At 66.3% G+C, this 56,508-nt stretch carries 51 protein-coding genes (2 of these 51 cut by a window edge); 23 read left to right on the forward strand and 28 right to left on the reverse strand.

The genetic code is table 11. The features are described from left to right. Together M2650_RS13950 and M2650_RS13955 are read left to right on the forward strand one after the other, a co-directional pair. Positions 1-1,963, forward strand: partial view of a peptidoglycan-binding domain-containing protein gene (locus tag M2650_RS13950; RefSeq protein ID WP_249475539.1) — the 3' portion only. 125 nt of this gene lie to the left of the window's left edge; only the last 1,963 of its 2,088 coding nucleotides appear in the window; its start codon lies off the left edge, out of view; its stop codon occupies positions 1,961-1,963. A 200-nt stretch (positions 1,964-2,163) separates the two neighbouring features. Continuing rightward, positions 2,164-3,534 carry a hypothetical protein gene (locus tag M2650_RS13955; protein WP_249475542.1) on the forward strand — a complete coding sequence of 457 codons (1,371 nt, stop codon included), beginning with the start codon at positions 2,164-2,166 and terminating at the stop codon, positions 3,532-3,534. 31 nt (positions 3,535-3,565) lie between these two features. Here the strand turns inward: M2650_RS13955 and M2650_RS13960 are convergent, their stop codons facing one another. After that, entirely contained in the window at positions 3,566-4,828 is a 1,263-nt protein-coding gene (locus tag M2650_RS13960; protein ID WP_249475544.1) for a flavohemoglobin expression-modulating QEGLA motif protein, read from the reverse strand. Positions 4,829-4,959: 131 nt separating this feature from the next. Continuing rightward, on the reverse strand, positions 4,960-6,051 hold the full coding sequence (rsgA, locus tag M2650_RS13965) for a ribosome small subunit-dependent GTPase A (protein ID WP_249475546.1): 1,092 nt from the start codon (positions 6,049-6,051) through the stop codon (positions 4,960-4,962). Between the two features lie 96 nt (positions 6,052-6,147). Here rsgA and M2650_RS13970 point away from each other — a divergent pair, with 96 nt between their 5' ends. The 3 genes from M2650_RS13970 to M2650_RS13980 are packed head-to-tail and all read left to right on the forward strand — an operon-like array spanning position 6,148 to position 8,751. Further along, positions 6,148-7,395: an aminotransferase class I/II-fold pyridoxal phosphate-dependent enzyme gene (locus M2650_RS13970; protein ID WP_249475549.1), complete on the forward strand. Its 1,248-nt coding sequence runs from the start codon at positions 6,148-6,150 to the stop codon at positions 7,393-7,395. 16 nt (positions 7,396-7,411) lie between these two features. Beyond that, positions 7,412-8,059, forward strand: coding sequence for an SGNH/GDSL hydrolase family protein (locus M2650_RS13975; protein WP_249475680.1), 648 nt, complete (start codon positions 7,412-7,414; stop codon positions 8,057-8,059). After that, complete coding sequence (locus M2650_RS13980; protein WP_249475553.1) at positions 8,056-8,751, forward strand: methyltransferase domain-containing protein; 696 nt, start codon at positions 8,056-8,058, stop codon at positions 8,749-8,751. Before M2650_RS13975 ends, M2650_RS13980 begins: the two co-directional genes overlap by 4 nt. A gap of 183 nt (positions 8,752-8,934) precedes the next feature. Here the strand turns inward: M2650_RS13980 and M2650_RS13985 are convergent, their stop codons facing one another. The 8 genes from M2650_RS13985 to M2650_RS14020 form a co-directional block, all read right to left on the reverse strand. Continuing rightward, positions 8,935-9,909: a hypothetical protein gene (locus M2650_RS13985; protein ID WP_249475555.1), complete on the reverse strand. Its 975-nt coding sequence runs from the start codon at positions 9,907-9,909 to the stop codon at positions 8,935-8,937. Between the two features lie 45 nt (positions 9,910-9,954). Beyond that, positions 9,955-10,929, reverse strand: a complete 975-nt coding sequence (locus tag M2650_RS13990) for a hypothetical protein (protein WP_249475558.1) — start codon at positions 10,927-10,929, stop codon at positions 9,955-9,957. Positions 10,930-10,984: 55 nt separating this feature from the next. Beyond that, positions 10,985-11,908: a hypothetical protein gene (locus M2650_RS13995; RefSeq protein WP_249475559.1), complete on the reverse strand. Its 924-nt coding sequence runs from the start codon at positions 11,906-11,908 to the stop codon at positions 10,985-10,987. A 183-nt stretch (positions 11,909-12,091) separates the two neighbouring features. Further along, positions 12,092-12,646, reverse strand: a complete 555-nt coding sequence (locus M2650_RS14000) for a hypothetical protein (RefSeq protein WP_249475560.1) — start codon at positions 12,644-12,646, stop codon at positions 12,092-12,094. 116 nt (positions 12,647-12,762) lie between these two features. Further along, the gene (locus M2650_RS14005) at positions 12,763-16,110 is read right to left on the reverse strand and encodes a TonB-dependent receptor (RefSeq protein WP_249475561.1); all 3,348 of its coding nucleotides are present in this window, start codon (positions 16,108-16,110) and stop codon (positions 12,763-12,765) included. 234 nt (positions 16,111-16,344) lie between these two features. Beyond that, positions 16,345-17,370, reverse strand: coding sequence for a FecR family protein (locus M2650_RS14010; RefSeq protein ID WP_249475563.1), 1,026 nt, complete (start codon positions 17,368-17,370; stop codon positions 16,345-16,347). 135 nt (positions 17,371-17,505) lie between these two features. Further along, positions 17,506-18,075, reverse strand: a complete 570-nt coding sequence (locus M2650_RS14015; RefSeq protein ID WP_249475565.1) for an RNA polymerase sigma factor — start codon at positions 18,073-18,075, stop codon at positions 17,506-17,508. Between the two features lie 160 nt (positions 18,076-18,235). Continuing rightward, positions 18,236-19,021: a polysaccharide deacetylase family protein gene (locus M2650_RS14020; RefSeq protein WP_249475566.1), complete on the reverse strand. Its 786-nt coding sequence runs from the start codon at positions 19,019-19,021 to the stop codon at positions 18,236-18,238. Between the two features lie 245 nt (positions 19,022-19,266). On the opposite strand from M2650_RS14020, the gene grxD reads away from it, so the two are divergent. Next, the gene (grxD, locus tag M2650_RS14025; RefSeq protein WP_249475568.1) at positions 19,267-20,196 is read left to right on the forward strand and encodes a Grx4 family monothiol glutaredoxin; all 930 of its coding nucleotides are present in this window, start codon (positions 19,267-19,269) and stop codon (positions 20,194-20,196) included. A 101-nt stretch (positions 20,197-20,297) separates the two neighbouring features. Here the strand turns inward: grxD and M2650_RS14030 are convergent, their stop codons facing one another. The 4 genes from M2650_RS14030 to M2650_RS14045 all read right to left on the reverse strand — a co-directional run bounded on the left by M2650_RS14030 (position 20,298) and on the right by M2650_RS14045 (position 22,944). Further along, positions 20,298-20,840 (reverse strand): DUF924 family protein, encoded by a 543-nt coding sequence (locus M2650_RS14030; RefSeq protein WP_249475569.1) that lies wholly within the window; start codon positions 20,838-20,840, stop codon positions 20,298-20,300. A gap of 243 nt (positions 20,841-21,083) precedes the next feature. Further along, positions 21,084-21,497 carry a GFA family protein gene (locus tag M2650_RS14035; protein WP_249475570.1) on the reverse strand — a complete coding sequence of 138 codons (414 nt, stop codon included), beginning with the start codon at positions 21,495-21,497 and terminating at the stop codon, positions 21,084-21,086. A 121-nt stretch (positions 21,498-21,618) separates the two neighbouring features. Continuing rightward, entirely contained in the window at positions 21,619-22,164 is a 546-nt protein-coding gene (locus M2650_RS14040; RefSeq protein ID WP_249475571.1) for a GNAT family N-acetyltransferase, read from the reverse strand. Positions 22,165-22,167: 3 nt separating this feature from the next. Next, positions 22,168-22,944 (reverse strand): AMP nucleosidase, encoded by a 777-nt coding sequence (locus M2650_RS14045; RefSeq protein WP_249475573.1) that lies wholly within the window; start codon positions 22,942-22,944, stop codon positions 22,168-22,170. 108 nt (positions 22,945-23,052) lie between these two features. On the opposite strand from M2650_RS14045, the gene M2650_RS14050 reads away from it, so the two are divergent. From M2650_RS14050 to M2650_RS14085, 8 genes are all read left to right on the forward strand, one after another. Beyond that, on the forward strand, positions 23,053-24,462 hold the full coding sequence (locus M2650_RS14050) for an amidohydrolase (protein ID WP_249475575.1): 1,410 nt from the start codon (positions 23,053-23,055) through the stop codon (positions 24,460-24,462). Positions 24,463-24,578: 116 nt separating this feature from the next. Further along, the gene (locus M2650_RS14055; protein ID WP_249475578.1) at positions 24,579-25,868 is read left to right on the forward strand and encodes an amidohydrolase family protein; all 1,290 of its coding nucleotides are present in this window, start codon (positions 24,579-24,581) and stop codon (positions 25,866-25,868) included. An 81-nt stretch (positions 25,869-25,949) separates the two neighbouring features. Further along, positions 25,950-26,342 (forward strand): DUF1761 domain-containing protein, encoded by a 393-nt coding sequence (locus M2650_RS14060; protein WP_249475579.1) that lies wholly within the window; start codon positions 25,950-25,952, stop codon positions 26,340-26,342. A 19-nt stretch (positions 26,343-26,361) separates the two neighbouring features. After that, positions 26,362-26,982, forward strand: a complete 621-nt coding sequence (locus tag M2650_RS14065; protein WP_249475581.1) for a 2-hydroxychromene-2-carboxylate isomerase — start codon at positions 26,362-26,364, stop codon at positions 26,980-26,982. Between the two features lie 78 nt (positions 26,983-27,060). After that, entirely contained in the window at positions 27,061-28,005 is a 945-nt protein-coding gene (locus tag M2650_RS14070; protein WP_249475582.1) for a DegV family protein, read from the forward strand. A 59-nt stretch (positions 28,006-28,064) separates the two neighbouring features. Further along, positions 28,065-28,406, forward strand: coding sequence for a hypothetical protein (locus M2650_RS14075; protein WP_249475583.1), 342 nt, complete (start codon positions 28,065-28,067; stop codon positions 28,404-28,406). A gap of 64 nt (positions 28,407-28,470) precedes the next feature. Beyond that, positions 28,471-29,172 carry an adenine nucleotide alpha hydrolase gene (locus M2650_RS14080; protein WP_249475585.1) on the forward strand — a complete coding sequence of 234 codons (702 nt, stop codon included), beginning with the start codon at positions 28,471-28,473 and terminating at the stop codon, positions 29,170-29,172. A 52-nt stretch (positions 29,173-29,224) separates the two neighbouring features. Next, on the forward strand, positions 29,225-29,980 hold the full coding sequence (locus tag M2650_RS14085) for a tetratricopeptide repeat protein (protein ID WP_249475587.1): 756 nt from the start codon (positions 29,225-29,227) through the stop codon (positions 29,978-29,980). 905 nt (positions 29,981-30,885) lie between these two features. Here the strand turns inward: M2650_RS14085 and fghA are convergent. From fghA to frmR, 4 genes are all read right to left on the reverse strand, one after another. Then, positions 30,886-31,716 carry an S-formylglutathione hydrolase gene (gene fghA / locus M2650_RS14090; RefSeq protein WP_249475588.1) on the reverse strand — a complete coding sequence of 277 codons (831 nt, stop codon included), beginning with the start codon at positions 31,714-31,716 and terminating at the stop codon, positions 30,886-30,888. Positions 31,717-31,856: 140 nt separating this feature from the next. Then, positions 31,857-32,432 carry an S-(hydroxymethyl)glutathione synthase gene (gene gfa, locus M2650_RS14095; protein ID WP_249475590.1) on the reverse strand — a complete coding sequence of 192 codons (576 nt, stop codon included), beginning with the start codon at positions 32,430-32,432 and terminating at the stop codon, positions 31,857-31,859. 83 nt (positions 32,433-32,515) lie between these two features. Beyond that, positions 32,516-33,625 (reverse strand): S-(hydroxymethyl)glutathione dehydrogenase/class III alcohol dehydrogenase, encoded by a 1,110-nt coding sequence (locus tag M2650_RS14100; RefSeq protein WP_249475591.1) that lies wholly within the window; start codon positions 33,623-33,625, stop codon positions 32,516-32,518. 35 nt (positions 33,626-33,660) lie between these two features. Further along, on the reverse strand, positions 33,661-33,933 hold the full coding sequence (gene frmR, locus M2650_RS14105; protein ID WP_249475594.1) for a formaldehyde-responsive transcriptional repressor FrmR: 273 nt from the start codon (positions 33,931-33,933) through the stop codon (positions 33,661-33,663). A 261-nt stretch (positions 33,934-34,194) separates the two neighbouring features. On the opposite strand from frmR, the gene M2650_RS14110 reads away from it, so the two are divergent. Beyond that, positions 34,195-35,847: a tetratricopeptide repeat protein gene (locus M2650_RS14110; RefSeq protein ID WP_249475596.1), complete on the forward strand. Its 1,653-nt coding sequence runs from the start codon at positions 34,195-34,197 to the stop codon at positions 35,845-35,847. A 216-nt stretch (positions 35,848-36,063) separates the two neighbouring features. Here M2650_RS14110 and ppc read toward each other — a convergent pair whose 3' ends face one another. From ppc to yihA, 3 genes are all read right to left on the reverse strand, one after another. Beyond that, positions 36,064-38,778: a phosphoenolpyruvate carboxylase gene (ppc, locus tag M2650_RS14115; RefSeq protein WP_249475598.1), complete on the reverse strand. Its 2,715-nt coding sequence runs from the start codon at positions 38,776-38,778 to the stop codon at positions 36,064-36,066. A gap of 200 nt (positions 38,779-38,978) precedes the next feature. After that, positions 38,979-40,343 carry a glutamate--cysteine ligase gene (locus M2650_RS14120; RefSeq protein WP_249475600.1) on the reverse strand — a complete coding sequence of 455 codons (1,365 nt, stop codon included), beginning with the start codon at positions 40,341-40,343 and terminating at the stop codon, positions 38,979-38,981. A gap of 290 nt (positions 40,344-40,633) precedes the next feature. Next, on the reverse strand, positions 40,634-41,239 hold the full coding sequence (gene yihA / locus M2650_RS14125; protein ID WP_249475602.1) for a ribosome biogenesis GTP-binding protein YihA/YsxC: 606 nt from the start codon (positions 41,237-41,239) through the stop codon (positions 40,634-40,636). A gap of 242 nt (positions 41,240-41,481) precedes the next feature. On the opposite strand from yihA, the gene M2650_RS14130 reads away from it, so the two are divergent. The 5 genes from M2650_RS14130 to M2650_RS14150 all read left to right on the forward strand — a co-directional run bounded on the left by M2650_RS14130 (position 41,482) and on the right by M2650_RS14150 (position 45,583). After that, positions 41,482-42,333, forward strand: a complete 852-nt coding sequence (locus M2650_RS14130; RefSeq protein ID WP_249475603.1) for a c-type cytochrome — start codon at positions 41,482-41,484, stop codon at positions 42,331-42,333. Between the two features lie 121 nt (positions 42,334-42,454). Continuing rightward, positions 42,455-43,156 carry a thiol:disulfide interchange protein DsbA/DsbL gene (locus tag M2650_RS14135; protein ID WP_249475605.1) on the forward strand — a complete coding sequence of 234 codons (702 nt, stop codon included), beginning with the start codon at positions 42,455-42,457 and terminating at the stop codon, positions 43,154-43,156. Between the two features lie 118 nt (positions 43,157-43,274). Continuing rightward, positions 43,275-44,117 carry a thiol:disulfide interchange protein DsbA/DsbL gene (locus tag M2650_RS14140; protein ID WP_249475607.1) on the forward strand — a complete coding sequence of 281 codons (843 nt, stop codon included), beginning with the start codon at positions 43,275-43,277 and terminating at the stop codon, positions 44,115-44,117. Positions 44,118-44,159: 42 nt separating this feature from the next. Then, positions 44,160-44,792: a thiol:disulfide interchange protein DsbA/DsbL gene (locus M2650_RS14145; protein ID WP_249475609.1), complete on the forward strand. Its 633-nt coding sequence runs from the start codon at positions 44,160-44,162 to the stop codon at positions 44,790-44,792. 17 nt (positions 44,793-44,809) lie between these two features. Continuing rightward, positions 44,810-45,583 carry an endonuclease/exonuclease/phosphatase family protein gene (locus M2650_RS14150; RefSeq protein WP_249475611.1) on the forward strand — a complete coding sequence of 258 codons (774 nt, stop codon included), beginning with the start codon at positions 44,810-44,812 and terminating at the stop codon, positions 45,581-45,583. 776 nt (positions 45,584-46,359) lie between these two features. On the opposite strand, the gene M2650_RS14155 is transcribed toward M2650_RS14150, so the two are convergent. Continuing rightward, positions 46,360-47,139, reverse strand: a complete 780-nt coding sequence (locus tag M2650_RS14155; protein WP_249475613.1) for a sulfite exporter TauE/SafE family protein — start codon at positions 47,137-47,139, stop codon at positions 46,360-46,362. A gap of 130 nt (positions 47,140-47,269) precedes the next feature. Between M2650_RS14155 and M2650_RS14160 the strand changes: the two genes are divergently transcribed. Next, the gene (locus tag M2650_RS14160; protein WP_249475615.1) at positions 47,270-49,210 is read left to right on the forward strand and encodes a lytic transglycosylase domain-containing protein; all 1,941 of its coding nucleotides are present in this window, start codon (positions 47,270-47,272) and stop codon (positions 49,208-49,210) included. Positions 49,211-49,249: 39 nt separating this feature from the next. Beyond that, positions 49,250-50,476: a multifunctional CCA addition/repair protein gene (locus tag M2650_RS14165; RefSeq protein WP_249475617.1), complete on the forward strand. Its 1,227-nt coding sequence runs from the start codon at positions 49,250-49,252 to the stop codon at positions 50,474-50,476. A gap of 1 nt (position 50,477) precedes the next feature. On the opposite strand, the gene M2650_RS14170 is transcribed toward M2650_RS14165, so the two are convergent. Together M2650_RS14170 and M2650_RS14175 are read right to left on the reverse strand one after the other, a co-directional pair. Continuing rightward, the gene (locus tag M2650_RS14170) at positions 50,478-51,254 is read right to left on the reverse strand and encodes a LytR/AlgR family response regulator transcription factor (RefSeq protein ID WP_249475618.1); all 777 of its coding nucleotides are present in this window, start codon (positions 51,252-51,254) and stop codon (positions 50,478-50,480) included. Then, complete coding sequence (locus M2650_RS14175) at positions 51,251-52,360, reverse strand: sensor histidine kinase (protein WP_249475620.1); 1,110 nt, start codon at positions 52,358-52,360, stop codon at positions 51,251-51,253. The genes M2650_RS14170 and M2650_RS14175 overlap by 4 nt, the downstream gene beginning before the upstream one ends. Before the next feature lie 172 nt (positions 52,361-52,532). Here M2650_RS14175 and M2650_RS14180 point away from each other — a divergent pair, with 172 nt between their 5' ends. Then, positions 52,533-52,913: a hypothetical protein gene (locus tag M2650_RS14180; RefSeq protein WP_249475622.1), complete on the forward strand. Its 381-nt coding sequence runs from the start codon at positions 52,533-52,535 to the stop codon at positions 52,911-52,913. Here M2650_RS14180 and pdxR read toward each other — a convergent pair. The 4 genes from pdxR to M2650_RS14200 all read right to left on the reverse strand — a co-directional run. Next, positions 52,896-54,410 carry a MocR-like pyridoxine biosynthesis transcription factor PdxR gene (gene pdxR / locus M2650_RS14185; RefSeq protein WP_249475624.1) on the reverse strand — a complete coding sequence of 505 codons (1,515 nt, stop codon included), beginning with the start codon at positions 54,408-54,410 and terminating at the stop codon, positions 52,896-52,898. The two genes, M2650_RS14180 and pdxR, sit on opposite strands and share 18 nt — an antisense overlap. 45 nt (positions 54,411-54,455) lie before the next feature. Then, positions 54,456-55,073, reverse strand: coding sequence for a hypothetical protein (locus M2650_RS14190; RefSeq protein WP_249475626.1), 618 nt, complete (start codon positions 55,071-55,073; stop codon positions 54,456-54,458). 259 nt (positions 55,074-55,332) lie between these two features. Continuing rightward, entirely contained in the window at positions 55,333-55,920 is a 588-nt protein-coding gene (locus tag M2650_RS14195) for a DUF1579 domain-containing protein (protein ID WP_249475628.1), read from the reverse strand. Between the two features lie 8 nt (positions 55,921-55,928). Then, positions 55,929-56,508, reverse strand: partial view of a DUF1579 family protein gene (locus M2650_RS14200; RefSeq protein ID WP_249475630.1) — the 3' portion only. 29 nt of this gene lie beyond the right edge of the window; 580 of the gene's 609 nt are visible here — the last part of the coding sequence; its start codon lies off the right edge, out of view; the stop codon is at positions 55,929-55,931.

Consider the following 56,508-nt stretch of genomic DNA (forward strand, 5'->3'; position numbering starts at 1 on the left):
TGCAGCAACGGCAACAGACCCTGGCTGGAACGATATAGACAGGGTAATAGCTCAGAGCGGTTATACGCTGGGAAGCATTCAAGTCGATCTTGGTCAGCGCGGTATGTGGGCCCTTGGTGCAATAGACGGGCGGCGCCTGCAACCGGGTGAGAAGACCTATGTTCAAGCCGTGATTGATGAGGCTTCAAATTACGCAAAATCCAACGGCCTGCCGTTTACGAATGATCATGCTCAGTTACGTAAGGATCTTTTGAGCCATGGGCCAAACTTGATATTCATCGATACGGATACCCGCGACGCTATAAATTGGTGGGCTTCTTCGAACGAAGGCAAGCAATGGATTCACCAGAACATTGACTTACCGCAGGTGCGCAATGCTACTAAACTGGCGGTAGACACCGTAGAGATGCATGGAAATAACATCCCAGAAGATCGGCGCTTTGAGGTTGTTTGCATGCTCGCAAAAACGGCGAACCAGCTGCCAGGAAAACTATCGGTCTTGGAAAAATCACTTGCCAATGGCAGTGACTATGATCAGTTCATACAATCCGTGAACGCCATCAAAGCCAAGAGTCGGTTTTACTCTGCGGGGCACGCCGGAACTCTAGCCAGCACTTACGAGGCAAACTACCAGAGGCCAGAGTTCAACGATTCAATGAATCGTGCTCACTGGAAGGTTATGTCGGCGACATATGATCCTTCGCAAGAAGCTTATGACGTCGACATTCAGCGTTCGCTCAACACGATTAATCGCGGAACTCGCCCTAAATCTGCGACGATCGACGCCCGTCTTCAACAAGGCGAACGCGGCGCAGAAGTCCGAGCCTTACAGCAGAGCTTGAACAAGCTGGGCGCGACCGACGACAAGGGCCGTGCACTCGTGGAGAATGGCTTGTACACCGAGCAAACCCGCGAAGCGGTAGAGTCCTTCCAGCGCGAGCACGGCCTTCATTTGGACGGCATAGCGGGGCCGGAGACACTCAGTGCGGTACATCTCTATGCCAGCGTTCCCAACCCGACCTATGATGCCGTTAAGTTTGGGCAGCAGTTCCAGCCCGGCCCCCATCCACCGATCAATCTCGGGGCAAAGCAGGTTGTCGACGGCATGCCCGACTACCTTCGCGCAAACAATGCGTACACGCACGTTGCATCCGCACCTGCAGCAAGGGAGCGTGACTTGCCTCGGCACATCATCATCCCGCCATCACCCGCCGAGCCGGCCACCTTACCTGCGTTGCCCACTACGCAGACCTTAGAACCAGGCGACCGCAGCGCCGCGGTACAGGCGCTGCAGCAGCACCTGCGCCTGCTCGGCGCCACCGACCGGTACGGCCAGCAAATCAAGGATGATCGCGACTACGGCGACAGCACCCGCGAAGCGGTCGAACAGTTTCAACTGTGGACCGGGCGCGAGCCTACCGGCATCGCCGATCCGGACACGCTCAAGGCCGTGCAATCGCAGGCTCAGTTTGCTCTACGGCAGCGGGGGCATGGCATCGTCGTCGCTCCCGACGCGCACTTGACCGACCATCTCAGGCCAACCGCATTGGAGAGGACCGACGCGGCGATCGAACGGCCAGTGCAGGGTCGCGACCAAGCCGGATTGACGCCTTTCAGCGATCCGCACCACCCCCAGCACGCGCTCTACGCCGATGTGCAGCAACGCTTCCAGGCCAAGGGCCATGACCTGTCCGAAGCGCAACTGTCGGCGCTGACCGGGCAAATGCATCTCGGTGGCTACAAGCCGGGCTGGCCAGGCGATGTCATCGTCTACCAGGGTAAGGCGGTGGTAGGCAACGAGTACCTCGCCCGTCAGATGATGAGCGTGGAACTCAATGCGTCCACGCCGTCGGTGCAAGAAGCCATGCAGACCTTCCAGGCCGAGCATCAGAGCCTGGCCCAGCACATGGAACGGATGAACCAGCAACAGGCGATGGCGCAGGAGCATGGGCGGACGGTGTGAGGCTGGCCGCAACGCTGGCGCGAATGCCGTCGCCGGCAGGCGGTCGAGGGCTTCGGCTGCCGACTCGGGAATAAATCGAAAGCCTCGGCGGAAAACGAGCCGATCGGTTCCTCGGGTGGACCCCAGCTTAGGGTCAGCCCCAATTACGATGCCTGCATACCGCCGATAGGGTGATCCGGGTCTTTGCCCGAGGATCCCGCATGTCGCCTCCCGTCCTGATTCCCCAAGCGCCGCCGATTCCCATCCCGCCCTCGCCAGGCCCGCGCCCGGAAGCGTCCGATTCGCGTCCGCCGGGCACGCCGTACGGCACCGAGGCCAATGGCGAACCCAAGAGCGAGCAACAGTTGCTGGAAGAGTTCAACGCCGCACTCGACGCAGCCAACGACAACAACGATCTCTCCCAATTGGACAGCGTCGACAACTTCCGGCAAACGCTAACGCCGGAACTGCAACGCGAGTACGACGCCCAGCTGCAGGCATTGCGCAACGATCCGCGGATCCAGTTCGAGTACGAACCGGGCGTGCAGCCCAATCCGAACCGCGCGCTCGAGGACATGACGCTGCGCGGCATGGTCGCGGCGACGTTCGGCAACCCCGAGATCATGAACAGGACGATCGACGAAGCCGTGCGCAACAACGACGACTACAACGGCGGAAGCGAAGGCGATGGCCATCTGGTGTTCCGCTTCTACGACGGGCCCGCCAAGACGGACGACGGCAGCGAAGCGGCCGGATGGGCCATGTACGGGGCCGGCCACATCCGCATGGACGCCGGCTACACGGTGCGGGCGCTCAGCAAGGGCGACAGCGTGCCGCAACACGAGTTTTCGCATTTCATGCAGGGCTACAACAAGCCCGAGGACGGGGATAGCCTGTTCCCGGGCGACTTCCCGTACGAACGCGAAATGCTGTCGGCGCTGGCATCCACCGACTTCGTCGAACGCGGCGGCGAAACCTGGCCGGATCTGCAAAACCGCTTTCGCCAGTATCCCGAGCGCCTGGCGCAGGAGCATCCGGACATCTACCGGATGATGGCCGAGTACGCCGGCTACGACCCGCTGGCGCAAACCAGCAGCGCGCCGGTCCGCCTCGACGGCACCGGCGATATCAAATCGGCCTCGGCGACGCTGGAGCAGTACTTCCGCCAGATCAGCGGCGGCGACGAGTTCATCACCACGGACGAGTTGCGGCTGATGCTCGACAACCCGAACTTCGATCTGCCGTCGGACGTGCGCGCGGCGGCGGCCTATATGTTGAGCAGCCCCGCTTCGCGCGCCGTCGCCGACACCGCATCCAACGGCGAAGGCGAAGTCGACGGGCGCATCAGCCTGGAGGACCTGCGCGCCGTCGGCAGTCTGGCGGACTCGCGCGACTACGCCTATTACCTGCTCGATACGGCATCGGGCAACGGCAGCCGCGATCGCTACATCAGCCTGGACGATTTCAAGTCGGCGCTCGACGATCCGGGCATTCCCCACGGGATCCGTGCCCAGATCGAAGACATCCTGAGCGACAACGGGCAAGTCTTCCTGCCGCCGATATTCGGCGGCGGCGGCATCCGTTACGGATGAGGAGTGCTGAAGGCCGGCGCGACGCCGGCCTTCATATATCGAACCGGGGCACGTCCGCCGAGACCTGGTCCAGCCTGATGCGGTTGGCGAACAGCGAAAACGCCAGCATGCCGGCCAGGCCGTTCGCGCGCGACACCCATTGCGGCAGCCAGCGCGGCGGATGGATCACGCCGGCGTCGAACAGCGGCTCGAAACGCTGCACGTCGGCCAGCGTCATCTTGCCGGCGAACAGCAGCCGGCACAGCCGCAGCTTGCGCTGGCGCAGCGCCCAGCGGAAGAAGGTGTGCACGCCGATCAGTCCGCGCAAGTAGACCGCGTCCTTGGTGAACGCCGCGCCGCCGGTCGGCGGCACGCCGCGGAACACGCGCTGGGCGGAAGCGAAACTCTCCACCTCATTCTGGCCGGCGTCGAGGAAATAGCGGAACACCTCGATGAAATCGGCCCCGTCCAACGCCATCGCCACCGCTTCGATGCGCAGGCTGACCCGCTTCATGCGCTCGATGTCGATGCTGCCGGTGATCTGTTCGGCGAACGTCGCCAAGCCTTCCTGCGTCGCCGTGGTGCGCGGCGAGGACAGCGCCAGGCTCGGGAAATGCGGCTGCCCGCGGCCGTTGAGCGCGGTCAGCGAATGCACGAAGGCTTCGTGCTGCAGCAGCTGGTGGCGGTCGTAGTCGCTGAACGAGGCGCCGGCGCGCAGACGGATGCGGGTGGCGCCGGCGGCGGCCTTGGCGATCAGGTCCGGGTCCATCACCACTTCGATCACGCGCGCGTCGAAGAAGTCGTCGAGGTCGGATTGCAATTGCAGCTTCAACGCCGTGGCGGAGATCGCGACCTGCTCGGATGGCGCCAGCAATTCGCGGTCCAATTCGCTGGCGATGGCGATGAAGTGCCGCGCCGCCTCGCGGGTGGTGGGCCCGTCGCCCGGCAGCCGTTCTTCCGGGCCGCCGTACAAGGCCATCGAATGCACCGTGACCGCCGGCGTGCCCAGCGCTTCGAGCAATTGCGCGGCGGTGGACCAGCTTTGCGCCGATTCGATCAGGTAGCGGCCGAGCGGATGCGCGGCGTCGGCCTCTTCTATTATCGCGGCGAGTTCGCGCCGGGCATTCGAGAAATCCAGTTTCGGATATTCGATCTTGGGCATGGCCGGCTGCCCGCGCGCGAACGATTCCAGGAACGGCGGCTGCAGCGCCGCCGGCCAGCTGACCAGTTGCAACAATCTCAACTCGCGCACCGCGGCGACCATGCGCGCGTCGAGCGCGGCGTGATGGGCGATGTCGGGCGCGATGTCGGTCATGCGTTCCTTAGATGGGAGCGGGGCTTTGTGGGAGCGGCTTGAGCCGCGAGCTCTTGTCCGGTCGACGACGATTCGAAGAAAAGCTCGCGGCTGAAGCCGCTCCCACAGAAGCCGCTCCTACAAAAACTTTTTCAGTGCTTGCCATACTTCTCGTCCAGGCGCTTGTTGAGCGCCTTGCCCGCGACGCGCTCCCCCGCTTTCTGCGCCAGCCGCGTGGCCAGTTTGTCGGCGGCGCCGGCGACCTCGTCGCGCAGCTTCAAATAATGCGCGTAGCGGTCCGGATCCAATTTGCCCGCCTCGAGCGCGGCGCGCACCGCGCAACCCGGCTCGCGTTCGTGCCGGCAGTCGCGGAACTTGCATTGTTCGGCCAGGGTTTCGATATCGGCGAAACCGCCGTCGGCGAGGTCCTCTTCGCCGGTGGGCTTGAGTTCGCGCATGCCAGGCGTGTCGATCAGGCAGGCGCCCGACGGCAGTGCGATCAGCGCGCGGTGCGTGGTGGTGTGGCGCCCGCGCGAGTCGGAAACGCGCACGTCGCTGGTGCGCATCCGCTCGCTGCCGAGCAAGGTATTGGTGAGCGTGGACTTGCCTGCGCCGGAGGAACCGACCAGCACCACGGTGCGGCCCGGCTGCAGCCAGGGATCGAGCACGGCCACGCTGTCGCGATCCTTGGCGTTGACCGCGCGCACGGCCACGTCCTGCGCGGCCAGATCGATCAGCGCGGCCATCGCGGTGTCCACCGCGCCCGCATCCTCGACGATGGCCTTGTCGGCCTTGGTCAGCACGATCACCGGCTCGCTGCCGCCGCTGCGCACCAGCAGCAGATAGCGCTCGATCCGGCGCGGATTGAAATCGGCGTCCAGGCCGCACACCACGAACACCGTATCGATGTTGGCGGCGATCACCTGCTGCTTGTAATGCTCGCCCGCGGCGCCGCGCTTGATCGCGCTGCGCCTGGGCAACAAGGCGACGATGACCCCGCCGGCGACCAGCACCCAGTCGCCGACCGCGGCGCGGTCCTGCGCCGGGAAGCGGGGCCGCTGCCAATCCGGCGGCGATTCGACCCGGGCGCCTTCGTCCGGACCTTCGGCGACCACATAGCCGGAACGGTGCTGCTCGATGATCCGCGCCGGCCGCGCCTGCGGATGCGCCGCCATCGCCTCGCGCCAGGCGGGCTCGTCCGGCAGGCCATCGTAGGGCCAGCCGATCGCGCGCAACGGCGTCATGGGGTGGAAGGGGTCCGCATACCCGGATTCTATGCGAGTCGAACGCGGCTGCGGTTTCGGCTAGGCTGACAGGCCATTCAGCACTTCCCCCGCCCGATGTCCGCCACCCTGCCCACGCGCCAGCGCCTGTCCGAAGTCCGCTACGAGATCCGCGGCGAGCTGGCCCGGCGCGCCCGCGAGCTCGAGGCCCAGGGCCGCAGCCTGATCAAGCTCAACATCGGCAATCCGGGCGCGTTCGGTTTCCGTGCGCCCGAACACCTGCAGCGCGCCATCGCCGACCACATCGCCGGCACCGACCCCTACACCCATCAGCAGGGCCTGCCGCAGGCGCGCGAAGCCATCGCCGCCTTCCACAAGGCGCGTGGCACGCCCAACGCGTCGCCCGAACGCGTGTTCGTGGGCAACGGCGTCAGCGAGCTGATCGACATCTCGCTGCGCGCACTGCTGAATCCGGGCGACGAAGTGCTGCTGCCCTCGCCCGACTATCCGCTGTGGAGCGCGGCCACCATCCTCAACGACGGCCGCCCGGTCTACTACCGCTGCGATCCCGAGAACGGCTTCCTGCCCGATCCGGAGCAGATGGAAGCGCTGGTCTCGTCGCGCACGCGCGCGATCGTGCTGATCAATCCGAACAATCCCACCGGCGCCGCTTATCCGCGCGCGCTGCTGGAGCGCATCGTCGCGATCGCGCAGAAGCACAAATTGCTGCTGATGGCCGACGAGATCTACGACGGCATCCTTTACGACGGCAATACGTTCGAGCCGATCGCACCGCTGGCCGGCGACCTGCCCTGCCTGTCGTTCGGCGGCCTGTCGAAAGTGCACCGCGCCTGCGGCTGGCGCGTAGGCTGGGCGGTGCTGTCGGGCGATCCGCTGGCCAGCGGCGACTATCACCACGCCATGGATCTGCTCGGCGCGCTGCGCCTGTGCGCCAACGTGCCGGGTCAGTTCGCCATCGAAGCCGCCTTGCACGGCCAGGACACGATCACGCCGCTGTGCGAACCGGGCGGCCGTTTGTACGAAGCGCGCCGTGCCCTGGTCGAATGCTGCGCGGCCAGCGAGCATCTGCAGCTGGTCGCGCCGCAGGGCGCGCTTTACGGCTTCCCTTCCGTCGTCGGTCCGGCCGCGCAGGGTTTCGACGACCATGCTTTCGCGCTGGAAATGCTGGAAAGCGAAGACGTGCTGATCGTGCCCGGTTCCAGCTTCAACGTGCCTTACCGCAACCACTTCCGCGTCACCCTGCTGCCCGAGCCGGCGCAGCTGCGCGAAGTGTTCGCGCGCATCGACCGGGTACTGGCGCGCCGCGCGGCGACGGCCGCCGAGCCGCATGCGGCGGTGGCTTGAGGCGCTGCTGGTGGCGATGACGCTGCCCGGCGCCGCCGGTGCGGCCGAGCGGGCCGGAATTTCCTATCTCGCGCTCGGCGACAGCTACACCATCGGCGAAAGCATCGACGAAACCGGCCGTTGGCCGGTGCAGCTGGCGGCGGCATTGCGTGCGGAAGGGATATCGCTCGACGCGCCGCGCATCATCGCCACCACCGGCTGGACCACCGACGAACTCGACGACGCCATCGATGGTGCCGAACCGCTCGGCCAATACGGTTTCGTCAGCCTGCTGATCGGCGTCAACAACCAATACCGCGGCCGCGGCGTCGACCAATACCGCGATCAGTTCGCCGCCCTGCTGGAACGCGCAATCGGTTTCGCGGGCGGTCGCGCGGATCGGGTGATCGTGTTGTCGATCCCGGACTGGGGCGCCACCCGTTTCGGCCGCGAATCCGGCCGCGATGTGGCGCGGATCGCGCGCGAACTCGACGCCTACAACGCCGCGGCGCGCGAAGTTTGCGCGCAGCGCGGCGTGGCCTTCGTCGATATCACCCCCGTCAGCCGCGAACGCGGCGTCGAGGCGACGATGCTGGCCGACGACGGCCTGCATCCCTCTGCCGCGATGTACGCGGAGTGGACGCGGCTGGCGTTGCCCGCCGCACGCCGGATGCTGTCGCCATGAGCAGCGCCGCGACGCCGTTCTCGCGCCGCCATGCCGACGGCATCGCCCGCGCTTTCCTGCCGGTGCGCTGGTGGGGCAATCGCTACGACTACTACTACACGCGCGAAAAACTGGCCAGCGATCCGCTGTATCCCGGCGTGCTGCAGGCGTTGCGCGGCAGCGATTCGCCGGTGCTCGACCTGGGTTGCGGCCTGGGCCTGCTGGCGCATGCGCTGCGGCAGGATGGCCAAGCGCAGCCTTACTACGGCGTCGACAACGACGCGGACAAGATCGCGCGCGGCACCCAGGTCGCGCAGCGACGCGGACTGGCCGATACGCGCTTCGAAGTGGTCGATCTGGCGTGCGCCATGCCCTCGCACCGCGGCAGCGTCGCGATCCTGGATGTGCTGCAGTACCTGCCGCAAGCCGCGCAACAACGCCTGCTCGACGCCAGCGTCGCCATGCTCGCGCCGGGCGCGCGCCTGGTGATCCGCGCCGCGCTGGACGACGGCAGCCGCCGCGACAGCACGACGCGACTGACCGACCGTTTCGCGCACATGATCGGTTGGATGCAGTCGATGCCGGTGCATTATCCGAACGAGCGCGATCTGCGCCATACGCTGGAAAGCGCCGGCTTGTCGGTGGAATTCGCGCCGCTGTACGGCAAGACGCCGTTCAACCACTGGCTGATCGTCGCCACCCGCGCGAGTTGACCGCTTTCGTAGGTGCGAATTCATTCGCACGCTTTTGCCGTTCGTAAGAGCGGCTTTAGCCGCGAGCTTCTCGAGTTTTGCGCAATCTGCCGAAGAGCTCGCGGCTAAAGCCGCTCTTACGAAGAGCAAAAGCAAAAGCGTGCGAATGAATTCGCACCTACGAAAAGCAGCGATCCGGGCGCATCAGAAGTCGCAAGCGTCCCACCCCGGCGGCGTCGCGCTCGTCGAGTGGCCCTTGAAGCCGTTGCGGAGGGTCGTCTGCGTCCAGGCGTCCGCCTCGCCGAGTTGGATCGCGGTCAGATTCGCCGCGGCCGCCGCTAGTTGCCGATCGAGCGCGGCGGCCCGGTGCGGTTCCGCGCCGAGCCGGTAGAGTTTCAGGTAGCGGTAGTGCCGGACCGGGTCGGCGCCGACCATCGCGGCCAGCAAACCCGGCGCGCCGGGCTGGGAGGATTGCCGCAGCAGATCGACCACCCGCCAGTCGCCTGCGGAGAGGCCGGCGTCGATCATCCTCGCCGCATCCCGGCGGTAGCTGCGCAACGATTCCGGATGGTCGAGCAGGCTGCGCGCGTCGTACAGCGGCCCGCGCTCGAGATAGCAGGCGCGCGCCTGCTTGTCGCCCAGCCGCGCCGCCTGCGCCAGGTTCGCGACCAGCGTGCCGAGCATTTCCTCGCCTACGCCGTCGCATAACATCTGATCGTCGCGCACCTTCTGCTGGCGCTGCTGCATCGTATCCAGCAGCATCTGGTAGGTCCGCAACCGGGCCGCGCTCATGCCCTCGGTACTTGTGCGGGTGAGATCGTCGGCCGCGCTCGCATTCCTCCATTCCGCAGCGCGCAAACGGTTGCAGCGGTCCAGATCGCGCAACAGGCGCGAAGCTGCCGCGGCATCGCCGGCAGCCGCGCGGGACTGCAGCTCGGCGAACGTATCCTTCAACGACGTTCCCGGCATCGGAAGCGAAGTGCCCTTTGCGGCTGCGATTACGGGACGGGCCGCCGGTGGTGATTTTTTTGCCATGGACGAGAGATCGGCATCCGTCGCTTCGACGCCCTGCGGCGCGCGTGCAGTCCCGGAAGGGTTCGCGCGGCCGAGCCAGTAGGCGCCGGCCAGCGCGGCCAGCAGGGCAGCGGCGATCAATGGATAGCGCACTTTCATAGCCACGCCGCTCCACGCCCGTGCGAACTTCGCATGCTTTTCTTCACGGCGTCATTCATAGGGAAACGAACAGGGATCCCATCCCGTCACCGTGGATTCGGTGGAATTGCCGGCATCGAAGTTGCGATGGTAGGCCGTCTCCGCCCAGGCATCGGCTTCGCGTACTTGTTCTGGCGCGAGCCTCGCCGCGGCTGCCTGCAACTGCTCATCCAACTTGCTCGTCCGGTACGCTTCGGCGCCCAGACGGTAGAGCTTGAGGTATCGGTAATACCGAACCGGATCCGGATCCAGTACGCCGGCGAGCAGGCCTTCCGCGCCGGGCTGATAGGCGTTGCGCAAGAGATCCACGACTTTCCAGTCGCCGGCCGCGATGCCGGCATCGATCAGGCGCGGAACGCTGGCGCGATAAGCCTCGAGCCGTTCCGGATGCCGTATCAAACCGCGCGCGTCCAAGTTGGGCCCGGCCGCGAGATAGCAGGCGCGCGCATGCGTTTCGCCCAGTTGCGCGGCTTTCTGCATAGCCGGCACCCGCGTGGCGAGCATCGCTTCATCCGCGCCGTCGCATAGCGCGTGCAAGCGCTGCACGTTGCGCTTGCGCGACTCGATCGCTTCGAGCTGGGCCCTATAGTTTTCCAACTGATCCGGCGGCATGCCGTCCACCTGCTCGCCAAGCAGCTCGTCGGCGAGTTGGGAATTGGCCCAGTCGATGCTGCGGAAGCGGCTGCACAGACTCAAATCGCGGTACAGCCGGGTCGCGGCGTCGACGTCGCCCGCATTCGCGCGCGCTTGCAATTCGGCGAAGACGTTCTGCAACGGCGCTCCGGGAGGAGGCAACGATGCGGTCCTTCGCGTGAATCCCGTTGCGCCGGCTTCGCGCGCGGCGTTTTCGTCGCGGACGTTCCCCGCCGCGGTGTTCGTTGCCGCCGCAGCGCCCGTCGGGCGCGGCCCTCGAACGCTGCCCAAGTAATACGCGCAGGCGACCGCGATCAACCCGGCGCAGGCAATGACGAAATGTCGGCGACGCATCGGCCTAGGCTAGCGCAGAGCGGCCCGCAAGAGCCGCTCCGCGCCGGTTTGCACGCTATTCCTCGCTCGCCAGCACATAAGCCGACGATGCGATCGAGGTATCGCCGGTCAGTATCGCGGTGTTCTTGCCGGCGGCGGAAGGCAGGCCGACCTTCAGGTTGACCGCGCCCGACACCAGCGTATCCAGCACTTCGGTGAGGATCGGCAGTCCCAGCGCGATGTTGCCGCAGCCGCTCGCGGCCGGCACGGCGAACGAATTGTCGACCATCGTCGCGTCGTCGTTCTGGATGTAACCGATGAAGTTCGGCTCATCCGTCCATACCGTATAGGTTTCGCCCGGATTGCCGGAAATCGGCTGATTGGGCGCCGGCGGGCTGGTCGTGCCGGTCTGCAGCTTGATCACGATCGGGTTCTGCGCCGAGCCGATATAGCAGCTGTCGCCGAGGAACGGATTCTGCAGACGCACGCGCACGGCCAGGCGCGCAGCGGTCGGATCGGTGCCATCGGTCGGCGGATACAGCGCGTTGATGAAATTGGTCTGCACGGTATCGACCGGCTCCATCGTCGCCGTCACGCCGTTGGCCACGGCTACGATGGCCCAGAACGCCGTCCACAGCGGACCGGGCCAGTTCGGCGCCGGATTCATGATGCCGAGCAGGCCGCCGGGCACCTGCGCCGGCGGCGCGGCGAGCGTCGGCGCACCGACCGCCTCGTACAGCGGCGAATCGCTGAGCCATTTGATGCCGCCCTGCAGCACGATCGGCTGATCGATCGGCAAGGTGGTGCTGCCGATCTTGAACATGCCCGAGCGGGTGGTGTTGAGCACGCAGCTGCCGCCATCCGCGACATCCGGGTGGGTGTAGGGGCAGTACTTGAACATCGCATACGGCCCCGAAGGCGTGCCCGCGGCCGCCTCGGGCGCGACCGCCGCGCCGATCAGCGCAACGGCGAAGGCCAGGGAAAGCGTTGTCTTGACCATGTTGAAGCTCCTGAAGCGGTAGAGGGGTCCATGTCGCACCGTGGGCGAACGCCGGCAAGCCTTCCTTGACGGCCGCTCCAAGCGCTTCTGCGCTCGGAGCGACCGCACGTTGATCCGCGCTACGCGCGGACCTCGCCTAATCCTTGGCGACGCGTGAAAGCCAACACTTCTGCCCGCTTCGGATCACGGGAAGTAGGCGCGGATCGGCACGTTGGACGTCAGCCCGGGCGCGCGGTTGGCGACGCTGCAGCCGCCGGCCAAGGTGCCGCTGAAGGTGAAGTACAGGTTGTACGGACCGGGAGCGGTAGGCGGATTCGGCGAATAAGGATCCGCGTTGTCCAGTTCGCCGGTGACGCTGCCCGTGCAGGTCTGCGGCGGCGCCGGGAAGCGGATGTTGATGCCGCTGATCGTCAGATTGACCGAGCTGCCCGCGCCCGCGGTCGGCGCCGATACCGCCCACGGCAGGACCTTGGTGATGCCCGTGCACGCGCCGCTGCCGGTGAAGGTCGCATTGGTGACCTGGGCCGCGCCGCTGGTCAGCGTCAGCGTGAAGGCGGACGTGCAAGGCACGGTGTTGCCCAGATAGGTGGCCGTGGTCGGGCCGGAAATGACGGCGGTTCCGTTCCTCACCCATGCCGAGCCGTTCCAGATCTCCAAACCGGCGGCGAAAGCCGAAGAGGTCGCGAACGTACCTGTAGCGACCATGGCGGCGAGAGCGGCGTATTTGAGTTTTAGCATGACGCTGTACTCCGAGTAGTTGAGGGCCCGGGCGCCTCCGCGCCCGAGGGTTGCCACGAAGACCTACGCGCGTGGCGGCGCTGCCTTGCTGACACAAGGCGTTGCGAATGGCCGAGTCAGTAGAAGCCTTTGCGGATCGACAAGCCGATGATCCGCGGATCCTGGATGAACACGTTCGAAGTCAGGCCGGTGTCGTCGCTGTTGACGAACGTGCCGGTGATGGCTTTGCCGCCCAGCGCGTTCTTCACGTACAACTGGATGGTCAAATCGCTTTCGAGTTTCGAATACGTCAACGACAGGTTGACGTTGCCCCAGTCGTGCAGGCGGTCGATCCTGTCCTGGTAGATGCGCGCCCAGCTCGGGCCTTGGTAGTACAGGTCGGCGCGCAGGGTCAGATCGCCCTGCGGCAGCATGAACCGGTACTGCGGACTCAGGCTGACGGTGATGTGCGGCGCGTTGGGCAGCTGGTTGCCGCCGATGTTCTTGGCGAAGCCGGCGCCGCCGTTGGGCGCGTCGGTGAGCGGGTTGTAGTAGGTATCCGTCCCGAGCAGGTAGGCGCGGTCGCCCGGCCCGCCTTCGAAGCCCTGGTCGCGGGTGAAACCGCCCGAGGACAGGTAGTAGTTGTTGGTGCAGAAGCTGTTGAGGTTGTTGGCCGCGTTGTTGAACGGCGGCGGCTGGGTGTACGTGGCCTGCAGCACCTTCTCGACCAGGTCCTTGGGCGCGATGCAGTTCGACGCCAGCTGCAGCCACGGACGCACGATCACCCAATCCGAATTCCCCGCCGTTCGGTCCATCACGTCGATCGAGTATTGGTTCTTGCCGATGCGCGTATCGAGCAGGCCGATATTGCCGCTGAGCTCGAACTCGGGCGTCGGGCGCCACACCGTTTCGAACTCCATGCCCCAGGTTTCGGCGTCGAAGTTCTCGTTGAGCGTGGCGCGGTCCTGGATCTGCGAAATCTGGTAATCCTTGTAGTCGTTGTAGAACGCGGTCGCGTTGAACACGAACTTGCCGCCGGCCATCACGTTCTTGGTGCCCAGCTCGATCGCATTGACGAACTCCGGCTTGAATTCGGGATTGCGCTGTTCGAAGGTCAAGTACTGCGGATTGGAGCCGATGCCCGGCGAGTTGGTGCCGCCGGCTTTGTAGCCGCGCGAAGCCGACGCGTAGAACATGGTGCTGTCGGTGAACGCCAGGTCCGGCGACCAGTCCAGCACCAGGCGTCCGGTGGGTTCGTTCCAGGTTTGGCGGATCTCCGGATTGGCCGGATAGCCGTAGCCGACGTAGCCGCCGCCGGCGGTGTACAGCGGCGGCACCGTCGCCGTGAGCAAAGTCTGGCTCGGGATCGGCGTGGTCGTCTTGCGGTCGTTGGTGAAGCGCAGGCCCGCGGTCAGCCGCACCGTGTCGGAAAGTTGCCAGTAACCCTCGCCGAAGATCGCGCTCGAACGGGTCTCGGCCACGTTGCGGCTGCGGAAATAGTTGTGGCCCTGGCCGTCGATGCCGTGCAGCGGATTCGGGTCGACGTAGACGCAGGGGATGCCGGTATCGACGCCGTCGACGATCTTGGTCGCGCTGCCGGGCGCGCAGTACGCCGGCGGCGCGCCGGTTTCGGTGCCGTTGAAGATGATCTGCGCCGATGCGGTCAGCACGTTGCTGAACACGTAATAGCTTTCGTCGACCTTGTATTCCAGGTAGTTGGCGCCGACGCTGAAGTTGAACGGCCCGTCGAACGAGGATTGCAGGCGGAATTCCTGCGACCATTGCGTGCTGTCCGAATCGACCAGGTCGACGGTCAGCATGCGGTCCGAGCAACCCAGCTGCGGATCGCAGTACACGCCGTTGGGCAGGAAATCGTTGGCCGGCGCGATCGTGCCGTCCGGCATGAAACGGAACACGCCGCTGGAGGTGTTGGTGAACACCGGGTTGGACTGGAAGCGTCCGTAGTCCTGTGTCGAGTAGTACTGGTCGCGCGTGTACAAACTCTGCGACACGAACTGCAGGTGGTCGCTCACCTCCGCGTCGAAGTTCAGCTGCACGACGTCGTTCTCGGCCTTGAACACCGGGTCGTACGCGGTCGCGATTTCGCGCAGGTCGTCGGATTGGACGACGCCGGCGTAAGGATTCAGGCCGCGCGGGATCAGCGTCGCCACGTCCAGGAAATTGCCGTTCTCGTCGAACAGATAACCCACCGGCGCGGTGTTGGTGCCCAGCACGAACGGCAGGCTGCCGCCGTTGGGCACGCCGAACGCGCCGCGGCCGTAGAGCGAGCCGTCCACGCAGGCCTGGCTCATGTAGTTCCGGTCCAACGCGGAAACGGTGGTCGCGCCGATCGTGGCCGGACCCGGATCGGTATGGCAGAGCTGCTTGCCGGTGCGGGCGCGGTTGTCGTCTTCCTGGAAATGCTCCCAGACCAGGCTGGCGTTGAACGCGTCGCTGGGCTTCCATGCCAGCGACGTGCGCACCGACAGCAGGTCGCGGTCGTTGACGTCCTGTCCGGTGACGGTGTTGTGGTCGTAGCCGTCGCGCTTGGTGTATTGCGTGGCCAGGCGCATGGCGAACGTGTCGCTGAGCGGCACGTTGACCATGCCGTTGATCCGTCGCGTCTCGTAGTTGCCGACTTCGCCCTTGACGTTGGCTTCGAACGCGTCCGGATCGGCCAGATTCGGGATCATGTTGACCACGCCGGCGGTCGCGTTGCGCCCGTACAGCGTGCCTTGCGGGCCGCGCAGCACTTCGACGCGCTCCACGTCGAAGTATTCCTGCTCGAACAGCCGGTTGCGGATCATCGGCGTGCTGTTGAAGCTGACCGCGACGGCCGGATCGGTGGTCACCGACAGCGCCTGCGTGCCGATGCCGCGGATCTGGAAGTTGTAGCTGGCGAAATTGGTCTTGCTGAAGCTGACGTTCGGCGTGGCGGTGACCAGGTCGCCGCCGCTTTCGATCTTGCGGTCGTTGAGCTCGTCGCCGCCGAATGCGGTGATCGCGATCGGCACCTTCTGGATGTTCTCGACCTTCTTCTGCGCGGTCACGACGATGGTGTCGAGCGTCTTGGCATCGCCCGCCCTAGCCCGGCTTGCGCTTGGCGTCGTTTGCTGGGCCTGTTGCTGGGGCGCCGCCGGCGGGGTTTCGGCGCCCCGTTGCGCGTTTCCCGGTTGATTCCCGCCCGATGGCGCTTCGCTCGCGCCGCCGCCGTCGCGCGGCGCATCGCTGATCAGGATGGCGCCGGAAGCGCTGGTGGCGTAACGCAAGCCGGTCCCGGCCAGCAGTTCTTCAAGCGCCTGCAGTGCGCTCTTTTCACCCTGCACCGCGCGTCCGGCCTTGCCGGCTGCGAGATCGGGCGAATACAGCAGTTGCTTGCCGCTTTGCCGGGCGTATTCGGACAAGGCCGTATCCAGGCGCTGCTGCGGAATGTCGAACCGCGTGCCGGTGTCCTGAGCCGCAAGCGCCGCCATCCATGGCAGCATTGCAAGCAACAAAGCGCAAGGTTTCAAGACGCGGTTTCGTCGACGTTCCTGGTCAAGCACCTGCATCGTCTCTCCCCCTTACGGTGATCGGCCTGTACGCCTCGTTCTAGTTGAGACGCGGAAGGACGAAGAACCCGAACCCGGATCGCGTCGAGTAGTTTCATGAACCTGCAAGTTCTATTTTGCGGCGCAGCATGCCGCGCCGTGCGCCCACGCGATGCGCGTGGAAGTTCGCTAGCCCCTCGCGGGCGAGCGCGGGTTCAGCACGATCTTGCCGCCGCGGTCGTCGGCGCCGCGTTCGATCGGGAAATAGGCAACCAGGGCTTCGACGAAAGTACCGGTATCGCCCGTGTTGAACGCGCCGCTGATGCGCAGCGACGCCAGGCGCGCGTCGCCGAGCACGACTTGCTGCCGCGAGTAGCGGTTCATCTCCGCGATCGCGTCTTCCAACCGCTCGTCTTCGAACACGACCTGGCCGCTCCGCCAGCTCACGACACGCTTCACATCGGCCTCGCGCACCTCCGGCGCGGCTTTCGCCGCCGCGACGAACTGCTGGCCCGGTCGCAGTTCGGCCAGCGGCACGATCGCGACGGCCGGATCCGCGGCGCTGCGGTGTTCGCGGGTCACCGTGACCCGGCCTTCCAGCAAGGTCACTTCGAACATGCGTTCGGAGACGCGCACGTCGAACTCCGTGCCCAACGCGGTCACCTGGCGTCCGCCGGCGCTGACGACGAACGGGCGCGCGCTGTCCTTCGCCACCTTGAACAACGCCTGCCCGCGTTGCAGGACGACGCTGCGCCGGCCCGGTGCGTAATCCACCGACACGCGGCTGTCGGTATTGAGCGTGATCGTAGAGCCGTCGTCCAGGGCCACCGTCGAACGCTGGCCGATATCGGTGCTGTACACGTCGCCGGCGAGCGTATCGCGCGCATCGCGATACAGCTGCCGGGTGGTGTCCAGGCCCGCGACCAGCACGCCGAATCCGACCGCGACCAGCAACGACGCGGCGACGGCGAACCCACGCAGCCATGCGCGGCGCCGACCGCGCTGCGCCACGCGCGCGAGCGTCTCGCGGCGCAGGCTCTGCATCTGCGGCGCGTGGGCGACCGAGCGCGCCAATGCCCGCGCGGACTCGATGCGCTGGAACGCGTCGGCATGCGCCGGCGACCGCGCCCGCCAGGCCTCGAAATCCTCGCGGACGCGGCGGTCGTCGCCGGCGTCGCGCAGGATCTCGCTCCACCGCGCCGCGGCTTCCTCCACGGCGCTCCCCGGTTCACGCGCTTGGGTTGGTGTGCCTTTCGTATTCATCCCATGTCTCTTGCCATTGCCGGAATGCGCATCCTGCGCTTTCCCTGAATCCGGACCCCGGCGCTGCGCCCGGTCCGGTGCGGCGATCTAATCCCGATCTTCCTGCTCCACTACGCCTGCCAACCGCGCCAAGGCCTTGGCCATGTGTTTTTCGGCCGACCGCACCGAGATGCCCATCATGACCGCGATGTCCGCGTACTTGTGCTGCTCGAGCACCCGCAGCACGAAGACGTCGCGAGTCCGCTGCGGCAGCCCGCGCAGGACGGCGGTGACCTGCTCGATCGCCTCCCTACCCAGTAAGACGCGCTCGGGCGAAATATCCGTAGCCGGCTGGTGGATATCCGCGTCGAAGGACTCGTGGGCGTCCTGGTCGCGGACCTCGCGCCGGCGGCGCCAATCCCGCAGCGCATTGGCCGCGACCTGGAACACGTACTGCTCGACGTGCTCGATCGGCTCGCCCCGTGCACGGCGGATCAAGTGCAGGAAGACTTCCTGGGTCAGGTCGTCGACCTCGGCGGCGTCCTTCACCCGTTTGGAAAAGAACCCGCGCAGGGGCACCCGGAAACGTAGCGAGACGTTGTTCCACTGGTCGGCGAAATCGTCGCCGTACTCGGCCAGCGAGGCGGCTTCCAGCGACCTTGGGACTGAATTGGCCATGCGCTTTCCGTGCCTCCCGACCCGGCGCCGCGGACGACTCGAATGCCTCAACGCGGGCTAAGGCCGCGTGAAGCAGAACCGCCACTTCGGCGCCGGCAGCGTAGTCACCTGAAAATCGATGCTGCACGCTGCGGTGCAATATCGGCCGCCGGCGGCCGTTTCAGACAGGGCTGCCTTCCAGGTCTTCCGGCAGCACCGTCGCATAACCCTGCGCCTGCATCCGCTGCAGCAAGGCGGCGATCGTCTCGACGCTGCGGCCGTGCCGCGCGCCCTCGTGCAACAGCACGATCGTTCCGGGCGCCAGATCGCGCTCGATCGTCGCCACCACGCCTTCGATGTCGTGGCGTACCGCATCGAAACCGCGCGCGCCCCAGGCCGCGCGCGCCAGACCAAAATCGCGCAGCGGCGCGGCCACGAACGGATTGGCCATGCCGACCACGGCCCGGAACCAGCGCGGCGCCGTGCCGGTGATGCCCTGCAGGATCGTCTGGCAGCCTTGGATTTCCGCGCGCATCCGGCGCGGGCCCAATGCCCAGAACCAGGCCGACGGATGTGTGGCGCTGTGGTTGCCGATGCCGTGCCCGCGTCGCGCGATCTCGCGCACCAGCTCGGGCCGGGCCGCGGCGCGTTCGCCGACCAGGAAGAAAGTCGCCTTCGCGCCGTGCGCATCCAGCACGTCCAGCAAGCCGAGCGTGTCGTCGGACGGGCCGTCGTCGATGGTCAGCCACACGCACCGCTCGTCGGTCGGCAAGCGGATCAACGCCGGCCCGAACAAGCGCGACTGAGGCCACAACGTGCCCCACACGAACGGCAGGTGCGAGGCCAGCATCGCCGGCAGGCCGATGCGCCAGCCGTAGCGCCACCAGATCGCGATCACGATCAGCTGCGAGACGACGAGCAACGCCCACCAAACGTGCGGGTGGCGCGGGGGACGGTGGATTTGCATAAGCGGATGATGCCATCAATGCCGACCGTTCCCTCTCCCGCTTGCGGGAGAGGGCTAGGATGAGGGCGCGCGGGCGATCAAATCGCCTCGCGAGCGGCTTATTGCATCGCTACTTCAGAGACACCGGAATTGTTGCGCGTGCCGCGATCTGCTGTGTCGCGCGCCCTCACCCCCGGCCCTCTCCCGCAAGCGGGAGAGGGAGCAGAAGCGTAAAATACGCATTCCCCCCAAGCAGGACCGCCACGATGGCCCTCGAACCCGCCCTGCGCCAGCGCATCGAAGCCCTGCTGCAATCCAATCGCGTCGTGCTGTTCATGAAAGGCTCGCCGGCCGCGCCGCAGTGCGGCTTTTCGGCCAAGGCGGTAGCCGCGCTGGATGCGCTCGGCGTCGACTACACGCATAGCGACGTGCTGGCCGACGGCGACATCCGCGAAGGCATCAAGACGTACGGCGAATGGCCGACCATCCCCCAGCTGTACATCGACGGCCAGCTGGTCGGCGGCAGCGACATCATCGAGCAGATGGCCAACAGCGGCGAATTGCACGGCGCGCTCGGCCTGCCGCCGCCGGACCGCACGCCGCCGACCATCAACATCACCCCGGCAGCGGCCAAGATGCTGCGCGATGCGATCGACGATGCCGGCGGCGAAGTCGTCGTGCGCCTGGACATCGACAAGAATTTCCGCACCCGCCTGCAACTGGCCCAGGACGATCCGAACGCGATCACCGCGCAGGCCGAAGGCGTACGCGTGCAGTTCGACCTGGCCGGCGCGCGCCGCGCGCAGGGCTTGACCATCGATTGGGCCGACGACGCGCGCGGCCGCGGCCTGGTGATCGACAACCCGAACGCACCGGCGCCGGTGCGCGGCCTGTCGCCCGCAGAAGCCCATGCGCGCATCGCGGCCGGCACGTTGGTGCTGGTCGATGTGCGCCCGCCGGACGAACGCGCGCAGGCGGCGGTCGCCGCGACGTTCGAGACCCTCGATGGCGACGGGCTGGACCGCCTGCGCGCTCTGCCGAAAAGCACCGCGCTCGCCTTCCTCTGCCATCACGGCGGCCGCAGCGCGCAGGCGGCGGAACATTTCCGCGGCCTGGGTTTCGGCGAGGTCTACAACATCGAAGGCGGCATCGATGCCTGGGCCAACGACGTGGATCCGGCGCTGCCGCGCTACTGAGTCCGCTTCGCTCTTCTTAGGAGCGGCTTTAGCCGCGAGCTCTTGATCTTCCGCCCGATCGTGAAAAGCTGGCGGCTAAAGCCGCTCCTACGAAGAGCAGATCAGCCGGCGAAACCGCCGCCGGCATCGAGGTAGGCCTGCTCCTCGGGCGTGTTGGTCCGCCCCAATTCGCGGTTGCGGTGCGGGAAACGCCCGAAACGCGCGATCGCATCGCGGTGCGCCAGCGCGTACTTCATGAACTCCCCGTCCAGCGCGCGCGTCAGTTCGACCGAGCGTTCCTGGTCGGCCATGTTCTCAGAATGCTCGAAAGGCAGGTAGAAGAACACACGCAACACCGGGTCGACTTGCGCATCGAAACCGGCGTCGACCGCGCGCGCCGCGTAGTGGCGCGCCAGGGAATCGGTCGCATAGGCATGGCCGCTGCGGCGGAAGCAATTGCGCGGGTATTGGTCGAGCAGGATGATCAGCGCTAACGCACTATCTGCGTTATCCATCCAACTTTCGAGTTCCCGACGCGCGGCGGCGTAATGCGCGGCTTCGAATCGGCGCCGCAACTCGGCGTCGAAATCGTCGTTGCGCGTGAACCATTTCTGGTAACCGGCATCGCGCCAGAAACCGACGATGTCTATGGGTGAGACGTTCATGGATTGCTCCGTCTTGGACTTTTTTAAGCCGTCATTCCCGCGAAGGCGGGGCTTTCAACAGCCGAATGGCTGGTCATCCAGCGACTTGGCTTTAGCCCTCTCCCGCATGCGGGAGAGGGTTGGGTGAGGGCGCGCGGGCTTGCAGTTCGCCTCGTCGCGATCTGGAGAGGCCTTGAAGTCACTGGATGACCAACCTGCGGTTGTTGAAAACCCCGCCTTCGCGCGAATGACGGCTTAAAAACACTACAGATAACGCTTCTCGTGCTCGCTAGGCTCATGCCACCAATCGTTGTCGCGGCCGTTGGCATAGCGCATGGGCATCCCGGCCAGCGCTTCCGCCGCCACGCCGTCCAGCGACGCCAGTTGCACCGAATAGAACGCGCCGCCCACTTCCGGGATATCGCCGTGGCCGTAGGCGCGCACGCCGCAGGTCTTGCAGAACGGCCAATGCATGCTGTTAGTGCCGAACTGGTAGTCGGTCACCGCATCGGCGCCGCTCAGCAGGCGGAACGCGTCCGGCTTGACGCTGGCGCTCCAATTGCGGACCTTGCTGCACATCGAGCAGTTGCACTTGCCGCCGCCTTCGGCCAAGTCCAAATCGACTTCGAAACGTACATTGCCGCAATGGCAGCTGCCGGCATAGGTCTCGATCGCCATGTCAGGGACTCGCTTGTCGATGGGATGCAAAGCATACCCGTAGCCCGGGTGGAGCGAAGCGATACCCGGGGCTCTTTCGTGCGAGATCGAAAGCCCCGGGTATCGCTTCGCTCCACCCGGGCTACGAGGCGATGAGATCCAAAGCCAGGACGAGATCGTGGTATTCGGCGCCGCCGACGCGGAACCGCCGCTCACCGATCGGCACGAAGCCGTTGCGCTTGTAGAAGGCCAACGCCCGCGCGTTCTCGGCATAGACACCCAGCAGCAACCGGCGCGCGCCTCTCGCGCGGGCCTCGCCGATCGCCGCCTGCATCAAGGTTGCGCCATGGCCGCCGCCATGGAAGCGGTGCAGCAGATAGATGCGCTTGAGTTCCAGGTCGCCGTCGTAGGTGGCCACGCTCGGCAGATCCGGCGGCGACAGCATCGAAAACCCGACGGGCGCACCGCCGGACTGCGCCTCGGCCAGCCAGAAAACGTGGCGTTCATCGGCCAACCATGCGGCGTAACGCCCCGGCGCATTCTGGTGCGCGCAATGGGCGAGGATGTCGTCGCATTCGATCACGCCGGCATAAGTTTCAAGAAACGTCGCTGCAGCCACTAGCGCCAACCGCTCGGCGTCTCCCGCGCCGCAGCGGCGGATCCCGATGGTTTCCGATGCGCCGGCCATCGTTTACTCGTCGAAACGCAGATGCCGCACGGACTTGCCGTGCCGCCGGATCAGCCGCAGCGCCTCGATGCCGATCTGGATATGCCTTTCGACGTACTCGGCGCTGACTTTCGCATCCGAGGCTTCGGTCTTGACGCCGTCGGGGATCATCGGCTGATCCGACACCAGCAGCAGCGCGCCGCAAGGGATGCGGTTGGCGAAACCGGCGGCGAACACGGTCGCTGTTTCCATATCGATGGCCATGCAGCGCAGCCGGCGCAGGTATTCCTTGAACGTGTCGTCGTGCTCCCAGACGCGGCGGTTAGTGGTGTAGACGGTGCCGGTCCAATAGTCGTGGCCCAGGTCGCGGATCATGGTCGACACCGCGCGCTGCAGCGCGAATGCGGGCAGCGCCGGCACTTCCGGCGGCAGGTAGTCGTTGCTGGTGCCTTCGCCGCGGATCGCCGCGATCGGCAGGATCAGGTCGCCGAGCGCGTTCTTCTTCTTCAAGCCGCCGCACTTGCCCAGGAACAGCACCGCCTTGGGCGAGATCGCCGACAGCAGGTCCATCATCGTCGCCGCGTTCGGGCTGCCCATGCCGAAATTGATCATGGTGATGCCGTCGGCGGTGGCGCTGGGCATGGGCCGGTCGATGCCGACCACTTCCGCGCCGGTCAGGCGGCTGAAATGGCCCAGATAGCCGCCGAAATTGGTCAGCAGGATGTGCTCGCCGAAGCCGTCCAGCGGCACGCCGGTGTAGCGCGGCAGCCAGTTGTCGACGATCTGTTCTTTTTCTTTCATGCGCGTCTCCGTTCTGCGCCATTTTGTCACGCCCGGCATGACCATCGACACGGTTGGCAGCGGGTGTCGGCCCGGGCTACGGTGGGGGTTCGCTCCCGGGGGAACGACATGCTCAAACCGCTCATCGCCGCGTTAGGCGCCGTCCTGCTGGTCGGCTGCGCGCACACCGCCTCCACCCAGAAGACGGACGCCGCCAAACCGCGCTTCACCGACGATCCCTACGCCAGCACTTATCGGCCGATCGCATCGCCGCCGGTATTGATTTCCGGCGCCACGGTCCTGACCGGCACCGGCGAGCGGCTGGAGGGCGCCGACGTGCTGCTGCGCGACGGCAAAGTCGAAGCGATCGGCAACGGCCTGTCCGTGCCCGCCGACGCCACCCGCGTCGACGGCCGCGGCAAGTGGGTGACGCCGGGCCTGATCGACGTCCACTCGCACCTGGGCGTCTATCCCAGCCCGGGCATGAGCGCGCACGGCGACGGCAACGAAATGACCGGGCCGGTGACGCCGAACGTATGGGCCGAACATTCGGTCTGGCCGCAGGATCCCGGGTTCCTGACCGCGATGGCCGGCGGCATCACCACGCTGCAGATCCTGCCCGGTTCGGCGAACCTGATCGGCGGCCGCGGCGTGACGCTGAAGAACGTGCCGGCGACGACCTACCAGGGCATGAAATTCCCCGGCGCGCCGTGGGGCCTGAAAATGGCCTGCGGCGAGAATCCCAAGCGCGTCTACGGCCAGAAAGGCGGCCCGGCGACGCGGATGGCCAATGTGGCCGGCTACCGCGCCGCGTTCATCGACGCGGCCGAATATTTGAAGAAGAACAAGCCCGACGGCAAAGGCAAATCCGACAGCGACAAGGATGAAGGCGGCAAGCGCGACCTGAAGCTGGATACGCTGGCCGGCGCCATCAACGGCGACATCAAGGTGCACATCCACTGCTACCGCGCCGACGAGATGGCGACGATGATCGACCTGGCCAAGGAGTTCGGCTTCAAGATCTCCGCTTTCCACCACGGCGTGGAGGCCTACAAGATCGCCGACAAGCTGGCGGCCCAGAACATCTGCGGCGCGCTGTGGGCGGACTGGTGGGGCTTCAAGATGGAAGCCTTCGACGGCATCCAGGAGAACATCGCCCTGGTCGACCGGCCCAAGAACGGCTGCGCGATCGTGCATTCGGATTCCGACGAGGGCATCCAGCGCCTGAACCAAGAAGCGGCCAAGGCGATGGCGAATGCGAAGCGCGCCGGCATCGACATCGCGCCCGAGCACGCCATCGCGTGGCTGACCGCAAATCCGGCCAAGGCCATGGGCATCCTCGACAAGACCGGCACTTTGGAGCCGGGCAAGATGGGCGACGTGGTGTTGTGGAACGGCAATCCCTTCAGCGTGTACGCGCACGCCGAGCAGGTGTACGTGGACGGCGCGCGCGTTTACGACCGCGCGGATCCTTCGCGGCAGCCGAAATCGGATTTCATGTTGGGGCAGGACGATGCGATGACGGGAGGTGCGCTATGACCGGGTCCCGTATCTCACCCACTCCGTCATTCCGGCGAAAGCCGGAATCCAGGGACGGAAGGACGCAACCCGCTGCAGCGACGCAGGCGCCCGCCTGGATCCCGGCTTTCGCCGGGATGACGGGTAGAGGAGTATTCGCCGCGGCCGTGTTGTTGTTCGCGATGCCATCCGCAGCCCAAGACCTGCTGATCCGCAACGCGACGGTCCACACCGCCACCACCCGCGGCACGCTGCAAAACACCGACGTGCTGGTCCGCGGCGGCAAGATCGCCGCGGTCGGCAGCAACCTGCAGGCCGGCGGCGTGCAGGCGATCGATGCGCAAGGCCGTCCGCTGACGCCCGCGCTGTTCGGCGGCATCTCCGAAATCGGCATCGACGAGGTGTCCGGCGAAGACGCTACTACCGACAGTTCGCTTGCGCTCGGCGAGAACGCCAAGGACATGGTGGTGCGGCCCGAGTTCGACGTGACCCTGGCCTACAACCCGGACTCGGTATTGCTGCCGGTCGCGCGCGTGGAGGGCGTCGGCTTCACCTTGCTCGGCGCCGGCAGCACCGCCGGCGGGTCGATCGTCGGCGGCCAGGGCGCGGTGATGCGGCTGGACGGCAGCGCCGATCCGCTCGGCCCGCGCGTGCTGTTCGTGCAATTGGGCAGCGACGGCGCCGGCCTCACCGGCAGTTCGCGCGCGGCGCAATGGATGCTGCTCGACCAGTTGATCGACGAAACGCGCGGCCGCATTCCGGTTGGCGCGCACATGGCGCTGCTGACGCCCGCAGGACGCAGCACGCTGGCGCGCTATCTCGGCGGCGGCGGACGCGTGGTCGTCGGCGTCAATCGCGCCTCGGACATCCGCCAACTGCTGCGCTGGTCCAAGCGCCACAACGTGCGCATCGCCATTTCCGGCGGCGCCGAGGCGTGGAAGCTGGCGCCGCAACTCGCGGCAGCGCAGGTGCCGGTGTTCGTCAATCCGCTCAGCAACCTCCCGTCCGACTTCGACCAGATCAACGCCACCCTGGAAAACGCGGCGAAATTGCGCGCCGCCGGCGTCGCGGTCGCCTTCACCCTCGGCGATTCGCACCTGGCGCGCAAGATGCGCCAGCTGGCTGGCAATGCCGTGGCCAACGGCCTGCCCTGGGAAGACGGCTTGGCCGGCCTGACCCGCGTGCCGGCGGAAACGCTGGGCGTCGGCGATCGGCTCGGCAGCATCGCGCCCGGCAAGATCGCCGATCTGGTGTTGTGGAACGGCGACCCGCTGGAAGTCAGCACCGTCGCGCAACAGGTGTGGCTGGGCGGCCGGGCGATTCCGATGCGCAGCCGCCAAACCGAGCTGCGCGACCGCTATCTGCGCACCGACGCGCCGGCCGAGTCCGGCGGCTTGCCCAGGGCCTATCCCGCCGCCGTGCGTTGACGCCGCAAGGGACTTTTTTCCGACGCGGAGCGCATGCTAAGCCGTAGACTCCCGCGAGGAGAGGGGACTTCGGAGGCGGCGATGGCAAATGTGAATCTGTGGGCGGTACTGGTGGCGGCCGTATCGGCTTTCGTTTTGGGCGGGTTGTGGTACGGGCCTTTGTTCAAGAACGCATGGTGTCGCGAGGCCGGGGTCGATCCGGACAAGCCGAACGGCCATCCGGCCCGGGTTTTCGGCGGCGCCTTCGTGCTGAGCCTGATCGCGGCGGCGGTGTTCGCGGTGTTCCTCGGGCCACAGCCGGCGCTGGGCTTCGCGGTGGGCGCGGGCGCGGCGGCCGGGTTGTGCTGGGTCGCGGCCAGTTTCGGCATCAATTACCTGTTCGCGGGCCGTTCGTTGAAGCTGTGGCTGATCGACGGCGGTTACCACACGCTGCAGTTCACCTTGTACGGGCTGATTCTCGGCCTTTGGCATTGACCGAACATTTAGGAGCCGCATGCGCGTCGCCTGGTACTTCGATTTCATCTCGCCCTTCGCCTATCTGCACTGGCAGAAAGTGCGGGGGTTGATGGCCGAACGCGCGGTCGAACCGGTGCCGGTGCTGTTCGCGGCCATCTTGAACGCGCACGGCCAGAAAGGTCCGGCCGAGATCCCCGGCAAGCGCGAATTCACCTACCGTCACGTGCTGTGGCAGGCCCGCCGCGAAGGCATCCCGCTGCGCGCGCCGCCCGCGCATCCGTTCAACCCGATCCCGGCGCTGCGGCTGTGCATCGCCGCGGGCAGCACGCCCGAAACCATCGATGCGATCTACGAATGGATCTGGGCACAGGGCCAGGCGGGCGACACCGCCCAGGCGCTGGAACCGGTGATGCGACGGCTGGGCGTGGCGCCGGAATCCTTGGCCAGCGATGCGGTCAAGAACGCCTTGCGCGCCAACACCGACGCCGCCCTGGCAGCGGGCGTGTTCGGCGTGCCGACGTTGGCGGTCGGCGACACGCTGTTCTGGGGCAACGACGTCCACGACTTCGCGCTGGAAGCGATCGCCGACCCGGCCCTGCTCGACGACCCGGAGATGCGCCGGGTCGAACGCCTGCCGGTCGGCGTGCGCCGGATCTGATCCGGGGTTCCGCCGCGCCGCAACACCGGCGGCGCGGCGATTTCTGCTAGGTTGGTCACACTTCCCGGGGACCCCTGTATGCGCATCGGACTCGTCGTCGACTCGGCCTGCGATCTGCCGAAAGATTTCCTCGACAGCAACGACATCGCCATCCTGCCGATCACGGTGCGGATCGACGACGCCGAGCAGATCGACTACCGCGACCAGCGCGCCACATTGGACTTCCTGCATTCGCACGTCGCCGAGCGCGGCGCCAACGCCGAGACCGTGCCGTTCACCGTCGAACAGATCCGCGACCTGTTCCTGCAGCGGCTCATCATCGATTACGACTACGTGTTCTGCATGACCATCACCCGCACCCGCAGCCCGATCTACGACAACGCGCAGCAGGCCAGCTTCGCCATCCTCAACGAATACCGCGCGATCCGCGCCGCGACCGGCAATGCCACGCCGTTCGCGCTGCGCGTCATCGACACCCAGAACCTGTTCAGCGCGCAGGGCATCCTGCCGGTGGAAGCGGTGCGCCTGCGCGCCGCCGGCGAAGGCGCGGCCAAGATCCGCGCGCGCCTGGAGCACCTGGCGCTGCACACGCACGGCTACCTGATCCCGCGCGACCTGTATTACATCCGCACCCGCGCGCGGATGAAGGGCGACCGCAGCGTGAGCCTGTTCAGCGCCGCGCTGGGCACCGCGCTGGACATCAAGCCGGTGCTGCACGGCTACCGCGGCGACACCGGCCCGGTCGCCAAGATCAAGGGCTTCGAGCCCGCCGCGCAGAAGATGTTCGAGTTCGCCGGACGCCGTGTCCGCGCCGGCCTGATGACGCCGACGTTGACGCTATGCTACGGCGGCGAGCTGGACGAGATGCGCGCGCTGCCGGGCTACGCGCCGTTGCGCGAGATCTGCGCCGACCAGAACGTCGAGGTTTTCGAGAGCGTGATGAGCCTGACCGGCATGGTCAACGTCGGCAAGGGCGCGGTGGTCGTCGGCTTCGCCGCCGAACCGCATCGGTTCGAAGACTGACGTAACGCCGCGCTAACGCGCATTGGTTAGATTGGCGGCAACCGATATGGAGCTGCGCCATGGCCGCCCGTTACTACATCAGCCTGCCCGATCCCGCAAAAGCGCGCGGCGGCAAGGAATTTTCGTTCACCTCGAACAGCGCCGAAGGTTTGGCCGCCGAATTGCAGGACGCGCTGCGCAGCGACGGACTGTTCGAACGCTGGCGCGCCGCGCAGGACGACCCGGACGGCGTCGATCCCGCGCTCGGCGCCACCGATCCCGCCGCCGCCGTCACCGGCCAGCAGGACGACCTGCATGTCGACCTGATCGCGACCACCTCGATCCCGGGCAGCGTGTTCAAGCACCGGCTGCGCTTGCTGGCCGGCAGCGCTTGGGAATTGAGGGACGTGTCGGCCGCGTAGCGCATCCCCGGCGCGATATCGCCGCCGCGTAGAATGCGGTTCCCGCGCTGAAACCGCCGCATCGATGACGCAACGCACCCTCGTCCTGCTGTCCTGGAGCGGCGGCAAAGATGCCGCATGGACGCTGCACGCGCTGCGCCAGCGCGACGACGTGGAAGTGGTCGCGCTGCTGACCACGCTGACCGCCGAATACCAGCGCGTCTCCATGCAGGGCATCCGCCGCGACGTGCTGCACGCGCAGGCGGCCGCGACGGGCTTGCCGCTGATCGAAGCGCAAATCCCGCTGGCCTGCGACAACGCCCGCTACGAGGCGGCGATGTCGCAGGCGCTCGCGCAAGCCAATGCGCGCTGGCCGGATTTGCGTACGGCCGCGTTCGGCGACTTGTTCCTCGAAGACATCCGCGCCTATCGCGAGCAACGCTGCGCGGCCGTGGGCTGGCAAGTGATGACGCCGCTGTTCGGCGCCGGCACGCCCCGCCTGGCGCGCGACATGATCGCCGGCGGCTTGCGCGCCTCGTTGTGCTGCGTGGATACGCAACAGCTCGATGCGGCCTTCGCGGGCCGCGATTTCGATGCGGACCTGCTGCGCGACCTGCCGCCGGACTGCGACCCCTGCGGCGAGAACGGCGAGTTCCACACCTGCGTCCGGGCCGGACCGATGTTCTCCCGCGCTATCTCGGTCGAACGCGGCGATACGACGTTGCGGGATGGCCGCTTCGCCTTCACCGATTTCCTGCTCGAGGACCTGGCCCCGGACCCGAGGTAGCGGCCCGCGAAGCGACGCGGCACACTATCGCCGCGCAGCCAGGGGTACGCACATGCCGATCGCGGGGATAGGCCTTCATGTGATCATCGCGGCGTTTTTCGCCGTGCACGCGGTACGCAGCGGTCAGGAACGCTACTGGCTGTTCGTGTTGTTCGCGTTTCCCGGCATCGGCAGCTTGGTCTATGCCGTCAGCATCTGGCTGCCGGAGATGCGCTACAGCCGCCATGGCCGGCGACTGGTCGGCGGCGTGCAGCGCGCGCTCGACCCGAGCCGCGAATTGCGCGAAGCGCTGGAAGCCGTCGAAACTTCCGCCAATTCGCAGAACCGCATGCGCCTGGCCGAGGCCTTCGTGGCCGCCGGCCGCGCTTCGGAAGCGATACCGCATTACCAAGCCGCCTTGCGTAGCGTGCACAAGGACGATCCGGATATCCAGGTCGGTCTGGCCAAGGCTTACTTGGAAGCCGGCCATGCCGCGCAGGCGCGCGAATTGCTGGACGAGCTGATCAAGAAGCGGCCGGATTTCCGTTCGCCGGAAGGCCATCTGATCTATGCGCGCGCCGTCGCGGCGCTGGGCGACCGCAAGCAGACCGACGAGGAGTTCGAGACGCTCATCGGCTACTACGCCGGTTACGAGCCGCGGGCGCGCTATGCCGAAATTCTCGCCGACCGGGGCGAACGCGACCGCGCCCTCGAGCTGTGCGAGCGCTCTCTGCGCGAATCCAGGCGGTTGCCGGCGTATGCGAGGACGATCAACAAGGAATGGATAGGCCGTCTGCAGCGCTTGCAGAAATCCCTCGCGCCCGCCTGAACCCGCGCTTGCCTTCCTAAGCCGTCATCTCCGCGAGGCGGGACTCGGAGACTTCGCTTGTCTCCCCTCTTTCAAAACGCGCGATCGGAAAGACCCGCCACATGCTCTTATAGAGCGGAGCTTGCTCCGCTGCTCTTGCCCTTAGGCCGTTCGCTCTTAAGCCCTCATCCCAGCGAACGCTGGGACCCATGTTGCTCTGGCGCTTGCCCCTTCAGCCGTCATCCCGGCGAAGGCCGGGATCCAGGCCCCCGTCCTCGCCGGTCGCGCTGCGACTCGCGCCATGGACAAAGGCTTCCGGCTGCGCCGGGTCACTTTCTTTGCTGGCCCAAAGAAAGTAACCCAAGAAAGGGCCTGAACTGCGGTGCGATGCCTCGCACCTGAAAGTCCGCCAGCGGCCCGGCTTTCGTCGTGGGTGACCTTCTTACGCAGGTACTAGATTTTGATTCGTAGCCTATGGGTGACGTGGCTTTTGCGGAGTTGCGCTAAGGAGTCGTTCTGATCGATCGCCTCGGATCTGAATGTCGAAGCGACGGAGGAATCCCGAGCGCTGGCGAGCGGTGGCCAAGAACACGAGGTAACCCCATCGCCGGGATACCTTCCAAAGGCCCTTTTTCTTTGGTTACTTCTCTTTTTGGGCCCCACAAAAAGAAAGTAACTCGGCCGCGGTTTTAGCGGGCGAAACCCCGGCCTGAAAGGCCGGCAGGTCGCCAGCACCCACAAGCCCAGGCAGCGGAGCAAGCTCCTCTCTACAAATGTAGGTGCGAATTCATTCGCACGCTCTTGCTACGCCGAAAAGCGTGCGAATGAATTCGCACCTACGAAAAGCAAGAGCAGCGGGGCAAGGCGCTGGATCCCGGCGCGCTGGATGGCGGTTGAAAACAGAAGCGCTCGCTGGAAGCGAAAAGTCAGTCGCGCATCGCGGCAGCGTGATAGGCGACGTGCTCGCCGATGAAGCTGGCGATGAAGTAATAGCTGTGGTCGTAACCCGGTTGCATGCGCAAGTCGATCGGATGGCCGGCCGCCTCGCAGGCGGTGCGCAGCAATTCCGGCCACAACTGCTGCATCATGAATTCGTCCGCCTCGCCCTGATCGATCAGCAACGGCAACCTCTCCTGCGCTTGCGCGATCAGCGCGGCGGCGTCCCACTGGCGCCAAGCCTGGCGGTCGTCGCCGAGATACGCGGCGAACGCTTTCCGGCCCCACGGCACCTGCGATGGCGCCACGATCGGCGAGAACGCCGACACGCTGCGGTAACGGCCCGGATTCTTCAGCGCCACGATCAGCGCGCCATGCCCGCCCATCGAATGGCCGCTGACCGCACGCCGGTCGCTGGCCGGGAAGTTCCTTTCGATCACTTGCGGCAACTCGTCGACCACATAGTCGTACATGCGGTAATGCCGCGACCACGGCTCCTGCGTGGCGTTGACGTAGAAACCGGCGCCCTGGCCCAGATCCCAAGACGGATCGTCGGCGACTTCTTCGCCACGCGGGCTGGTGTCCGGCGCGACCAGGATCACGCCGTGCTCGGCCGCATAACGCTGCGCGCCGGTCTTGACGATGAAATTCTGCTCGCTGCAGGTCAGGCCCGACAGCCAGTACAGCACCGGCAGCTGTCCGCGCCCGGCCTGCGGCGGCAGATAGACCGCGAACTTCATCTCGCATCCGAGGGCCTCGGAGCGATGCTTCCAGACTTCCTGCATGCCGCCGAAGCAGGCGTGTTGTTCGACGCGTTCCATGGATGCTCCTTGCTGCAGGCTTCTTGACACGGATCAGAGAGAAAAAAACGGATCAAAGCGAAACTTACTCAATAAGCCGAGAAATAATTCCCTAATTTTTTAATTTCTTTATCCGATCTTATCCGTGTCGAAAAAACCCTTCAAACCGACAACGTGCCTTTAGCCTTGGCGACGTGCGCGGAGATCGCATCCATCAACGCCGGCGACAGGCAGTCGTAAGGTTCCAGCCCGATCTCGCGCAGGCGCGCACGGATGCCGTCCATCTTCGCCGGCGGCGTGCCGGTCTCGATGATCGAAGACACGAACGCCGCGAACCCCGGCGCCGACCAGCCGGTCTGCGGCGACAGTTCGGTGTGGATGAAGTCCAGGCCGTAGAACGGATGGTCCTTGTTCTCGATGCGGCCGTACATGTGCACGCCGCAACCCCGGCAGGCGTGGCGCTGGATCGCCGCTTTGTCGTCGACGATCTTCAGCTTTTCCTCGTGCGCGGTCACACCAACCTTGTCGCGCGGCACCACCGCGACGACCGAGAAGACCGCGCCCTCCGGCTTCCAGCATTTGCTGCAGCCGCAGGCGTGGTTGTGCGCGGTCTGAGCGTCCACTTTCACCTCGACCTTGTCCGCCGCGCAATGGCACTGCAGGGTGCCGCCGGCGAAATTATCGGTGCCCGGCTTGATGCCGTTGTCCACCGATGGATGAATCGACACTGCGCTCATCGTGTCCTCCGTTGGATCGTTCGCATGCGCGGATCGGCCGCGCGCCTGTCCCTGTTCAAAAACTCCTGCCGGAGCGCCGATTTTCAGAAATGGATGACGGTGCGGATCGATTTGCCCTCGTGCATCAGGTCGAAGGCTTCGTTGATGCTTTCCAGCGGCAGGTTGTGGGTGATGAAAGGATCGAGATCGATCTCGCCCTTCATCGCTTGCTCCACCATGCCCGGCAATTGCGTACGTCCCTTGACGCCGCCGAACGCAGTGCCGCGCCAGACGCGGCCGGTGACCAGTTGGAACGGCCGCGTGCTGATTTCCTGGCCGGCGCCGGCCACGCCGATGATGACGCTCTCGCCCCAGCCCTTGTGGCAGCACTCCAGCGCGGCGCGCATCACGTTGACGTTGCCGATGCATTCGAAGCTCCAATCCACGCCGCCGTCGGTCATGTCGACGATCACTTCCTGGATCGGCTTGGCGTGGTCCTTCGGGTTGACGCAGTCGGTCGCGCCCATCGATTTGGCGAGTTCGAACTTGCCCGGATTGGTGTCGACCGCCACGATCCGCCCAGCCTTGGCCTGCTTCGCGCCCTGGATCACCGCCAGGCCGATGCCGCCCAGACCGAACACGGCCACGCTGTCGCCGGCCTGCACGCGCGCGGCGTTGCGCGTCGCGCCGATGCCGGTGGTGACGCCGCAACCGAGCAGGCACACCTTTTCCAACGGCGCGGCCGCATCTATCTTGGCCACCGACACTTCGGCGACGACCGTGTATTCGCTGAAGGTGCTGCAGCCCATGTAGTGGTAGATCGGCTGGCCGTTGTACGAGAAGCGCGTGGTGCCGTCGGGCATCAGCCCTTTGCCCTGCGTGGCGCGCACCGCCTGGCACAGGTTGGTCTTGCCGGACAGGCAAAACTTGCACTTTCGGCATTCGGCCGTGTACAGCGGGATCACGTGGTCGCCCGGCTTGACGCTGGTGACGCCTTCGCCGACTTCGACGACCACGCCGCCGCCTTCATGGCCCAGCACGGACGGGAAGAGGCCTTCGGGATCGTCGCCGCTGAGCGTGAACGCATCGGTGTGGCAGACGCCGGTGGCATGGATCTTGATGAGCACTTCGCCCGCTTTCGGCGGCGCGACGTCGATTTCGACGATCTGCAAGGGCTTGCCGGCTTCGAAGGCGACGGCGGCGCGTGATTTCATGGAACTCTCCGGAGACGTGTCATTTCAAAGATGGGTCATTTCAAATAGGAACGGACCAGCGAGATCGCCTGATCGATGCTGGCGCCGGCGCGCGCGCCGGGCTTGGCATGCCCGAATTCCTCGCGCAGATGGCTTTCCAGCACTTCCGACATCAGGCCGTTGACCGCACCGCGGATCGCGGCCAGTTGCTGCAATACCGGTCCGCAGTCGGCGCCCTGCTCCAGCGCGCGCTCTAGCGCTTCGGCCTGGCCGCGGATGCGCCGCACGCGGGTCAATGCGCGTTTTTTCTCCTGCGGGGTATGCGGCATTTCGGCTCCAAGCGTCGATCTTTCCTGCAGCTTTTTGTAGGAGCGGCTCCAGCCGCGAGCTCTTGCGACCAGATCACCGCGTCTTGCGGAAAGAGCTCGCGGCTGGAGCCGCTCCTACAAAAAGCCATATACTGGGGGATAGTATATCGCCGACTTTCGTTAGTGCGACGTGCAGGCGTATGGACGTGGCCGCACCTGTCCTGCCGATGCCATAAACGTCGTTGTTCCAACAGGGGGGACAAACGAAAGGCAGAGATCGACATGGCCCGTGTTTTGCTTGCCCTCCTCACCGTCCTCGCGCTGGCGACCTGCCAGGCCCCCGAGTCGCGCAAAACCGCGGCCGCCGCCGAACCACCGCCGTTGTTCGATAATTTCGGCGACCTGCATCGCGACATCGGCACCAAGGTCCCGGAAGCGCAGCGCTACTTCGATCAGGGCCTGCGCCTGGCCTATGGCTTCAACCATGAAGCGGCCGGCCGTGCGTTCGCCGAAGCGGCGCGGCTGGATCCCGATTGCGCGATGTGCCTCTGGGGCCAGGCGCTGGTGCTCGGCCCCAATATCAACATGCCGATGCCGCCCGAAGCCGCGCAGCCGGCCGCGCGCCTGGCCGCGGAAGCGCATCTGCTGGCCGACGCGGCGCGCAACCCCGCCGATCGTGCCCTGATCGAGGCGCTCGCCAAACGCTATTCCGATTCCCCGCAGGCGGATCGTAAGACGCTGGACAAGACCTACGCCGACGCCATGGCCGACGTGGTGCGTCGCTTCCCCGAAGACGACGACGCCGCCACGTTGTATGCGGAATCGTTGATGGATCTGTCGCCCTGGGTGTACTGGGACGCCGCGGGCAAGCCCACCGGCCAAACCAAGACCTTGGTCGCCGAGCTCGAACGCGTGCTCAAGCGCAACCCGAAACATATCGGCGCGATGCATTACTACATCCATGCGGTCGAAGCTTCGCGCACGCCGCAGCGCGCCGAACCGTACGCGGACGCGCTGGCCGAGCTGGCGCCGGGTTCCGGGCATCTGGTGCATATGCCGGCGCACATCTATATCCGTACCGGCCGCTATCACGACGCCACGCTGACCAATTTCTCCGCGACCACGGCCGACGCCGCGTTCCTGGCGGTCTGCGGCGGCACCAACGGCATGTATCCGCTCGGTTACGTGCCGCACAACTGGCATTTCGCGACGATGACCGCGTCGCTGCACGGCTCGCGCGAGCTGGCGTTGAACGCTGCGGCGCAGACGGCGCGGCGCGCGGACATGAAGCAGCTGGAATCGCTCAGCTTCATGCAGCAGTTCCTGGTGACGCCGTTGCTCACCCAGGTGCGATTCGGGCAATGGAAGGAAATCCTCGCGCAGGCGTCGCCGCCCGCGGATCTGCCCTATCCACGCGGCATCTGGCACTTCGCGCGCGGCATGGCCTATGTACGCGGCGGCGAAAAGCAGCGGGCGCAGGAAGAACTGGATGCATTGCAGAAGATCGCCGCCGATCCCGCGATGAAGGACGTGTTGCTGGGTGCGAACAACCATGCGGACGCCGTGCTGGCCGTCGCGGCGCCTTTGCTGCAGGGCGAGTTGGCCATGCTCAAGGGCCAGCGCAAGACCGGCGTCGCCCGTCTGCGCGATGCGGCGAAAGCCGAAGACGCCCTGGCCTACAACGAACCGGCGGACTGGCCGCTGCCGGTGCGGCCGTATCTGGGCGCAGCGTTGCTGGACGCCGGCCGCGCAGGCGAAGCCAGAGCGGTCTATCAACAAGACCTGGTTACGTACCCGAAGAACGGCTGGTCACTGTACGGATTGGCGAAAGCGCAGCGCAAGCTCGGAGACGTCAAATCGGCTAAGCAGAACGAGCGCCGCTACAAAGATGCGTGGCAGTGGGCGGATACGCCGTTGACGGCGTCGCGGCTGTAAGCGATCTTTTAGAGCTTTGCTTTTAGCCCTCTCCCATTTAATGGGAGAGGGTTGGGTGAGGGCGCGCGGAATCGCAGATTGCGGCGATAACGTCTGGGGAGCGTGCTCACGCGTCCTTTAAGCTGGGCTCCATAAAGCGGCGCGGCGAGGTGCGATTCCGCGCGCCCTCACCCAACCCTCTCCCGCAAGCGGGAGAGGGCTCAAGCAAGAGCGGCGCTAACCGGTGTTCTGGATACCGGCCGCGATGCCATTCACCGTCACCAGCAGCGCGCGCAATACATCTTCGTCGTTGCGGTCGGAAGCGCGCCAGCGCCGCAGCAATTCCACCTGCAACACGCTGATCGGGTCGACATAGGGATTACGCAACCGGATCGACAAGCGCAGCCGCGGATCGTGGCTGAGCAGATCCTGCTCGCCGCGGATCGCCAGCACCGCGTCGCGCGTGCGCGCGAATTCTTCGGCGATGCCAGGGTAGAACGCCGCATGCGCCGGCGACAGCTGCGAATAGCGCTCGAAGATGCCCAGGTCCGATTTGGCCAGCGTCATCTCCACATCGTCGAGCATGGTCTGGAAGAACGGCCAGTCGCGCGCCATTTCCGCCATCGCCGCCTGGCCGTAGCGCTCGATGCCCTGCGCCAGCGCCTGGCCGACGCCGTACCACGCGGTCAGGCCGGAGCGGTTCTGCGACCAGGCGAACACCCACGGGATCGCGCGCAGGTTGCGGATGCCGCCGTCGCGGCGACGCGACGGGCGCGAACCGATGTGCAGCCGCTCGATCACGTCGATCGGCGTCGCCGCACGGAAGTAATCGCTGAAATCCTCGCGTTCGTGCACCAGCGCGCGGTAGTGCGCGCGCGACACCGCAGCCAGTTGCGCCGCGGCCTCGCGCCATCCGTGCTCGCGCGGGTCCGGCTTGCGCGGCCGCAGGCTGGCGCGCAGCACCGCGCCGGTGGCCTGCTCCAGGTTGCGCAGCGCGAGCGCGCGGATGCCGTACTTGCGGTGGATCACCTCGCCCTGCTCGGTGGCGCGCAGGTGCCCGTCGACCGTACCGCGCGGCGCGGCATTGATGGCGCGCTCTGTCTTGCCGCCGCCGCGGCTGACCGAACCGCCGCGACCGTGGAAGAACACGATGCGCACGCCGGCCCGCTGCGCCAGCGCATGCAATTCGACCTGGGCGCGCTGCAGCGCCCAGCGCGAGGCCAGCAGGCCGCCGTCTTTGGCGCTGTCCGAATAACCGAGCATCACCGTCTGTTCGTTATCGCGCCCGGCGAGATGGCGGCGGTACGCGGGATCCTCGAACAACGCACGCATCACTTCCGGCGCGGCTTCCAGATCGGCTACGGTTTCGAATAGCGGCGCCACGTCCAGCGGCACCGCATCGCCTTCCACGCAACCGGCAATGCGCGCCAGCGCCAGCACCGCCAGCGCATCGGCCGCGCTGCGGCTCATGCTGATGATGTACAGGCCGATGGCGTGCTCGCCGTGCGTGCGGCGGAGGTCCTGCACGGCACGGAACACTTCCAGTGTCGATACGGCGACGTCCGCGGCCGATCCCGCAGATGCCGCAGACGCATCGCCGATCAAGGAATGCAGGCGATCGATCCGCTCGGCGAGCGGACGCGACGCCCATTCGGCATCGCCGGTCAGCGCCGCCAACGCTTCTTCATGGACGGCCGAGTCCTGGCGCAGATCCAGCGTCGCCAGATGGAAACCGAAGGTGCGCGCGCGCCACAGCACGCGCTGCAACGCGAAGCGCCCGGCATTTTCGCCGCGATGGCGCGCCAGGCTGGCATCGATCAGTTCCAGATCGGCGATGAAGGCATCGGCATCCGCATAACCCTGCGCCTGCTGCGCGCCGGTCGCCGAAAGTTTCGCGCCCATCAGGTCGAGCAAATGCCGGTAAGGCATGTCGGCCAGGCGCGGCTTGAAGCCGGCGACGGCTTTTGGCAATTCGCGGCCGTATTCGTCGATCCGCGCGAACACCGCTTCCTCCACCCCGATGCGGCTCAGCGACTGGGTGAGGACGCTGGCCAGCGCTCGCAGGTCGGCGCGGTATTGCGCCAGCGCCTGCAGCCGTTGCGCATCCAGGGCGGCGCGCACGGTATCGGCGCCGACGTTGGGATTGCCGTCCATGTCGCCGCCGACCCAAGTGCCGAAGCGCAGCACCTGCGGCAACGCGACGCGTTGCCCGTACACCGTTTCGACCGCATCGGCGAAGGCTTCGTAGAACACCGGCAGCGCGCGGAACAGCACGTGCGCCAGATAGAAACCGACGTGTTCGACTTCGTCGATCACGGTCGGCTTTTCCGGCGGCGCTTCGGAGGTCTGCCAGGCGGAGGTCAGCGCCAGGCGGATGCGCGCCTGGTCGGCGCGACGCTCGGGCGGCGTGCGTTCGCGGTCGATGTCGGCGACCAGGCGCTCGACGATCGAATGCTCTTTCTCCAGCAGCGCGCGGCGCACGACTTCGGTCGGATGCGCGGTGAAGACCGGCTGCACCCATAGCCGCGGCAGGAAGGCGGCGAGTTCGTCGAACGCGACGCCGGCGTCGCGCAGCTCGCGCAACACCGCTTCCAAACCGCCCGGCTGCGGCGCATGGCCGGCGCGCTGGTGGTCGCGGCGGCGGCGGATGCGATGCACGCGCTCGGCGATATTGGTCGCGCCGAAATACGCGGCGAAGGCGCGCACCAGCGCATCGGCGTCCTGCAGCGGCACCTGGGCCAGGCGCTCGACCAGCGCATCCATCGGCTCGGCGTTCTCGCGCCGGGCGATGGCCATGCGCCGTACCGATTCGACCTGTTCCAGCAGCGCCGACGACACCTGTTCGGCCAGCATCTCGCCGACCATGGCGCCGAGGCGGCGCACGTCGTCGCGCAGCAGCGCGTCGGTTTCGGAGAATTCGATTTCGCGCAGGGGGGTCGCGTCGTTCGGCATGCTCATCGTCTCAGACTATACCCAGAGACCGGGGGACGACGCTTTTTTCGACACGGATAAAATCTGATCCACACGGATAAGGCAATGGCATAGCCGCTTTGTGCCAGACGCGACTGCGAGTTCACGATTGAGCGGACGAACGCTTTATCCGTGCAGATCAGATTTTATCCGTGTCAAAAACAAAAGGAAGAACCCGGACCTCAGTACGCGAACTCGCGAAACACCGGGTCCACGCTACCGCCCCACTCGCCATGGAACAGCGCCAGCTTGCGCTCGGCCGGCGTCTCGTCGGCCTCGGCGAATTCGATCAACGGCGCCAGGAAGATGCTTTCGTCCGCGCCGCTGCGGTTGCGGCGGGCGCGGCGCTGCAGGCCGGCGGCGGAGATCTTCAGCGCTTCCAGCGCCAGATCGCGCAGCGTGCCGTTGCGGAACGGCAGCTTGAGCGCGCGCTTGGGCACGCCGTCGCGCAGCGCATTGCGTTCTGCCAGAGTGAAATCCTTGACCAAGTCCCAGGCGGCGTCGAGCGCGGCATCGTCGTACAGCAGGCCGGTCCAGAACGCGGGCAGCGCGCACAAGCGGCTCCACGGGCCGCCGTCGGCGCCGCGCATTTCCAGGTATTTCTTCAGCCGCACTTCGGGGAAGGCGGTGGTCATGTGATCGGACCAATCGCGCAAGGTCGGCGTCGCGCCGGGCAATGCAGCGAGCTTGCCGTCCATGAACTTGCGGAACGACTGGCCGGACAGATCGATGTATTCGCCGTTGCGATAGCTGAAATACATCGGCACGTCGAGCAGGTAGTCGACGTAGCGCTCGTAGCCGAAGCCGTCTTCGAACACGAAATCGAGCATACCGGTGCGATCGGCATCCGTGTCGGTCCAGATGTGCGAGCGGTACGAGAGATAGCCGTTCGGCTTGCCCTCGGCGAACGGCGAGTCGGCGAACAGCGCCGTGGCCACCGGCTGCAGCGCCAGCGACACGCGGAACTTCTTCACCATGTCCGCTTCGTCGGAAAAATCGAGATTGACCTGCACCGTGCAGGTGCGCGTCATCATGTCCAGCCCGAGCTGGCCGACCTTGGGCATGTATTCGCGCATGATCTTGTAGCGGCCTTTGGGCATCCACGGCATGTCCTCGCGGCGCCATTTGGGCTGGAAGCCCATGCCGAGAAAACCCAGGCCGATTTCGTCGGCGACCGCCTTGACCTCTTTCAGGTGCCCGCCGACTTCGCTGCAGGTGTCGTGGATGCATTCGAGCATGGCGCCGGACAATTCCAGCTGGCCGGCCGGCTCCAGCGTCACCGAAGCGCCGTCCTTGAGCAGCGCGATCGTCTTGCCGTGTTCTTCCACCGCTTGCCAGCCGAAGCGGGTCAGCCCTTTCAGCAGCGCTTCGATGCCGCGTTCGCCTTCGAAAGCCGGCGGGCGCAGGTCGTCGAGGCGGAAACCGAATTTCTCGTGCTCGGTGCCGATGCGCCAGTCCGCTTTGGGACGGCCGCCCGAAGCGATGTATTCGACCAGTTGCGCCTTGCCGGTAATGAGGCTGTCGCTGACGTTGCTGGGGCTGGACATACGGGCCGCTCGTGGATGAGGTAGGCGATATGCGGGCGCCGCCCCGGATCGCAAGCTGGGCACTATAGCCCTCCCGCGCAGCGGCTAGCGTTTCCGGCTTGGAGGGTCAGTGTTCCGCCGGTGCGCGTGACAAGACCTCGCGATTCGATCAAACCGATACCGCACGACTTCGACGCAGCGACAACAAGATCCACGCACGCATAGCCCGGGTGGAGCGAAGCGATAACCGGGACGGTTGTCTGCAGAGGATCCGAAAAAAGCCCCGGGTATCGCCTTCGGCTCAGGCTACGTCAGATTTCCAACCAGCGCGCGACGACGTCGCGCGCCTCTTCCACGCCCAACTTCGACTCGCCCGAAAACGTCTGCACGCTGACGGTATCGCCGTACGCGCCGGACAATTCCTTGCGCACCGCCTGCAAGGCGTTGGCCGCCGCGCCGCGGCTGAGCTTGTCGGCCTTGGTCAGCAATGCATGCGCGGGCAGGCCGCGGTTGACCGCGTAGCCGATCATCTGCCGGTCGTAGTCTTTCAGCGGGTGGCGGATGTCCATCACCACCACCAGGCCCTTCAAAGCGTCGCGGCTGCCGAAATAACCGTCGAGGAAGGCCTGCCAATGCGCCTGCAGATCCTTGGGTACCTTGGCGAAGCCGTAGCCCGGCAGGTCGACCAGGTAGCGGTCCTCGAGCGGCGGCAGCGCGAAATACACCAGCTGCTGGGTGCGCCCGGGCGTCTTGGACACGCGCGCCAGGGCGTTCTGCTGGCACAACGCATTCAACGCGCTGGACTTGCCGGCGTTGGAGCGGCCGGCGAAGGCGACCTCGTAGCCGCCGTCGGGCGGCAACTGCCGGTGGTTGTGCGCGGCAAGCAGGTATTGGGCGCGGACGAAGGGATTGGCCATGGGCATAGCTTCGCATGCGCCCCGGCTTTTCGTAGGAGCGGCTTCAGCCGCGAGCGCTTGCTCACGTTCGTGCGGGCGTGAAGGAAAAGAGCTCGCGGCTGAAGCCGCTCCTACGAAGAGCAGAGGGCCGCTTTCGAAGGCAAATCGCGGCTTTCGTTGACCGTCCCGCGACCCGCGACGATAATTCCGCGTCTCTATGGCCGCTTTCCGGCGGCCCGTCCCGCGTTTCGGAGCCCAGCTGCATGCGCCAAGCTCGCATCTACGGTATCGCCGCCCTGGCCCTTGCGGCCATCGCAGCGGTCGCTTTCGCCCAGACCACGGTCGTGCCCTTGCCGGACAAAGAGCCCGTGCAGGCCACGCCGATCGACGCGAACGCCGTGTCCGACCTGGCCAAGGCCAAGTGGGGCGACGCCAAGGCCGGTGCCGCTAAGGCCGGCGCTTGCGCCGCCTGCCACGGTCTGGATGGCAACGCCACTGCCGATCCCAAGATCTACCCGCGCATCGCCGGCCAGAGCGAGCGCTACATCGCCAAGCAGTTGGCCCTGTTCAAGAGCGGCCAGCGCGTCAATGCGCTGATGCAGCCTTATGCCGCGCCGCTGAGCGCGCAGGACATGCGCGACCTGGGCGCCTACTACGCCACCCAGAAAAGCGGCGCCGGCATCGCCGACGACAGCGCCATCGCCCAGGGCCCGAATGCCGGCATGAAGTTCTTCCAAGTCGGCGAGAAGCTGTTCCGCAGCGGCGATACGTCGCGCGGCATCCCCGCGTGCATGGCCTGTCACGGCCCGGCGGGCGCGGGCAACCCGGGCCCGGCCTATCCGCACGTCGCCGGCCAGCAGGCCTGGTACGTGGCGCGGCGTCTGGAGGAATACCGGTCCGGCATCACCACGCTGAGCGATCCGAAGGACTTCAACATCATGGCACTGGTGGCCAAGTCGTTGACCGACGAGGAAATCCAATCGTTGGGCAGCTACCTGCAGGGCCTGCACGACCGCGCCGACGAAGCCAGCGACGGCGAAGTGGCTGCAGCCAAGGCGGCGCCCGCCGCCGCACCGGCACCGGCCGCCCCGCAGGCGCCCGCCAAGTCTTCATAATCACGGTTCTGTGAACTTAGCGGGCTCACCCCTGTCCAAGCTTTCACAGTCCTTGTTCAGACCGCCGGCCACACCCTTGTGGCCGGCGTTTCTTTATCCAGACCTGTCCGGAGCGTCTGCCATGACCCTGCGTCTTGCCTTGTTGCTGCTTGCGCTGCTGCCGCTGACGGCCTGCAAACAGGCCGCCCCCGAAACCGCCGCAACCGCGCCTGAAACCACGGCGGCCGCGCCGACCGGAAGCCCGGTGGCCGGCGTCGACTACATCGTCATCCCCAACGGCCAGCCCTACGCGGCAGCCGATGGCAAGGTGGAAGTCGCCGAAGCCTTCGGCTACGCCTGCCCGCATTGCGCGCATTTCGAACCCCTCCTCAAGAACTGGAAGGCGACGCTGCCGGCGAACGCCCGCTTCGTCGCCGTGCCGGCGACCTTCGGCGGACCCTGGGATACTTACGCACGCGGCTATTTCGCGGCCGAATCCCTGGGCCTGGTCGACAACACCCACGAGGCCGTGTTCAACGCGATCCACGGCCTGCGCACCCTGCCGCCGAATGCGTCGGCCGAACAGATCGCCGCCTTCTACGCCCAACATGGCGCCGATGCGGCCGCCTTCTCCGCCGCAATGGCCAGCCCCGCGGTCGATGCCAAGCTCGAACACGTGCGCCAGTTCCTGGCGCGCGCGGAGGTGCCGGGCACCGCCGACATCGGCACGCCGATGATCATCGTCAACGGCAAATACCGCATCGATGCCGGCGAAGGCGGTTACGAGAAGATGCTGGACACGGCCGGCAAGCTGGTCGCGCAGGAAAGCGCCTCCGGCGGCTGAGCCGCACTTCCGTGCGGCGGGTTGCAATACGCGCGCGCCGCACCGATAACTCGCTAACGCCCATCGCGTACGGACGGCGATGGATCATCACCCCCGTACCACTCTGGAGTTCGCTGCGATGAACAAGCGCCTTGCCCTGCTGTTGCTGGCTCTGCTGCCGCTGATCGCCTGCAGCCGGCAGGAACCGCCGGCCGCCGCGCCCGCCGCCACCGAAGCCGCCGCACCGGCTGTCGCCGACGAAGCCGTCCCGGCCGACGAACCCGCCGCAGCCGCCGATGCGGCAACGACGCCTGCCCCTGCCACGGATCCCGCAGCCACAGCGACGCCCGATGCCGCACCGGCCGCAGAAGCGGCACCGCCTGCCGCCGCTGCCCCGGCGCCCGGAGCGCCGGTCGCCGGCGTCGACTATGTCCTGATCGCCAACGGCCAGTCCTTCCTGCCCTTGAACGGCAAGGTCGAAGTGGTGGAAGTGTTCGGCTACGTCTGCCCGGCCTGCGCGCAGTTCCAGCCGCTGGTGAACGGCTGGAAGAACAAACTGCCCGCCAACGTGCGCTTCACCTACGTGCCGGCGGCCTTCGGCGGTCCGTGGACCAATTACGGCAAGGCTTATTACGCGGCCGAAACCATGGGCCTGGTCGAACGCACCCACGACGACCTGTTCAAGGCGATCCACATCGACCAGACGCTGAAGGGCGAGCGCGGGACGGATTCGGTCGCAGACATCGCCGCGTTCTACGGCAAGTACGGCGTAGATCCCAAGCAGTTCGCCAGCACGGTGGAAAGCTTCGCCGTCAACGCCAAGCTCAACAAAGCCAAGCAGTGGGCGATCCGTTCCGGCCTGGAAGGCACGCCGACCATCATCGTCAACGGCAAATACCGCGTGCTCGGCAAGACTTTCCCCGACATGCTGCGCATCGCCGACCAGCTGATCGCGCAGGAAAGCGCAGCGGCGGCGCAATAAACTTCATTTATCCTTCGCCAGAATTGCCCGGAGCCCCGTTCCATGCTCAAACGCTTCGCGACCTGGTCGCTGCTCGCCGCGTTGCTGATCCCCGCGCTGGCGGGGGCCCAGGTGCTGATACCCGGCACCGACTACGATGAGCTTGCGCAAGGCCAGCCGTTCGAGCCGCTGAACGGCAAGGTGGAAGTGGTCGAGATCTTCGCGTACGGCTGCCACTTCTGCGCCCAGTTCCAGCCCCTCGTCGACCAGTGGAAGCGCAAGCTGCCCGCGGACGTGCGCTTCACCTACGTGCCGGCCACCTACAGCCTGGACGATCCTTTCGCACGCGCCTTCTATGCCGCGCAGGCCAAGCCGGGCCTGTTCGCGCGCACGCATGAGGCCTTGTTCCAAGCCATCAATACCGACATCACCGTGCCGCGCAACGCATCGATCGACGAGCTCGCCGCGTTCTATTCGGGCTACGGCGTGACCGCACCGGCGTTCGCCGCCGCCATGCAGACGCCTGCGGTCGAAGCCAAGCTGCGCAAGGCGCGCGACTTCGCGCTCGCAGTCGAACTGCAAGGCACGCCGAGCCTGATCGTCAACGGCAAGTACCGGGTCAAAGGCGCCAGCTACCAGGACATGCTGCGCATCGCCGACCAATTGATCGCCAAGGAGCGCAGCGCGCGCCGTTGATCGCGCGCGCCACGGCCATGCCCGACTCAGGCCAAGACCGGCGCCGGCTGCGCCTGCTCAGCGCCAATATCCAGGCCGGCTCCAGCACGCGCCGCTACAGCGATTACGCCATGCGCAGCTGGTCGCACGTGCTGCCGGCGGGCAACAAGCGCGGGTCGCTGGATACCATCGCGCAGTTGGCGGGCGAACACGACATCGTCGGGCTGCAGGAAAGCGATCCGGGCAGCTGGCGTTCGGGATTCACCAACCAGACGCATTACTTGGCCGAGCGCGGCGGCTTCGATTATTGGAGCCACCAGCCCAACCGTCGCGTGGGCAACCTCGCTTCCAGTGCGAACGGATTGCTCAGCAAGCTGGAACCGGTCGAGGTCACCGATCACGCGTTGCCCGGCCGCATTTCCGGCCGCGGTGTGCTGATGGCGCGCTTCGGCGACGGCGACCACGGCCTGACCGTGGCGGTGGCGCACCTGTCGCTGGGCGCGCAATCGCGGCGCGCGCAACTGGCCTATATCGCCGAATTGCTTTCCGGCCATGAGCACGCGGTGCTGATGGGCGATTTCAACTGCATGCCCGACCGTCCTGAAATGCAGACGCTGTACAAGCACACGCGCCTGCAGCCTCCGGCGATCTGCGTGCCTACGTTCCCGAGCTGGCGCCCGCAGCGCGCGATCGACCATATCCTGGTCACCGACACTCTGAACCTGGCCGGCGCACGCGCCTTTCCGGCGGCGTTCTCCGACCATCTCGCCTTGTCGGTCGAACTCGACGTGCCGGAAAAAGCCCTGCGCTGACTTTATCGCTCTGCAGAACGGAGCTTGCTCCGCTGCCCAAGCCCTGCTCCGCCTTTGTAGAGCGGGGCTTGCCCGCTGCTCTTGCTCTTAAGCCGTTCTACTCTTAAGCCCTTAGCTCTTAAGCCCTTAGCTCTTAAGCCCTTAGCTCTTAAACCGTCATCCCAGCGAACGCTGGGACCCATCATGCTTTTGCTGTTGCCCCTAAGCCGTCATCCCGGCGAAGGCCGGGATCCAGGCCCGCGTGCTTGTGGGGCCTCGCTGCGACTCGCGCCATGGAAAAAGGCTTCCGGGCTGCGCCCGGGTCACTTTCTTTGTTGGCCCAAAGAAAGTAACCCAAGAAAGGGCCTGAACTGCGGTGCGATGCGTCGCACCTGAAAGTCAGCCAGCGGCCCTGCTTTCGTCGTGGGTGACCTTCTTACGCAGGTACTAGATTTTGATTCGCAGCCTATGGGTGACGTGGCTTTTGCGGAGTTGCGCTAAGGAGGCGTTCTGGTCGATCGTCTCGGATCTAAATGTCGAAGCGACGGAGGAATCCCGAGGGCCGGCGAGCAATGGCCAAGAACACGAGGTAACCCCATCGCCGGGACACCTTCCAAAGGCCCTTTTTCTTTGGTGACTTCTCTTTTTGGGCCTCACAAAAAGAAAGTAACTCGGCCGCGGTTTTAGCGGACGAAACCCCGGCCTGGAAGGCCGGCAGGTCGCCACAAACTCCAAGCCAAGGCAGCGGAGCAAGCTCCGCTCTACATAGAGCAGCAGCAAAGCGCTGGCGAATACGATCAACCGCCGAACAGCAAGCTGCTGCCCATCACCACCAGGAAGACGGCGAACACGCGCTTTAGCGCCTTGCCGCTGATCGCATGCGCCAGCCGCGTGCCGTACGGCGCGGCGAGCACCGATGCGATCGCCACGCCGATCGCCGCCGGCAAGTACACGTAGCCGACCGCATGCGACGGCAGCGCGCCGACCGGCGCGTTCAACGCGTATCCCAGCGCGCTGCCGATGCCGATCGCGATGCCGCAGGCAGACGACGTGCCGACCGCGCGCACGGGCGCCACCCCGCGCCAGACCAGCAACGGCACCGTCATGCTGCCGCCGCCGATGCCGACCACCGCCGACACCGCACCGATGCCGACGCCGGCCGCGCTCATCGGCAAACCGCGCGGCCGTACGCCGTCGTGCCCGCCGGCTTTCGTGCCGCCCCAGGTCAGCTGCGCCGCGGCCAGATAGCAATAGCCAGCCACGCACCAGCGCAAAACGGCATCGTCCAGATGCACCGCCAGCAGGCTGCCCAGCCAGCCGCCCAGCAACAAGCCGGGGACCATCCACGCCACCGTCGGCCACAGCACGCTGCCGCGGCGATGATGGGCGTAGGCCGACGAGGCTGCGGTCATGATGATGCTGGCCATCGAACTGGCCAGTGCCGCATGCATCGCCGCATCCTTGGGCACGCCGTGCAGCGGCAGCAGCCATACCAGCGCCGCGACCAGCACCAATCCGCCGCCTATGCCGAGCAACCCCGCGAGCACGCCCGCGATCGCGCCCAACAGCGGGAACATCCACACGCCTTCCATCGTTTCTACCGTCCCCTTCGATCGCTGCTTGGCGCCGATTCGCGTGAATTTTCGGCGAAATTCCGGTTCACGAACCATCGGCTATAGTCCGCCGATGCGCCTATCCAAACCCTGCATGCTACTCGCAACCGTGCTGCTCGCCTTCACCGCCGCGGCGCAGGCGCAATCGTCCGACGCGCAGGTGCGCGCGGCGATCGAAGCCGCCGAGCGCGGTCAGTTCGACGCGGCGCAGTACGCATCGCTCAGCCGGGACCCGCTGTACGGCTGGATCGAATACGCCGCCCTGCGCCGCGACATCGACACGCTGCCGGCGGCGCAGGCGCAATCGTTCCTGGCGCGTTACCAAGGCCAGCCGGTGGCCGAAGCCTTCCGCGAGATCTGGCTGCCCGCGGCATCGCGCCGGCAGGACTGGGCCGCGTTCCGCGCGGCATGGTCGCCGTCGATCAAGGACAGCACGCTGCGCTGCGCCGAATTGAATGCACGCCAGGCTACCGGCGCGGCCGATGCGCAATGGGTGAAGGACGCGCAGGCGGTATGGCGCACCGGCAAGGTCCTGCCCGGCGAATGCGAAACGGTGTTTTCGGCGCTTGTCGCGAAAGGCGGACTGCCGCCCGCGCTGCGCTGGGAACGCCTGGACCTGGCCGCGGCCGAATGGCAGCCGGCGGTGATGCGAGCAGCCGCGCGCGGATTGCCCGCCGACGAGGCTGCATTAGCCAACGACTACGCCGCCTTCATGGAAGCCGTGCACGAACGCGCGCTCACCTGGCCCAAGACGCCGCGCAGCCGCATGGTCGCCTCGCAAGGCCTGGCGCGGCTGGCCAAATCCACGCCGATCGCCGCCGAAATGCAATTGCAGAAGTATTCCGATGCGCTCGGCTTCAGCGAGGCCGAACGCGCCCGCGTGCTGTACCAGGCCGCGCTGTGGACGGTGGCCTCGTACGAGCCCGACTCGGCGCGCCGCTTGAACGCGGTGCCCGAATCGGCCTACGACGAGCGCCTGCACGAGTGGCGCGCGCGCGAAGCGCTGTCGCGCGGCGACTGGCCGGCGGCGCTGGCGGCGATCCGCAAGATGGGCCCCAAGCAGCGCGACGAATCGCGCTGGACCTACTTCGAAGCGCGCCTGTCCGAACTCACCGGCAACAAGAGCGCCGCGCCGGCGCTGTACCGCAAGGCCGCGCGCAAGCCGGAATTCCACGGCTTCCTGGCCGCGGACCGCCTCGGCGAACCCTATGCGCTATGTCCGTGGGAACCCAACGACGCGCCGGCGAAAGCGGTGGTCGCGCGCGACCCGACCATCGTCCGCGCGATGGCGCTGTACCGCATCGACCGCAGCGGTTGGGCGCAGCGCGAATGGGACAGCGCGCTGTCGCGCTTCGACGATACGCAACGCCGCGCCGCGGTCGCGGTGGCGCAGGACAACGGCTGGTTCGACCGCGCCGTGTTCGCGCTCGGCAATTACGGCGGCAAAAGCCGGCCCGATGAATTGCGCCTGTACCAGTTGCGCTTCCCGCTGCACCACGACGCCGCGATCCGCCGCGAATCGGCCAAGCACGGCCTGGACCCGGCCTGGGTCGCGGCCGAAATCCGCGCCGAGAGCGTGTTCAATCCGAAAGCCCGTTCGGCCGCCAATGCGATGGGCCTGATGCAGATCGTGCCGGCCACCGGCGCCGCGACCGCGCGCCGCATCGGCCTGCCTTACGGCGGCGCCGCCGATCTGTACGACTCGGAAACCAACATCGCACTGGGCACCGCCTACATGCGGCAGATGGAAGACAAGTACGGCCAGACCTATGTCGCCATCGCCGCCTACAACGCCGGCCCGACGCCGACCGCGCGCTGGCAGGCGCAGCGGCCGGGCTTCGATCCGGATGTCTGGATCGAGACGATCAGCTACAAGGAAACCCGCGAATACGTGGCGCGGGTGCTGGCTTTCAGCGTGATCTACGACTGGCGCTTGAACGGCGACGCGCTGACCCTGAGCGACCGCATGCGCGGGATCGATTCGGGCAAGCGCAAGCGCTTCGTCTGCCCGCTGGCGGACCCGCCCAAGGCCTGACGGCGTCCGTCGCGCGCCGCAATCGGGCATCATCGCGGCATGAAGACCTATCTCGTCGGCGGCGCGGTGCGCGACCGATTGCTCGGGCTGCCGCCCGGCGACCGCGATCACGTCGTGGTCGGGCAAACGCCCGAAGCGATGCTCGCCGCGGGCTTCAAGCCGGTCGGCCGCGATTTCCCGGTCTTCCTGCATCCGCGCACCGGCGAGGAGTACGCATTGGCGCGCACCGAACGCAAATCCGGGCGCGGCTATCGCGGTTTCGTCGTGGACAGCGATCCTTCGGTGACGCTGGAAGAGGATCTGGGCCGCCGCGACTTCACCATCAACGCGATCGCCGAAGACGAAGGCGGGCATCTGGTCGATCCTTACGGCGGCGCGCGCGATCTCCAAGCGCGCGTGCTGCGCCACGTCGGCCCGGCCTTCGTCGAAGATCCTTTGCGCGTGCTGCGCGCGGCCCGCTTCATGGCGCGCTTCGCGCCATTGGGTTTCGAAGTGGCGCCCGAAACGATGGCGCTGATGCGGCAGATGTCCGCGTCCGGCGAACTCGATGCGCTGGTGCCCGAGCGCGTCTGGCAGGAACTGTCGCGCGCGCTGGCCTCGCCGCAACCGTCCGCTTTCCTGCGTACGCTGCACGACAGCGGCGCGTTGCAAGCCGTACTGCCGGAAATCGAGGCGCTGTACGGCGTGCCGCAGCGCGCCGAATACCATCCCGAAGTGGATACCGGTGCCCACATCGAAATGGTCTGCGACATGGCCGCGCATTTGGCGCCGGGCGACGATACGATCGGCTTCGCTGCGCTCACCCACGATCTGGGCAAAGCGCTGACGCCCGCCGAAGAACTGCCCAAGCACATCCAGCACGAACAACGCGGCGTGGCGCCGCTATTGGCCTTGTGCGAACGGCTTAAAGTCCCGGCCGCGCACCGCGAACTGGCGGTAATGGCCTGCCGCGAGCATCTCAACGTGCACCGCCTGGCCGAGCTGCGCGACGACACCGTGCACGATCTGCTCGCGCGCTGCGACGCCTTCCGAAAACCCGAACGCATCGCGCAGCTGGCGCTGGTTTGCGAAGCCGACAAGCGCGGCCGCGGCGGCATGGCCGATGCCGACTACCCGCAGGGCCGCGAGCTGATGCGCCTGCATGCGGCCGCGCTTGCGGTGCGCGGCGCGGACGTCGCACGCGAAGGACTCGAGGGCCCTGCGCTAGGCGAAGCGCTGCGCAAAGCTCGCATTGCCGCCATCCGACGGGCGCGGAGCGCCGGCTGAATCAACCGTCCCGTCGCGTCGTCGCCAGGCGCAGGAAGGCCTCGTGCTGGTAGCGGCTCATGCGCAGCTGCTGGCCGGTGTCCATCGTCACCACGTGATAGCCGTTGAACCAGGGATGGATCGCCTTCACGCGGCGCACGTTGACGATGGCCGAGCGGTGGACGCGCGCGAAATGACGCGGGTCCAGACGAGCGGCCAGCGCGGCCATCGTTTCGCGCAGTTCGTGGACGCGATCGGCGAGGTGGATCTGGACCGTGTTGCGGCTGGCCTTGATCCAGACGATGTCGTCGACGGCGAGGAAGACGACGTGTTCGTCGACGCGCACCGGAATGCGTTCGAGGTAGTCGGCGCGCTGGCGCAGCGCGTCCAGCGCCTGCAGTATCCGCGTCGTCGCGGCCGCTTCCGCGCCGGTCGCCCCCAGGCGCGTCTTGGCGCGTTGCAAAGTGCTGGCGAAGCGCTCGCGGCTGAAGGGTTTGACCAGGTAATCCACCGCGTTGGCTTCGAAGGCCTGCACCGCGTACTGTTCGTATGCGGTGACGAAGATCGTCGCCGGCATGTTTTCCGCACCGATTTCGGAGACGACGTCCATGCCGGTCATTGCCGGCATCTGAATATCCAGGAACACGAGATTCGGCGACTGGCCGCGGATCGCCGCCACCGCCGACGCGCCGTCGCCGCATTCTCCGAGCAATTCGATATCCGGATCCTCGCGCAGCAGGCGCACGATCGCATGGCGCGCGATCGGCTCGTCGTCGACGACCAGCGCGGAAATGCTCATGCCGGCACGTGCTCCGGCATCTCGTCGGGCTCTTCCAGCTCGCGGAACGGCAGCCGGATGCGGCAGACCACGCCCTGCGGCCAGATCATGTCCAGGCGGATCTGCGCGGCGTCCCCGTAAAGCTCTTTCAGGCGCAGCCGGGTGTTGGACAGGCCGATGCCGTGGCCCGCGGCTTCGCCCTCGTTCTCGAGCGTGCTGTTGCGGTTGCGCACGTCGATGCAGAGGCTCTGGTCTTCGCGGCGGCTCTCGATTTCGATGCAGTCGGTGCCGACGCGCCGGCCGATGCCGTGCCGGATCGCGTTCTCGACGATCGGCTGCAGGACCAGGCTCGGCACGGCGCAATCCAGCGTATCCGGCGCGACGTACACCTGCGTGGTCAGGCGATCCTTGAAGCGCATGCGCTGGATGCCGAGATAGAGGTCGAGCAGGGCCAGTTCGCGGCGCAGGGTGATCTCCTGGCCGTCGTAATCTTCCAGGAAAGCGCGCAGCAGGTCGCTGAGGCGCAGCAGCATGTCCTCGGCCGACAGCGTGTCTTCGTCCAGCAGGGTCACGATCGCGTGCAGCGTATTGAACAGGAAATGCGGCTGCAGCTGCGACTTCAACGCCTGCAGCCGCGACTGCGCCAGTTCCGTGGCGAGCCGGCTCGCTTCGACTTCGCGTTGGGCTTTCTCGGCCTGGAAATGCAGCGCCTGCTGTATCGCCAGCAAGGCCCAATACGTAAGCATGCCGATCGCGAAGTGCTTGCTCAGGAACTGCTGGAACTGGTCGGAAAACGAGCCCGGCTCGAACAGCTGCGACACCAGCGCGCCGACGATCATCGCCAGCATCGTCACGCCCGCGCTCGCGACCAGCTGCGTGCCGAGCGAACGCAGGCGTAGCGGAGGCTGCAGCGGATAGCGCGCGGCAAGGCGGAATACCAGCGGCGCGAGCGCGGCCCAGGTGTACCACTGGATCATCGACCAGCGCAGGTAGTCGAAGATCGACCACGTGTTGCCGCTGAAGGCGTCGTGCATGAACCCCTGCACCGCGAACGCGACCACCACCGCCGTCCACAAACCGAGGTAGCGGGACAGGCCTATTTCGGTATTGCCGAGGCGGACGTTCATCGCATGCCATGGAGCGGAGACACGGGCATCGTAGGCGCAGCGAACGGCGCTGCAAAGCGCCGCGGCGCGCGGCTACGATTCGCAGCGGCGTGGCGACGATTCGTCCCGGATCGCTTTCGCGAACGCCGGCAGGCAGGCTTCATGGCGGCGCCATCCCATCGGAGACCCCGCCATGCGCCCGATCCGCACCGTTGCGCTCGCCGCCCTCCTGCCTGTCGCCGTCGTGCACGCCGGACCCGAAACGCATGGCCGATATCTGACACTGGTGAATCGCGAGTACGAAAGCGTGATATCGCTCGAGATCGCCGGCGCTGGCAGCGAAGCCTTTCGCGAGCTGCCGCTCGCCCCGCCGCTAGCCGGCGGCGGCGGATCGACCACGGTCCGGATCGCCGTCGACGGCTGCCGCCACGATCTTCGCTTCGTTTTCAAAGACGGGCGCAGGCTGCTTTATCGGGACGTCGACGTCTGCCGTTACGATCGGCTGCGCATTCGCGGCTTGCCGCACGGATCGGAAGACGGGCAGGCGGTGGCAGGATCACCGTCCCGGCGCTGAAACGCCGGCCGAAACGATCGCCCGACGCACGATGTCCAGCCCGGCTCTTGCGGCGGTGCGCGTCGTGCCGGCGAACCCGAAAACGAGCCCGCCGCGTTCGGCCGTGCCGTACTTCGAAAGCGGATGCACTTCGATGCCCGCGCGAGCGCATTCGGCGGCCACGGCGCGATCGTCCAGGTGCGCGTGGCGATCGTTGAAGAGGCCGGCGACGTGCATGCCTGCGCGTGCCGGTCCGAAATCGAGCGCATCGGCAAGCACCTTGGCTTCTTCCAAGAAGGCCAGCCGCCGTTCGTCGTAGAGCGCGCGGGTCTTGCGCAGATGCCGCGCCAGGTGCCCTTCCTGGATGAAGGCCGCGAGCACGCCCTGGGCCAGCAGGGCCGTGTGGCCGTCGGCGACGTGCTTGGCGTCGACGAAGGCCGCGACCAGCGGTTCTGGCACGATGGCGTAGGCGATCCGCAGTCCCGGGAACAGGATCTTGTTGAAGCTGCCCACGTAGATCACGCGCCCGCCGCCGTCCATGCCCTGCAATGAAGCGATCGGGCGGCCTTCGTAGCGGTAGTCGCCGTCGTAGTCGTCTTCGATCACATAGGCGTCCTGTTGCTGCGCCCAGTCGAGCAGCGCTTCCCTGCGCGCGAGCGACATCTCGTGCCCGAGCGGATATTGGTGCGCCGGCGTGACGTAAGCCAGGCGCGCCTGCAGGGCCAGCGCACGGCCGGCCTGCACATCCAGGCCTTGTTCGTCGACAGGTACCGGCACCACCCGCAATCCGGCCGCGCGCAAGCAATGCTGCACCGGCTGGTAGCCGGGCGTTTCGACCCAGGCGCCGTCGCCGGGATCGGCGAGCGCCTTGGCGGCGAGCTCCACAGCCTGTTGCGTGCTGGTCACCACGATCACCTGCTCGGGCGAACAGCGCGTCGCGCGCATCGCCGAGGCGTGCGCCGCGATCGCTTCGCGCAATGCGGGCAATCCGTTGCTCGCACCGTAGGCCCAGTAATCGCTGCCCGGCTTTCCGGCCTCGCGCGCGAGCAGGCGGTTCCAGGTCTTGCGCGGAAAAAGATCGATCGGCGGCAACGACGGCGTGAACGGCGCCGCTTCGGAAGGCCGATAGTGGCCGGGGTAACTGCGCAAGGCGGCCGCCCGCTGCGACAGGCGCCTTGCTTCCGCTGCCGCAGGCCGAGGCTTGGCGACGCGCTTGGACGATAGCGGCGACGCATCGCGCTCCGGCAATTGCGCGGCCACGAAACTGCCGGCGCCGCGGCGGCGCACGATGTAGCCGTCGGCCACCAGTTGGCCGAGCGCCCAGTCGACGGTGTTGCGCGCTACGCCGAGATCCTTGGCCAGCGTGCGGCTCGACGGCAGACGCGCGTTCGGCGCCATCGCGCCGCTGCGGATCGCGGCGCGGATGCGTTCGCAGATCCGCTCGTAGGTCGGCTGGCCCGACCCGGCATCCAAGCCGGCGACGTCGACGGTGAACACGGAACCGGTCTGTTTGGCCATCCGCCCATGTTAGGGCCTATGCGCGGCCGATGGCGTTAACGGGCCCTAGGCTTTCGCGCGATGGTGGTCGCAGATCCAGTTCGTTTCCCATTCCTTGCCGTCCAGCGAAAACGCCTGCTGCCAGCGCGCATGATCGGGCGTGAAACGGGTCCACAGGAACTTGATCTTGACCGGCCGGCCTTCGTCGGTATCGTCGCCGTAGAACTCGCCGCGGTCGCCGTCGAATCCGCCCACGACCGGCGGGAACAATTCGCCGGTCTTGCTGTTGATCCAATACAGATACCACTGCCTGGTTTCCAGATGGAAGGTGCGCACGGTCATGCCCGACCAGCCCTTGGTCGGGAATTCCACATCGTAATCCAGGTTGACCACGCCGCCCAGATGGCTGCCGCAGGTGAGCGAACCGGGGAACACATCCCAATCGTCGCTGCCGACCCAACGCTTCTTCAAACGCCGGTTGGTGCCGTTCCACTTGCCGACGAAGAAATCGAAATCGTGAAGGTCGCCGGTCGGCGGTTCGATGTCGGGCAAGCCGTGGGCCCGACCTGCCTGTTGGGCGGATGCGGCCATCGCGTTGGCGACGGGCAAGAGCCCGATCGTGCCGGCGCCGGCAAGCGCATCGATCAGGATCCGCCGGCGCGTCGTGGAAAAGGGACGGGTCATGGGAGGCTCCGTGGGAATTGGCCCCAAGATGTTCAGGATTCGGCGACGGCGGAAGGTCCATTTTCCAGCGATGCGTTGGGCCAATGCGATCGCGCGCCCGATCATGGACCTATTTGCACTGTCATCCCGAACCCTATGCTGTCATCCCGAACGCAGTGAGGGACCTATTCGCACCCGTTACGTCGCTGCAACCGGAAGCAGATCCCTCACTGCGTTCGGGATGACAGAAAAAGGGCGGATAACACCGGCTCGAGCATGCTCACGCAATTCTCGAATACCGCATCACCCAATTCGTCTCCCACGTCCTGCCGCCGTCGGCCGAGTACGCCTGTTCCCATTGCAGCGATGCCGACGTGATCTGCGAGAATCTGCCGCGCACTTTGATTGGCCTGCCTTCGAAAGTGTCGTCGGACAAGAACGTACCCATGCCGTCCGCGAACGTGCCGATTACCGGCACATCGATCTTGTGCGGGCGGCGCCCGTCCAGCCACCAGTCGGCCCAGTGGCGCGTATCCGGATCGTAGGCGCGCAGACCGATGCCGCGATACGCGCCGCCGGGCAGATCGACGAAGCTGTCGTCGATATTGGCCAGACCGTCCAGCAGCGAGCGCACATGGCAGGTGCCGTCGAACCGTTGCCATTCGTCGCTGCCGGCCAAGCGTCGCTTCAAGCGACGGTGGCGCACCCGCCAGGCGCCGATGAAGAAATCGAAGTCGCGCGCGCCCGGAATGTGCTCACCGCTGTTCTGTGCGAAGGCGACGGCCGTCTTTCCGAGCGGAAGCGCGCCTGCCAGCGCAGCGAGCAAGGCGTTGCGCATCATCGCGCGGCGGCCGAGATCGGGCAGCATGAAAGGTCTCAGCCCACCTTGGTGAATTCGCTGATCCAGTTCGTTTCCCAAGTCTTGCCGCCGTCCGGCGAGAAGGCCTGTTCCCAGCGGCGCGATGTGGGCGTGACGTCCAGCCACAGGTAACGGATCTTGATCGGCTTGCCGTTGAAAGTGTCGTCCGCATAGAACGCGCCGGTGCCGTTTTCGAAGCGGCCGATCAATGGCGGATCCAGCTTGTGCGGATAGCGGCTGTCGAGCCACCAGATCGTCCAGCGCTTGGTTGCGGGATCGAACGTGCGCAGCGTGAACCCACGGTAGGGACCGTCCGGAAGATTCAACAGGTTGTCGGTCATGTTGGCGGCGCCGCCGAGCAGCAGGCGGAATTCCTGGGTGCCGTCGAATTCCACCCATTCCGTACTGCCGGCCAGGCGTTCCTTCAGGCGGCGTTGCTTGGTGCGCCAGCTGCCGACGAAGATATCGAAATCGTGCACATCGCCGACCGGCATCCTGACGCCGCCGCTCGCGACCGTGGTTTCCGACGCCAGCGCATCGGCGATCGGCAACAAGGCCAATGCGCCCGCGCCGGCGAGAAGATCGGCCAGCATCTGC

It is taken from the genome of Luteimonas galliterrae, assembly GCF_023374055.1.
GTDB lineage: Bacteria > Pseudomonadota > Gammaproteobacteria > Xanthomonadales > Xanthomonadaceae > Luteimonas_C > Luteimonas_C galliterrae.

What these genes read in the sequence shown, in the direction of transcription:
- yihA (WP_249475602.1), bottom strand. Translation starts at nt 41,239, where the DNA reads ATGGCCAATCCCTTCGTCCGCGCCCAATACCTGCTTGCCGCGCACAAC.
- M2650_RS14100 (WP_249475591.1), bottom strand. Translation starts at nt 33,625, where the DNA reads ATGAAATCACGCGCCGCCGTCGCCTTCGAAGCCGGCAAGCCCTTGCAG.
- ppc (WP_249475598.1), bottom strand. Translation starts at nt 38,778, where the DNA reads ATGCCGAACGACGCGACCCCCCTGCGCGAAATCGAATTCTCCGAAACC.
- M2650_RS14040 (WP_249475571.1), bottom strand. Translation starts at nt 22,164, where the DNA reads ATGGCCGGCGCATCGGAAACCATCGGGATCCGCCGCTGCGGCGCGGGA.
- M2650_RS14080 (WP_249475585.1), top strand. Translation starts at nt 28,471, where the DNA reads ATGACGCAACGCACCCTCGTCCTGCTGTCCTGGAGCGGCGGCAAAGAT.
- M2650_RS14075 (WP_249475583.1), top strand. Translation starts at nt 28,065, where the DNA reads ATGGCCGCCCGTTACTACATCAGCCTGCCCGATCCCGCAAAAGCGCGC.
- M2650_RS14050 (WP_249475575.1), top strand. Translation starts at nt 23,053, where the DNA reads ATGCTCAAACCGCTCATCGCCGCGTTAGGCGCCGTCCTGCTGGTCGGC.
- M2650_RS14045 (WP_249475573.1), bottom strand. Translation starts at nt 22,944, where the DNA reads ATGAAAGAAAAAGAACAGATCGTCGACAACTGGCTGCCGCGCTACACC.
- M2650_RS14060 (WP_249475579.1), top strand. Translation starts at nt 25,950, where the DNA reads ATGGCAAATGTGAATCTGTGGGCGGTACTGGTGGCGGCCGTATCGGCT.
- M2650_RS13960 (WP_249475544.1), bottom strand. Translation starts at nt 4,828, where the DNA reads ATGACCGACATCGCGCCCGACATCGCCCATCACGCCGCGCTCGACGCG.
- M2650_RS14035 (WP_249475570.1), bottom strand. Translation starts at nt 21,497, where the DNA reads ATGGCGATCGAGACCTATGCCGGCAGCTGCCATTGCGGCAATGTACGT.
- M2650_RS14145 (WP_249475609.1), top strand. Translation starts at nt 44,160, where the DNA reads ATGCTCAAACGCTTCGCGACCTGGTCGCTGCTCGCCGCGTTGCTGATC.
- M2650_RS14065 (WP_249475581.1), top strand. Translation starts at nt 26,362, where the DNA reads ATGCGCGTCGCCTGGTACTTCGATTTCATCTCGCCCTTCGCCTATCTG.
- pdxR (WP_249475624.1), bottom strand. Translation starts at nt 54,410, where the DNA reads ATGGCCAAACAGACCGGTTCCGTGTTCACCGTCGACGTCGCCGGCTTG.
- M2650_RS14030 (WP_249475569.1), bottom strand. Translation starts at nt 20,840, where the DNA reads ATGAACGTCTCACCCATAGACATCGTCGGTTTCTGGCGCGATGCCGGT.
- gfa (WP_249475590.1), bottom strand. Translation starts at nt 32,432, where the DNA reads ATGAGCGCAGTGTCGATTCATCCATCGGTGGACAACGGCATCAAGCCG.
- M2650_RS13990 (WP_249475558.1), bottom strand. Translation starts at nt 10,929, where the DNA reads ATGCGTCGCCGACATTTCGTCATTGCCTGCGCCGGGTTGATCGCGGTC.
- M2650_RS14120 (WP_249475600.1), bottom strand. Translation starts at nt 40,343, where the DNA reads ATGTCCAGCCCCAGCAACGTCAGCGACAGCCTCATTACCGGCAAGGCG.
- M2650_RS14070 (WP_249475582.1), top strand. Translation starts at nt 27,061, where the DNA reads ATGCGCATCGGACTCGTCGTCGACTCGGCCTGCGATCTGCCGAAAGAT.
- M2650_RS14020 (WP_249475566.1), bottom strand. Translation starts at nt 19,021, where the DNA reads ATGCAAATCCACCGTCCCCCGCGCCACCCGCACGTTTGGTGGGCGTTG.
- M2650_RS14000 (WP_249475560.1), bottom strand. Translation starts at nt 12,646, where the DNA reads ATGCTAAAACTCAAATACGCCGCTCTCGCCGCCATGGTCGCTACAGGT.
- M2650_RS13980 (WP_249475553.1), top strand. Translation starts at nt 8,056, where the DNA reads ATGAGCAGCGCCGCGACGCCGTTCTCGCGCCGCCATGCCGACGGCATC.
- M2650_RS14180 (WP_249475622.1), top strand. Translation starts at nt 52,533, where the DNA reads ATGCGCCCGATCCGCACCGTTGCGCTCGCCGCCCTCCTGCCTGTCGCC.
- M2650_RS14140 (WP_249475607.1), top strand. Translation starts at nt 43,275, where the DNA reads ATGAACAAGCGCCTTGCCCTGCTGTTGCTGGCTCTGCTGCCGCTGATC.
- M2650_RS14190 (WP_249475626.1), bottom strand. Translation starts at nt 55,073, where the DNA reads ATGACCCGTCCCTTTTCCACGACGCGCCGGCGGATCCTGATCGATGCG.
- M2650_RS13970 (WP_249475549.1), top strand. Translation starts at nt 6,148, where the DNA reads ATGTCCGCCACCCTGCCCACGCGCCAGCGCCTGTCCGAAGTCCGCTAC.
- M2650_RS13975 (WP_249475680.1), top strand. Translation starts at nt 7,412, where the DNA reads ATGACGCTGCCCGGCGCCGCCGGTGCGGCCGAGCGGGCCGGAATTTCC.
- M2650_RS14135 (WP_249475605.1), top strand. Translation starts at nt 42,455, where the DNA reads ATGACCCTGCGTCTTGCCTTGTTGCTGCTTGCGCTGCTGCCGCTGACG.
- M2650_RS14175 (WP_249475620.1), bottom strand. Translation starts at nt 52,360, where the DNA reads ATGAACGTCCGCCTCGGCAATACCGAAATAGGCCTGTCCCGCTACCTC.
- M2650_RS13995 (WP_249475559.1), bottom strand. Translation starts at nt 11,908, where the DNA reads ATGGTCAAGACAACGCTTTCCCTGGCCTTCGCCGTTGCGCTGATCGGC.
- M2650_RS14170 (WP_249475618.1), bottom strand. Translation starts at nt 51,254, where the DNA reads ATGAGCATTTCCGCGCTGGTCGTCGACGACGAGCCGATCGCGCGCCAT.
- grxD (WP_249475568.1), top strand. Translation starts at nt 19,267, where the DNA reads ATGGCCCTCGAACCCGCCCTGCGCCAGCGCATCGAAGCCCTGCTGCAA.
- M2650_RS14150 (WP_249475611.1), top strand. Translation starts at nt 44,810, where the DNA reads ATGCCCGACTCAGGCCAAGACCGGCGCCGGCTGCGCCTGCTCAGCGCC.
- M2650_RS14085 (WP_249475587.1), top strand. Translation starts at nt 29,225, where the DNA reads ATGCCGATCGCGGGGATAGGCCTTCATGTGATCATCGCGGCGTTTTTC.
- M2650_RS14160 (WP_249475615.1), top strand. Translation starts at nt 47,270, where the DNA reads ATGCTACTCGCAACCGTGCTGCTCGCCTTCACCGCCGCGGCGCAGGCG.
- fghA (WP_249475588.1), bottom strand. Translation starts at nt 31,716, where the DNA reads ATGGAACGCGTCGAACAACACGCCTGCTTCGGCGGCATGCAGGAAGTC.
- M2650_RS14155 (WP_249475613.1), bottom strand. Translation starts at nt 47,139, where the DNA reads ATGTTCCCGCTGTTGGGCGCGATCGCGGGCGTGCTCGCGGGGTTGCTC.
- M2650_RS14165 (WP_249475617.1), top strand. Translation starts at nt 49,250, where the DNA reads ATGAAGACCTATCTCGTCGGCGGCGCGGTGCGCGACCGATTGCTCGGG.
- M2650_RS13955 (WP_249475542.1), top strand. Translation starts at nt 2,164, where the DNA reads ATGTCGCCTCCCGTCCTGATTCCCCAAGCGCCGCCGATTCCCATCCCG.
- M2650_RS14130 (WP_249475603.1), top strand. Translation starts at nt 41,482, where the DNA reads ATGCGCCAAGCTCGCATCTACGGTATCGCCGCCCTGGCCCTTGCGGCC.
- M2650_RS14015 (WP_249475565.1), bottom strand. Translation starts at nt 18,075, where the DNA reads ATGGCCAATTCAGTCCCAAGGTCGCTGGAAGCCGCCTCGCTGGCCGAG.
- M2650_RS14195 (WP_249475628.1), bottom strand. Translation starts at nt 55,920, where the DNA reads ATGCTGCCCGATCTCGGCCGCCGCGCGATGATGCGCAACGCCTTGCTC.
- M2650_RS14055 (WP_249475578.1), top strand. Translation starts at nt 24,579, where the DNA reads ATGACGGGTAGAGGAGTATTCGCCGCGGCCGTGTTGTTGTTCGCGATG.
- rsgA (WP_249475546.1), bottom strand. Translation starts at nt 6,051, where the DNA reads ATGACGCCGTTGCGCGCGATCGGCTGGCCCTACGATGGCCTGCCGGAC.
- M2650_RS14005 (WP_249475561.1), bottom strand. Translation starts at nt 16,110, where the DNA reads ATGCTGCCATGGATGGCGGCGCTTGCGGCTCAGGACACCGGCACGCGG.
- M2650_RS14110 (WP_249475596.1), top strand. Translation starts at nt 34,195, where the DNA reads ATGGCCCGTGTTTTGCTTGCCCTCCTCACCGTCCTCGCGCTGGCGACC.
- frmR (WP_249475594.1), bottom strand. Translation starts at nt 33,933, where the DNA reads ATGCCGCATACCCCGCAGGAGAAAAAACGCGCATTGACCCGCGTGCGG.